The sequence below is a fragment of the Aquabacterium sp. A3 genome (assembly GCF_038069945.1).
Lineage (GTDB): Bacteria > Pseudomonadota > Gammaproteobacteria > Burkholderiales > Burkholderiaceae_C > Aquabacterium.
Map to the genome: position 1 here is coordinate 228,151 of NZ_JBBPEV010000003.1, position 55,433 is coordinate 283,583.

A 55,433-nucleotide genomic window follows, 5' to 3' on the forward strand; every position below is an offset into this window, starting at 1 on the left:
CAGTGGCCCCATGTCCGAAATGGTGGCGCGCACTGGGTGGCCTTGCTCGCCGAACACGTCCCACAAGGTGGTGGGGCAGGCCTGGGGCTCTGGCGCGGGCAGCCCCCGGTCGGCCAGGATGCCGGCCACCTTGGGGCTCAATTGCCCAATTTGGGAAATGCCCGTCAGGTCGCCTTTGACGTCGGCCATGAACACCGGCACGCCCGCGGCGCTGAGGCTTTCGGCCAGCTTTTGCAGGGTGATGGTCTTGCCCGTGCCCGTGGCCCCGGTGATCAGCCCGTGGCGGTTGGCCAGCGAGGGCAACAGGTGGCATTCGATGTCGCCGTGGCGGGCAAGCAAGATGGGGTCGGCCATGGGCGGGCTCTCCGGTGGTGTCGCGAGGGTGGGGCGGGGTAAAATCGAAGTATCACCCAAGAATTCTGGGGCCACGGCGAGTCGCTGCCACGCATGCGGGCGGTCGGTTCGCCCTGGCCTGTCTTGTTTATCCTCGCCGAAGCGCACCCTCTCAGGAGCCTCTCGCCATGGCTGGTCATTCCAAATGGGCCAACATTCAACACCGCAAAGGCCGTCAGGACGAAAAACGCGGCAAGATCTGGACCCGCCTCACCCGTGAAATCATCGTGGCCGCGCGCCAGGGTGGTGGCGACATCGCCATGAACCCGCGCCTGCGCCTGGCCATCGACAAGGCCAAGGCCGCCAACATGCCGGCCGACAACATCAAGCGCAACGTGGACAAGGCCACGGGCAACCTGGATGGGGTCACCTACGAAGAAATCCGCTACGAAGGCTATGGCATCGGTGGCGCCGCCATCATCGTGGACTGCATGACCGACAACCGGGTGCGCACGGTGGCCGAGGTGCGTCACGCCTTCAGCAAGCACGGGGGCAACCTGGGCACCGAAGGCTCGGTGGCCTTCCAGTTCAAGCACGTGGGCCAGTTTCTGTTTGCACCGGGTGCCAGCGAAGACAAGATCATGGAAGTGGCCCTGGAAGCCGGCGCCGAAGACGTGATCACGCATGACGACGGCTCCATCGAGGTGCTGTGCGCCCCGACGGATTTCGAGGCCGTCAAGAACGCCCTGGAAGGTGCCGACCTGATGCCCGAAATGGCCGAAGTCACCATGCGCGCCGAGAATTCCATCGAACTGGCCGGTGACGACGCCGCCCGAATGCAGAAACTGCTGGACGTGCTGGAAGACCTGGACGATGTTCAGGATGTCTTCCACAACGCCGAACTCAACTGAACCCCACTGTCTCATGAACATCCTTGTCATCGGTTCGGGCGGCCGCGAGCACGCCCTGGCCTGGAAACTGGCCCAGTCCCCCAAGGCTCAAAAGGTCTATGTGGCGCCGGGCAATGGCGGCACCGCGCGCGATCCGCGCCTGGTCAATGTGCCCATCTCTGACGTGAAGGCCCTGGCCGACTTTGCCGAGGCCAACAAGATCAACCTGACGGTGGTGGGCCCTGAGGCCCCCTTGGCCGCTGGCGTGGTCGATGAGTTCCGCGCCCGTGGTCTGCGCATCTTCGGCCCCACGAAGAAGGCCGCTCAGCTGGAAAGTTCCAAGGCGTTTGCCAAGGACTTCATGAGGCGCCATGGCATCCCTACCGCGTTTTACGACACCTTCACCGACGCGGCCAAGGCCCACGATTACGTGAACGAGAAGGGTGCGCCCATCGTCATCAAGGCCGATGGCCTGGCGGCGGGCAAGGGCGTGGTCGTGGCCATGACGCTGGAAGAAGCGCATGAGGCCATCGACTTCATGCTGCTGGACAACAAGCTGGGCGTGCAGCACAACGAAGGTGGCGCGCGCGTGGTGATCGAGGAGTTTCTGGCCGGCGAAGAGGCCAGCTTCATCGTCATGGCCGACGGCAAGAACGTGGCCGTGATGGCCACCAGTCAGGACCACAAACGCCTGCTGGACGCCGACGAAGGCCCCAACACCGGTGGCATGGGCGCGTATTCGCCCGCACCGGTGGTGACGCCCAATGTGTATGCCAAGGCCATGCAGGAGATCATCCTGCCCACCCTGGCGGGCATGGCCAAGGATGGCGCGCCGTTCACGGGCTTCCTGTACGCCGGTCTGATGATCGACGGCCAGGGCAACCCCAAGACGCTGGAGTTCAACACCCGCATGGGCGACCCGGAAACCCAGCCCATCATGATGCGCCTCAAGAGCGATCTGATCGACGTGATGCTGCACGCCACGGACGGCACGCTGGACCAGATCGAGCTGCAGTGGGACCGCCGCTTTGCCCTGGGCGTGGTGGTGGCCGCGGGCGGCTATCCGCTGGACCCGAAGAAGGGTGACGTGATCACCGGCTTGCCGGCCGACGCCGACGACGCGATGGTGTTTCATGCCGGTACCTCGATGGGCGAGGACGGCCAGGTGCGCACCAGCGGCGGCCGCGTGCTGTGCGTGACGGCCCTGGGCGATTCGGCCAAGCTGGCGCAGCAGCGCGCTTACGAGTACATGCGAGGCATCGCCTTCGACGGCATGCAGTTCCGCAGCGACATCGGCTGGCGCGCCATCAAGGCGCGCTGAGCTGGACACGTCATCACATCCACACGAGCAGAGGCCACCATGGACACACAGGCTGTGCGCGCATACCTTCTGGGCTTGCAAGACCGCATCGTGGCGGCCTTCGAGGCCGAAGACGGCACGCCGTTTGTGCGTGACGCCTGGGTGCGAGGGCCGCAGGAGCGCCTGCAGGGCGACGGGTGTTCACGCCTGGTGGAGCAAGGCGGTGTGCTGGAACGGGGGGGGTGCAACTTTTCGCACGTCAAGGGCCCGCAGTTGCCGCCCTCGGCCACCCAGCACCGGCCCGAGTTGGCGGGCCTGCCCTTCGAGGCCATGGGCGTGTCGCTGGTGTTTCACCCGCGCAACCCGTATGTGCCCACCGTGCACATGAATGTGCGCATGCTGGCGGCCCACAAGCCCGACGGCAGCGTGGTGGCCTGGTTTGGTGGTGGCATGGACCTCACGCCTTACTACGGCTTCGAGGACGATGCGCGCCACTTCCACCAGGTCTGCAAGGATGCTTTGGCGCCGTTCGGGCCGGACCGCCATCCGCGCTACAAAACCTGGTGCGATGAGTACTTTTACTTGAAGCACCGACAAGAGGCGCGCGGCGTGGGCGGCATCTTCTTTGATGATGTGGCCGACCTGGGTTTTGAGGGTGGTTTTGCCCTGATACGCGCTGTGGGCGATGCCTTCACGCAGGCCTACCTGCCCATCCTGCAGCGCCGCCGCGAGCATCCCTACGGCGAGCGAGAGCGGGACTTCCAGGCCTACCGACGCGGCCGGTACGTCGAGTTCAACCTGGTGTGGGACCGTGGCACCTTGTTCGGACTGCAGTCGGGCGGGCGCACTGAAAGCATCCTGATGTCCATGCCGCCCATCGTGCAGTGGCGCTATGACTGGCACCCCGAGCCCGGCACCCCCGAGGCCCGCCTGTACGCCGACTTCCTTCCCCCCCGTGACTGGGTCTGACGTGCCTGCAGCCGCCCGTCGCATTGGTTTGATGGGCGGCAGTTTTGACCCGGTGCATGTGGCCCATGTGGCCCTGGCCGAGGTCGCGCTGCGCCATCTGGCGCTTGATGAGGTGCGCTGGGTGCCGGTGGGTCAGGCCTGGCAGAAGGCCCGACAGTTGGCCCCTGCCAAGCACCGCCTGGCCATGGTGCAGGCCGCCATCCAGCATGAGCCTCGTTTCGTGCTGGACGACTGCGAGGTGCGTCGCGGTGGCCCGTCGTACACCTTGGATACCGTGCGCGAATTGCAGGCCCAGCGCCCGGGCTGTGAGTGGTTTCTCATCATCGGGCAAGACCAATATGCCAACCTGCCCACCTGGCAGGGCTGGGAAGAGCTGCTGAGCCGGGTCACCCTGGCGGTGGCCTGCCGGGGCGACGATGCACCTCGGGCGCCCGCCGCGCTGAAGGGGCGTCACCGCCTGACGCGCCTGCCGCTGCCAGCGCTGCATGTCTCGTCCACCGAGATCCGCGCACACCTGAATCAGGGGCAGCCCCCCACCTCCCTGGTGCCCCACTGGCTGAGTGAGCCCGTGGCGCGCTATATTGCCAACCATCAACTCTACGCCTCTGGCGCCCCCCGCTGAATGGACATCCGCAAACTGCAACGCGTCATCGTCGACGGCCTGGAAGACGTCAAGGCGCAGGACATCGTCGTTTTCAACACCGAGCACCTCTCACCCCTGTTCGAGCGGGTGATCGTGGCCACCGGCAATTCCAATCGGCAGACCAAGGCGCTGGCGTCCAGCGTGCGCGAGACGGTCAAGAAGGCTGGCTTCCAGATCATGCGCACCGAGGGCGAAGACAACGGCGAGTGGATCATCGTCGACTGTGCCGCGGTGGTGGTGCACATCATGCAGCCGGCCATTCGCCAGTACTACCAGCTCGAAGAGATCTGGGGTGAGAAGCCCGTGGCCCTGAAGCGCCAGGCGCAAAAGGCCGGGTTGGTCAAGGCGTCCGAGCCCATGGACGAAGTGCCGGCCAAGGTGGCCAAGTCGCCCAAGGCCGGCAAAACGCCGACGGTCAACAAGGCGGCTGCCACCAAGGTGGCTGCCAAAAAGGCCGTGGGCAAGAAGGTGGCTGCGAAGAAGGTGGCTGCGAAGAAGGTGGCTGCGAAGAAGGTGGCTGCGAAGACGGTGGTGGCCAAGAAGGCTGTCGCCAAGAAGGCCACTGCCAAGAAGACGGTGCTGTCCAAGGTGGTCGTCAATGCCCCTGAGCCCAAGAAGGCCCCCGCCCGCAAGGCGGTGGCGGTGAAGAAGGTGGCGGCCAAGAAGGTTGCTGCCAAGAAAGTGGCCGTCAAAAAGGTCGTGGCCAAGAAGGCGCCAGCCAAAAAAGCGCCGGCCCGCAAGACGGCGCGCTGATCGTCTGGCGTGCCCATGAAGTGCACCGTGCTGACCATCGGCCAGCGCCTGCCCGACTGGGCGCAAACGGCCTGCGAGGACTACCTCAAGCGCTTCCCACCAGACTGGAAGGTGGAGGTCAAGGCCGTCAAGGCCGAGCCGCGCGAGGGCAAGCCCGTGGCCGCGATCATGCAGGCCGAGGCGGCCCGGATGGAGGCCGCCTTGCCCAAGGGCACGCGCCGTGTGATCCTGGACGAGCGGGGCACTCGCCTCACCAGCGTGCAGTTGGCCCAGCGCACTGAAGCCTGGCAGCACGACGGTCGCGATGTGGCGCTGATCATCGGCGGTGCCGATGGCATTGATCCGGCCTTCAAGCAAACGGCCGACGAGGCCATACGGTTGTCGGACATGACCTTGCCCCATGCCCTGGCCCGGGTGCTGCTGCTGGAGCAGCTCTACCGAGCCTGGTCCTTGAGACACAACCACCCCTACCACCGCGCCTGAGCGTGGTCCGACCATGAACTCAACGGTGTCCGCGTCATTGCCTGCTGACCTGGCCAACGAGGGGCAGCCGTGGCTGTACCTGGCCTCGCAAAGCCCACGTCGTCGTCAATTGCTGGACCAACTGGGGGTGCGCCACGCCCTGTTGTTGCCGGATGCGGATGAAGATGCCGAAGCGCTGGAGGCCGAGCGTGCGGGCGAGTCTCCTGACGACTATGTGCAGCGCGTGACACTGGCCAAATGGCACGCGGCCATGGCGCGCATGCAGGCCCGGTTTTGCCGTGACGCTGAAGCCTGGCCCTTGGGGCCCGTGCTGTGTGCCGACACCACCGTGGCCTTGGGCTCGACCATCCTGGGCAAGCCGACCGATGCGGCCGATGCCACCCGCATGCTGCGCAGCCTGTCGGGGCGAACCCACCGCGTGCTGACTGCCGTTTGCGTGCACGGTCAACTGCGGGTGAGCGCGTCGCAGGTGCGCTGGCGCGCGCTGGACGACGCCGAGATCGAGCGTTATGTGGCCAGCGGCGAGCCTTTTGGCAAGGCCGGTGCTTATGCCATTCAGGGCCGATCGGGGGCCTGGACGGAACACATTGACGGCAGCTACAGCGGCATCATGGGTCTGCCGCTGTACGACACGGCAGAGCTGCTCAAACCCATGGGATGGAGCTTCTGATGCCCGACACGATGGTGCTGGCTGGGGCCTCCGGGCTGGTGGGGCGCCACCTGCTCACCCAGATGTTGGCCGACCCCGGCGTGACCGAGGTCAGGGCGTTGGTGCGTCGTCCCTTGACGCCGGCGGGGCTGACGGGCTCGGAGCACACGCCCGGGCTGGACAAGCTGCGCGTGTGGGTGCATGACTTCGAGCGACTGAGTCAGGCCCAGTCGCTGTTCGATGGCGCGGGTGGCTTGGTGTGCGCCCTGGGCACCACGATACGCCAGGCCGGTTCGCGCGAGGCCTTTCGTCGGGTGGACTTTGACTACCCCCTGCAACTGGCCCGCATGGCCCATGAAGCGGGCGTGCTGCGCATGGGCCTGGTCAGTGCCGTCGGGGCCGACGCGTCGTCGGTGTTTTTCTACAACCGCGTCAAGGGCGAGCTGGAAAACGCGGTGCGGGCCTTGAACTTCGAGCACGTGACGGTGGCCCAACCCTCTTTGCTGGCGGGTGATCGCAGCGAGTTTCGTCTGGGTGAGCGCCTGGGCTTGGCCCTGGGCTTGCTGATGCCTGCCAGCCACAAGCCGGTTCAGGCATGGCAGGTGGCTGCGGGCGTGTGGCGCAAGCTGCGCGAGGGGCGTGCGGGCTGGCATGTCCTGCGCAACCCATCACTGCGTGCCATGCGCTAAGCTGCGTCCACCATGCTTCATTCGCAAGACATTCTCGTCAACTGGACGCCACAGGAAACCCGTGTGGCCATCATCGAAAGCGGCGCCGTGCAGGAGTTGCACGTCGAGCGCACCCTGGAGCGGGGCCTGGTGGGCAACGTTTACGTGGGCAAGGTGGTGCGTGTGCTGCCGGGCATGCAGTCGGCGTTCATCGACATCGGTCTGGACCGTGCTGCGTTTTTGCACGTGGCCGATCTTCACCGCGACGCCACCAACCACAAACCCGGACGCCATGGCGATGGCCAGGTGCCCATCGAGAAGCGGGTGCACGAAGGCCAGGCCCTGATGGTGCAGGTCATCAAAGACCCCATCGGCACCAAAGGCGCGCGCCTGTCCACCCAGATCAGTGTGGCGGGGCGCTTGCTGGTGTTCCTGCCGCAAGATGACCACATCGGCATTTCGCAAAAAATCGGCTCACCCGAGCTGCGTGATGCGTTGCGCAGCCGCATGCTGGCTCTGCTGGGCGAGGCTGACAACCGAGAGGGGCGCACGCGTTCCGGCGGCTTCATCCTGCGCACCAACGCCGAAGACGCCACCGACGACGAGTTGGCCGGTGACATCGCCTACCTGCGCAAAACCTGGGGTGCCATCCGCGAGCAGGGGCTGAAGTCGCCGCCAGGCACCTTGCTGTACCAGGAACTGAACCTGGCCCAGCGTGTGCTGCGCGACCTGGTCAACGAACGCGTGCAGAGCATCCGCATCGATTCGGCCCTGCAGTTCGACACCCTCAAGGCGTTCGGCGACACCTACACCCCCACCGCGGTGGCGCGACTGGCGCTGTACAAGGGTGAGCGTCCGATCTTCGATCTGTACAACGTCGACACCGAGATCCAGCGCGCCCTAGCGCGGCGCGTGGACCTGAAATCCGGTGGCTACCTCATCGTGGACCAGACCGAGGCCCTGACCACGGTGGACGTGAACACCGGTGGGTATGTGGGGGCGCGCAACTTCGACGAAACCATCTACAAGACCAACCTGGAGGCCGCGCAGGCCATCGCACGCCAACTGCGGCTGCGCAACCTGGGTGGCATCATCATCATCGACTTCATCGACATGCAGCGCGAAGAGCACCGCGAGCATGTGCTGTCGGAGCTGCGCAAGCAACTGCAGCGTGACCGCACCAAGGTGACGGTCAGCGGGTTCTCCAGCCTGGGCCTGGTCGAAATGACGCGCAAGCGCACGCGCGAGTCCTTGGCACACATGCTGTGCGAGCCGTGCCCCACCTGCGAAGGGCGCGGCCAGGTGCGCACGGCACGTACGGTGTGCTACGACATCCTGCGCGAGATCCTGCGCGAGGCGCGTCAGTTCAGTCCGCGCGAATTCCGGGTGGTGGCCAGTGCCACCGTCGTCGAGATGCTGCTGGACGAAGAAAGCGCTCACCTGGCGGGCCTGAGCGATTTCATCGGCAAGCCCATCTCCTTGCAGGCCGAGCCCACCATGTCGCCCGAGCAGTACGACATCGTGCTCTTGTGACGGCCCCGGGCGTGCGCGCCAGAGGGGCAGGGCCTCTTTACATTACTTGACCTCTGGGGCGTGGGGCCAAAGCACCCTCTCTGAAGGAACTCCTGGCCACCACGGGGCACAATTCGTGCTGACCTGAACGAATTCGATGAACGCTTGCATGTCTGATCACTTCGACTCACCTGACCTTGCTCGTCGAACCACCTTGCGCAGCGCCGCCCAATGGGTGGGGGTGTTGGGTGCCGCAGGCCTGGGCATGGCGTGGCCACTTGAATCGGCGCGCGCGCAGTTTCGGGTGGAAATCGCCGGCGTGGGGGCCACCCGCATCCCGGTGGCCGTGGCGCCGTTCCGGTCCGAAGACCGTTCACCGCAGGCGGTGTCGGCCATCATCCGTGCCAACCTGGAGCGCTCCGGGCTGTTCCGTCTGGCCGATGCCAGTGCCGAGCGACTCGACGAGTCGGTGCGGCCCAATCTGGTGGACTGGCGCGCGAAATCCGTGGATGCTTTGCTGGCGGGCTCCATCACGCCGCTGGCCGATGGGCGCTTCGATGTGCGCTACCAACTGTGGGATGTGCTCAAGGCCCAGGGCCTGGGCGGATTGAGCCTGGTGGTGCCCGCCGCCGACCTGCGCCTGGCGGCCCACCGCATCTCCGACGAGATGTACGAGCGCCTGACCGGTGACAAAGGGGTGTTTGCCACCCGCATCGCCTATGTCAGCAAGGTGGGCAAGCGCCACACCTTGTTCGTGGCCGATGCCGATGGAGAAAACGCCCAGGCGGCGCTGGCCAGCGCCCAGCCCATCATCTCGCCAGCCTGGTCGCCCGACGGCCGGCAACTGGCCTATGTGTCGTTCGAAACAGGCAAGGCCAACGTCGTGGTGCAGGATGTGTATTCGGGGCGCCGTCGGGTGGTGGCCGGCTTCCGTGGCACCAACAGTGCGCCCGCGTGGTCGCCCGATGGACGACAGTTGGTCGTCACCCTCAGCCGTGAGGGGGGCTCTCAGCTGTATGTGATCGGTGCCGATGGCGAGGGCGTTCGCCGGCTCACCCAAAGCCAGGCGATCGACACCGAGGCCGCCTGGGCCCCCAATGGCGCCAGCATCTACTTCGTCAGTGATCGTGGCGGTGGCCCTCAGATCTACCAGGTGCAGGCTCAGGGGGGCGCTGCCCGCCGCGTCACCTTCACGGGGGCGTACAACGTGAGCCCGTCCCTCAGCCCGGATGGTCGCTGGCTCACGTATGTGGGCCGTGTCGATGGCGGCGCGTTTCGCGTTCACCTGATGGACCTGGGGTCCGGGCAGGTCAAGGTGTTGACCGACACCCGCGATGACGAGCGCCCCAGCTTCGCGCCCAACAGCCGGCTCATCATTTACGCGACCCGTCAACAAGGTCGCGACGTGCTCATGACCACGTCCCTGGATGGACGCATCAAAGCCCGGCTGGCCACGCCAGCGGCCGACGTGCGCGAACCCGTGTGGGGGCCTTACCTGAACCGATGATCGGCCCGCGCCACCTTGTTTGCCCCTTTGTTTTCCCGTTGTTTGATGTTTCGCCAACCTATCCCGCCACAGGAGCTATTGACATGACGAAGACCAGCCTCTCTTCTTTCTCGCCTGCTCGTGCCTTTGGCCTGAGCGCACTGGCTGCGGCCGCCTTGCTGCTGGCGGGTTGCGGCTCCAGCGTCAAACTGGACGACCAGGCCAATGCTGGCGCCGCGCCCATCAGCACGGCGGGCAGCGACGCCACGGCAGGAGCCACCGGCGCCAGCAGCGTGGCCCCCGTGGTGGTGGCGCCCGATGCCTCGTCGGCAGACGCCACGGCCTCACTGCCCCGTGTCATCTACTTTGACTTCGACAGCTTCCTGGTCAAGGACGAGTTCCGTCCGGTGGTGGAAGGGCATGCCCGCCGCCTGAACGCCTCGCGCACCACGCGCATCGTCATCGAAGGCCACACGGACGAGCGCGGCAGCCGCGAATACAACCTGGCGCTGGGTCAAAAGCGCGCTGAAGCGGTGCAGCGTTCGCTGACCCTGCTGGGCGCAGGCCCCGAGCAGATCGAGGCCGTGAGCTTTGGTGAAGAGCGCCCCGCCGCCACCGGCAGCGATGAGGCAGCCTGGTCTCAAAACCGTCGCGCCGACATCAAGGACCGCTGAACCGGGCCAGCCCCGAGTGATTTGCAGGAGACCCCATGCCCGTCTTGCCAACCCGTATCGTGAAACATTGGCGCGCGCTGGCCATGCTGTTGGCCTTGTTGGCCAGTCCCTGGTCGGCCCAGGCCGCCCTGTTCGGTGACGATGAGGCGCGACGGGCCATCCTGCAATTGCGTGAGCAGCGCACGCAGGATGTCGAAGCCCAGCAGGCACGCATGGAGTCCCTCAACCAGCAGGTGGACCAGCTCAAGCGCAGCGTGCTGGAGTTGAACACGCAGATCGAGCAGTTGAAGATGGACATGGCCCGTCAGCGCGGGCAGGAAGAATTGCTGCAGCGTGAGCTGGCCGAGATGCAACGCCAACAGGCCGACCTCAAGGGATCGGTTGATGAGCGCATGAGCCGCCTGGAGCCCCAGAGCATCACCCTGGACGGGCGAACCTTTCAGGTAGACCCTGAAGAAAAACGCTTGTTCGACGAGGCCATTGCCCGCTTGAAGGCCGCCGATTTTGCGGCCGCGGCCGTCGGTTTCAATGCCCTGTTCAAGCAGTTCCCGGCCACGGGCTACCGTGAGGCCGCCTGGTATTGGCAGGGCAATGCGTATTACGGCCTTCGCGACTACAAGTCGGCCATCGAGGTGTTTCAGCAAGTCGTTGACAAGGCGCCCGAGCACCCCAAGGCGCCTGAGGCCCAGTTGTCGGTGGCCAATTGCCAGATCGAGCTCAAACAGCTGACATCGGCGCGCCGGACGCTGGAGCAGTTGATCAAGCAATACCCACGCAGCGAGGCAGCGCAGGCCGCCCGCGACCGCTTGCAAACCCTGCCGCCACCCACCGCTGGCGCCAAACGCAAGGCCCCATGAGCGGGCTGGAGCACGCCGACCTCGATCGCCGTTTCGGGGGGCTCAGGCGCTTGTACGGGCCACAAGGGTATGAGCGCCTGCGTCAGGCCAGGTTCGCGGTGGTGGGCGTTGGTGGCGTGGGCTCTTGGGCCGTGGAGGCCCTGGCGCGCAGCGGTGTGGCCCACCTGACCCTGGTCGACCTGGACCAGGTGGCCGAGTCCAACATCAACCGCCAGGTTCAGGCCGTGACGTCCACGCTGGGGCAGGCCAAGGTGGATGCCTTGCGCGACCGCATCGCGGGCATCCATCCCGGTTGTGAGGTTCGGCTGGTAGAAGACTTCCTGACCGAAGACAACGCCTCGCAGTGCCTGGCGCTCAACGATCTGTCGGCGCCACTGCACGGTGTGCTGGACTGTTGTGACCAGGTGCGGGCCAAGGCAGCGATCGCGGCCTGGGGGGCCGCCCAGGGTGTGCCGGTGGTCAGCGTGGGGGCGGCTGGCGGCAAGAGCCGACCTGAGCTGGTGGAGGTGGCCGACCTGGCCGAGGTCACGCACGACCCCTTGCTGGCCAGCGTGCGTCAGCGTTTGCGCCAGCGCCACGGTGCTCCCCGGCGCGGTGGCATGGGCTTGCGGTGTGTGTTCTCGCGTGAACCGGTTCGTCCGTCTCAAGAGGCCGCCTGTGACACCCCTGCTGGGGCGCAACCGGGCATGGCCCTGGCGTGCCATGGCTACGGTTCCAGCGTGATGGTGACGGCTTCGTTTGGCATGGTGGCGGCGGCACAACTGCTGAACTTGATCGCCGAGTCTTGAGCACGCTATAATCTAAGGCTTCGCAGGCGGGTCGTTAGCTCAGTCGGTAGAGCAGCGGACTTTTAATCCGTTGGTCGCAGGTTCGAATCCTGCACGACCCACCACCTTGCGAAGGCACCGAAAATCGGTATATAATCTGAGTCTTCGTTGATCGCGAATACGCTTTTTGCGCATTCAACGGGGTAGAGAAGACAAGGGCTCTTAGCTCAGTTGGTAGAGCAGCGGACTCTTAATCCGTTGGTCGTAGGTTCGAATCCTACAGGGCCCACCAACATTTCAAGGCCTGTGCGCAAGCACAGGCCTTTTTGTTTGGCCGGCCAAGCCCAGGCGCATGTCAGTCCCTGGCGCAAGGCACTGGCTAAGATGCGTGCCATGTCGATGTTTGCCGCATCTCCTGATCACCGAGCCCCTGAAGCCCCTGGGCAGGAGCATCGCGCCATGTGGTGGTCGGCCCTGGCGCGTTGGGCCGAGCGTCAGCCGTGGCCAGATCTGAGCACCGCATGGTTGGTGCAGCCCTGGCGCGATTGGGGGCGCCACCTCCAGACCATGGGTGTGTTGAGGCATGGCCAAGGCGATGACGACTGGAGCCTCTGGGCCGCTCCGCTGACGCAGGATGGCGGCCTGAGCATGGGCACCCTGAGCCGCCTGGTCGAGGCCTGGTCCTCCCAGGGGCCTGCTGCCGGCCTGGGATGGGCGCTGCACCGATGGGCTTTGGGCGATTGGGTGCTCAGGCAGGCGTCCGCATGGCCCCACGACGATGCCGTGCCTGTGTACGCAGGGGCGGGCACATGGGGCTGGTGCCCCGAAGCGCTGGTGCCATGGTGGCGTGGGCAGGCGCTCGGTGAGGCGCAGTCTGAGGCCTTGTCCGACTGGAGCCGTGTGGCGTCCACGGGCTCGATGCTGTTGCTTCCGGGCCATTGGACGCACCTGGTGCGTGCGGTCTGGCGGGGGCGTGCGCCGGCGGACGCGTCGATGGGGGGCTGGCAATGGCAGGTGCTGGCGCGTGAACAGGCCGAACTCCATGCGGCCGAACAGGTCGGGCCAGCGGCCCTGGGTCTGAGGCCCTTGCAGTCATGGTGCATCCGTGCGGCAGACGATGCTTGGCAAGCTTTGGCCTGTTCGGCGCCACATGCGAATGCGCTGTGGCGCGAGGTGCTGCTCAAGGATCAACTCGGTGTGATGGCCGTGGCGTCCGGCGCGTGGCAGGCCGCAGACCGCGTTGTGCAGGATCATGTGGCGCTTCGCCGTCAAGGCGGGCGGGCCTTGTCTGAGCATCCCGCCGTGCAGCAGATGCGCGGGCGCATGGTCGCAGCCGGGCGCGCGGTGGCGGCGCTCATGCAGGCCTGGCAACAGCCCACGCACGGCCCCGAGCACCTTGATGCCCTGGCCGCAGTGCTGCTGGACCGTTGTGCGGTTCACGAGCACCTGGCGCGCCTCACCGACGAGGGCCTGCAGGCCATGGGGGCGGCAGGCTACCTGGCCGACAACCCGGTGGCGCAAGCCTGGCGCGATCAGCGCGTGCTGCGCCAACTGGCCGGCGGGGTGGCCGATGCGCATCGGGTGGCCGCTGGGTGCGCTCGCATGGGAGGGCTTTCGCATGGGCTCTGAGACGCGTCCGCTGGGCGGCATGCTGCCGCCTCATGATGTGTTGTCATCGGCGCAGACGGTGCAGCGGCTGCGGCCTTTGGCAGCGTGGCTGGCCAGCGCCAGTGACGACGATCTGTGGCTTCAAGACACCCACCGTTTACCGGCCCCGCTGGCCAGCTTGCGGTGGCGCGCCCGCCGGTTCGCCTTGTCGCACCTGCAACCGCTGGCCGCTGACGGTGATGCCTCATCCATGCATGCCCCGGGCACCGAGGGGCCGCATGGCGAGCGCTTTCAGGCCATGCTGGCCGAAGCAGGGCGCCAGGGCTGGCTCAGTTGTTACCTGCCGCACCCCTTGGGGAGCATGTCGTGGCGCGCCTGGCCCCATGCCATCGCATGGCAGGCCAGCGTGGTGGTGGAAGAGTTCGGTGCGGTCGATGGCGGTTTGATGCAGGTGCTGTCGGCGCATCACCTGGGCAGCATGCCGGTGATCCTTTCCGGTCATGTTCGTCAGATATGGCGCATCCTCCGGCCGGTGTACCGCGCTTGTCTGGCGGGAGCGCCGAGCTTGATGGCCTATGCCATCACCGAGCCCCATGCAGGGTCTGATGTCGAGCATGGCCCAGGTGCGGCCACGATGAAACCCGGGGTGGTGGCACGCCGTGTGCCGGGCGGATGGCGGCTGACCGGGCACAAGTGCCACGTCAGTGGTGGTGATCTGGCCCAGGCCTTCACGGTGTTTGCGGCGCTCGAGGGCGAGGACATGCGCTCGTGGACGTGCTTTCTGGTGCGTGAGCAGCCGGCTGTGACGCGTTTGCGCAACGAAGACAAGCTGGGTTTGCGCGCCTCTGGCACCACGGCTTTGTCGTTTGACGGCGCCTTCGTGCCCGATGCCGACGTGATCGGGCCCTTGCGAGGTGGGTGGGCCATCAACCGCACCACCCTGACCTGCTCGCGCATACCGGTGGGGGCCATGGCCTTGGGGATGGCCCGCGCGGCCACCCAGATCGCCTTGCAGTTTGCCCGCACACGAGGCCTGGGGCGTCATCGCCTGATGGACCGGCAAGACGTGCAGTTGAGGCTGGCGGCCATGGTGTCAGAGGTGCGGGCCATGCGGGGCCTGTTGTGGCACGAGGCCCGTCATGCCTGGCATCCCGGGGCGTTTCATGCCTCACTGAGCAAGTCGTGGGCCACCGAGCGCGCGCAGGTGGTGGTGGAGCAGGCCATGGACCTGGTCGGCGAGTGGGGCGTGCACGGTGCGCATGGCCTGGAGCGCATCCTGCGCGATGTGCGGGTGACGCGCATCTTCGAAGGCACCACCGACATCAATCGCCTGGGCATGATCGAAGCCTGGGCCGAGCACCTGCGGCCAGAGGGCGCACATCAGGGCCCACCCGGGGTGTAAGGCGCGACGAATCGGCCGAAACACCGATGCCTGCTGGATTTTCTTGTGATCAAGCCGTGCTCGGGTGCTTGAAATATGTGCGAAGCGATGCACAATTAAGGCGCCCGGTTGTGCGGGTGCATCCACAATCCATCTTCATGAACAAGACCGACCTCATTGTGCGTTTGGCCGAGCAGCACGAGCTGTCCAAGGCCGAAGCTGGCCGCATCCTGGACACCCTGCTCGACACCGTGGTGGCCGCGGTGAAAAAGGGTGACCCCGTGACCATCCCTGGTTTCGGCACCTTCAAGCAGCATGCTCGCGCCGCCCGCACCGGCGTGAATCCCTCCACTGGTGAGAAGATCAAGATCGCTGCAGCCAAGCTGCCGAAGTTCTCGCCGGGCGCCACCTTCAAGGCGGCTGTCGACCCGAAGGCCGCTGCCAAGAAGGCCAGCGCCAAGGCTGCAGCCAAGCCTGCTGCCAAGCCCGCAGCAAAGAAGGCCGCCAAGCCTGCTGCCAAAAAAGCCAAGAAGTGATGGCTTGATGGGTCTTCCGGCGCCATGCCGGAAGGCGCACCACATGAGCGGCGTGTCCAGACGGGCACGCCGCTCATCTTTTTGGTGGCGTCGATACGGGTGCGTCCTGCGGCTTGACCACGGTCAGGATCGTGTTGACGAGATCGCGGATGTCGAACGGCTTGCTCACAAAGCTGTCCATGCCTGCGGCCAGGCAGCGCTCCCGGTCTTCTGCACGGGCATTGGCGGTCATGGCGATGATCGGCAGACGTTTGTGACGTGGATCAGACCGCAGGCGCCGCGTGGCCACCAGGCCGTCCATGTCAGGCATTTGCAGGTCCATCAGCACCGCGTCCACCGGCGTGTGGTCCAGCACCGCGAGGGCTTGTTGGCCAGTGCCAACCACCGTGACGGTGGCGCCGTGCTGTTCCAGGATGGAACGTGCCAGGATCTGGTTGAGGTCATTGTCTTCGGCCAGCAGCAAGTGCAGTCCGCGCAAGGTTGGTGCTGCCGGGTTCTTGATGGCCAGGGATGCGCCGGGCACATCCTCCGTGGCTTCTGGCAGCTTCTTGAATGCGGCGGTGAACCAGAAGGTGCTGCCTGCGCCTGGGGCACTGTCGGCGCCCACGTCCCCGCCCATCAACTCGGCCAGGCGCTTGCAGATGGCCAGGCCCAGGCCTGTGCCACCAAAGCGGCGCGTGGTGGAGCTGTCGGCCTGCGAGAACGCGGCAAACAGCCGCTGGCGCGTGGACTCGTCCATGCCGATGCCGGTGTCATGCACCCGTATCTCCAGTACGCGGCGCCCAGGCGTGTCTGCGGCGAGGCGGGCGCGCACGTCGATGCCGCCGCTGTGGGTGAACTTGATGGCGTTGTGCACGTAGTTCAACACGATCTGCTCGACGCGCAGAGGGTCTCCCATCACGGTGCCTGTGGCTGAGGCATCCAACTGAAACGACAGGCTCAAGCCCTTGCCCTCGGCCATGTCGCGAACCTGGTTGTCCACCGAACGAAAGACGCTGCCAAGGTCCATCGGTACGCATTCCAGCTCCAGCTTGCCGGCTTCGATCTTCGACATGTCCAGGATGTCGTTGATGAGCCGCAGCAGTTGTTTGCCCGCCAACTGGATCTTGGCCAGGTAGGCCTCCTGGTTGGGGTCGTGGTTGTGCATGCGCGCCAACTGGGCGAAGCCGATCACGCCGTTGAGCGGGGTGCGGATCTCGTGGCTCATGTTGGCCAGGAACTCGCTCTTGGCGGCATTGGCGGCTTCGGCGGCGGCCTTGGCGGTGCTGAGTTCTCGGGTGCGGGCTTCGACGCGGGCTTCCAGCTCGGCTTCGCGCCGCCGCAGAAGCCGCTCCACCACCAGGAGGCGGTCGCGGTCTTGCAACTGGTAGCTCTGGCGCACAAAGGCCAGCACCCCCACCAGCAGGCCGCCGGCCACGATGCTGATGCGTGCACTGCCAGGCAAGCCCGGCAGGCTCCATGCCAGGGCCACGCCCAGGGCGGCCATCACCACCAGCACCAGGGGCAACATGCGCAGTGCGCCCTCGCACCGGCGGTCCCACCGGGCGTCGTCGTGGGCGGTTTGCAGCCTGAAGTGCCAGGCGCCCCATCCCAAGGTCACGGCCACCAGCGAGAAGGCCAGGTTGACCAGCCCACCGGTGTGGATCTCGTGCCGCAGAAACAGCAGGTTCCAGGTGCCCCAGCACAGGGTCAGGCCCAGCAAACCCATCGGCATCAACCAGGTGGACCAGTGCAGGCGTGCGCGCAAGGTGAGCGCCAGCACCACCGCCAGGCACACCGGCGCCATCAGGGCAATCGGGTAGGCGGCCATCACCGCGACCTGCAGCAGGCTGAACTGGCCACGGCTTGGCAGGAACAGCGCCAGCGTGGCGGCCACGAAGGCCAGGAGCAGGGCGGCGGCGTCCAGCCGAACGATGCGCCACTGTGGCGCTGGCAACCGGGCCATGCCAAAGCGCCACAGGCCCGCAGAAGCCAGCAGCCCGATGCTGATGAAAAAGACGTCGGCCGGGGAGGGGAAGGGCAGCCAGTCGGTGTAGACCTGCAGGTTCCAGGCCACTTGCCCGAGCACCAGGCTGAGCGCGGCCATGGTCAGCCAGCCTTTGGCGACACGGGTGTCGGCGTCGGGCTCATCCTGCCAGCCGCGCCAGGCCATCAGGGCGCAGCTGGCGAAGGCGGCGCTCCAGTGGAGGTTGTCCAGCAGCAGGTTCAGCGGCGCAGGCGCCAGACGCACGCCGACCAGACCCGTCAGCGTCAGCAGCAGGCCCAGCCCCAGCAGCCATCGGAAGAGGTGCGTGTTCACCTCTTCCTTATACCGCAGTGAACTCAGGTTTTGTTGGGTTTTCCAGACCGGCGCCGTTGCGACATTTCACGTCCCATGCCCTGGAGATCCCAGCGCGAGATGCGCGACCGCGCTTCGGGGTAGATGAGCGACTCTTCCAGGGCGATGTGGTCACGGTAGAGGGCGTGAAACACGGGCACGATCTGCTCGAGCTGCTCCAGGTTGAACCAGTTGTAACCCGCGGCGATGGCTTCGAACTGGGGCGCAATTTCCTGCCAGTCCTCTTCGATCCAGCCATGGTCTTGCTGCAGGCGCAGGGTTTGTTGCGTGAGCAGGTCGTCGCCAGAGCGCAGCAAGGCCGGGAACACGTGGCGCTCTTCGTCCAGATGGTGTTCGCGCGCCGTTGTCATGAAGAAATCAAAGATGCGGCGCGCCATTTGCTGGGCGCGTTCGTCGTGACCCACCCGTCGCAGGTGGTCAAGCAACTGGTGCATGTCGTGCAGGTGGCGGACCACGTCGCGGTGACATTCGTCCAGCACATCAAAGGGCTGGATGGGGCGCGCGCTCAACGCGTCCTGAACAGCGGATGGGGCAGATTCTGGGGTCAGCACGGCAGACATGGCAGGCTCCTGATCGGTGGCAAGGGACGGCGGCGGTGTCAGTCCATTGTGGGCAGGCCGGCGCAAACGGGCTTGCGCCACGTCAAGAATCTGGCGTCAGCGCAGCATGATCACAAAAAGCGTTCCAGCAGCTTGCGAGACGCCGAATCCAGCGCTTCCATGGCGGGCATTTGGTACTGAAGTCCCTGGGCGCTGTGGAGCAGCCACCGCCCGTGGGGCAAACGCCGCAGGTCGTCTTCACTCTTGAGGGTGAGGGTGGTCTGGCCCCGGTCGGTGTCGACCTGCCAGTGGCTGGGCACCGAGAATCCTGACACCGACCGAATGCGGATGATCTGCGGCATGAACTCACGCAAGGCGAGCTCGGCTTCGAGCACCTGGCGTGCTGCAGCGGGGCAAGACTGCAGGCTGTCCAGCCAGAGCAGCTCGTGGCCGTCCGGGCCCAGCAGTGACAGGCCGCCGTCAGGTGCCGACAGCGGGAAGGCGCGCACCGGCGTCACCCCCACATGGATGAGGCCGTCGGGCGCGCGGTACACGAGTTGCCCTTGGGCGTTGCGTTCAATCATGATGGCCTCAGGTGACATCTGAAAGGGTGGCTTCTTGTTCGGTCTTGCGGGCCTGGGCTTCATACAGTCGCCAGTAGGCGCCCTGGCGGGCCATCAACTCGTCGTGCGGGCCCACCTCCACGATTTCGCCGCGGTCCATCACCACCAGGCGGTCGGCCTTGCGCAGCGTGGACAGGCGGTGAGCGATGGCGATCGTGGTGCGGCCTTGCACGAGGTTGTCCAGCGCCTTCTGGATTTCTTTTTCGGTTTCGGTGTCCACGGCCGAGGTGGCCTCGTCCAGGATGAGGATGCGCGGGTTGATCAGCAGCGCGCGCGCAATGCTGATGCGCTGGCGCTCACCGCCCGACAGGCCCTGGCCGCGTTCGCCCACCATCGAGTCATAGCCGTGGGGCAGTCGCAGGATGAACTCGTGCGCGTGGGCCGCGCGGGCAGCGGCGATGATCTCTTCGCGGGTGGCCTCGGGCTTGCCATAGGCGATGTTCTCGGCGATGGTGCCAAAAAACAGGAAGGGCTCTTGCAGCACCAGCCCGATGTGGCGGCGCACGTCGGCCACGCGCAGGTGGCGCAGGTCCACGCCATCGACCAGGATGGCGCCTTCCGACACGTCGTAAAAACGGCAGATCAGGTTGACCAGGGTGCTCTTGCCCGAGCCTGAATGGCCCACCAGGCCGATCATCTCGCCAGGCTGAATTTCCAGGTTGAGGTGGCGGATCACGCTGCGGTTGCCATAACGGAAGCCCACCTGGCGCATCTGCAGTTGGCCCTTCAGCGCCGGCAGGGTGACCGGGTTGGCTGGCTCGGGCACGTTGGAGACGTGGTCCAGGATGTCGAAGATGCGCTTGGCGCCTGCGGCGGCCTTTTGCGTGACCGAGACGATGCGGCTCATCGAGTCCAGCCGCCCGTAGAAGCGGCCGATGTAGGCGATGAAGGCCGTCAGCACGCCCACGGTGATCTCGTGGCCCGCCACCAGCCAGATGCCGAAGGCCCAGACCACCAGCAGACCGATTTCAGTGAGCAACGACACGGTGGGCGAAAACAGTGACCAGGTTTTATTGAGCCGGTCGTTGATGGCCAGGTTCACCCGGTTGGCCTGGCGGAAGCGTTCGGCCTCACGGCCTTCCTGGGCAAAGGCCTTGACCACGCGGATGCCGGGGATGGTGTCGGCCAGCACGTTGGTGACCTCGCCCCACACCCGGTCGACCTTCTCGAAGCCGGTGCGCAGGCGGTCGCGCACCAGGTGGATGAGCCAGGCGATGAAGGGCAGGGGCACCAGGGTGACCAGGGCCAGCCAGGGGTTGATGGACACCAGGATGGCTGCGGTCATGGCGATCATCAGCACGTCGGTCGCAAAGTCGAGTGCGTGCAGTGACAGGAAGACGTTGATGCGGTCGGTCTCCGACCCGATGCGGGCCATCAGGTCGCCGGTGCGCTTGCTGCCAAAGTAATCCAGCGACAGGCGCAGCAGGTGCTCGAAGGTGGTGGTGCGCAGGTCGGCCCCCATGCGCTCGGACACCAGCGCCAGCAGGTAGGTGCGGGCCCAGCCCAGCGCCCAGGCCATCAGCGCAGACAGCAGCAAGCCTCCCAGCAGCAGCGCCACCAGCGATTGGTCGATGGCCTGCCCGTTCTGGAACGGGATCAGCACCTCGTCCATCAGGGGCATGGTGAGGTACGGCGGCACCAGGGTGGCGGCCGTCGAGGCCAGCGTCAGCAAAAAACCCGCCAGCAACTGGCCACGGTAGGGGCGGGCAAAGCGCCCCAGACGCAAGAGCACCCAGGTCGAGGGCGGCGCCTCGGCGTCCCGATCGCATTGGGGGCAATCTTCTTCTCCCGGCGGCAGGGTGGTGTGGCAGCGCTCGCAGTGTGCTTCCTGGGGGGCGGGGCACGCCACACCCAGGCGCAGGCCCTCAATCTGTTGGTCAAAGGCTTGCGCCAGACGCTGGGCGGCGGCATGCTGCGGCATGGTGAAGTGCCATTGCTGCAGGGTCTGACGTCCATCGTCGAGCACCAGGGTGGCCACGCCCGCGTGGTCGCGCAGGCTCACCCTCAGGGCGGTCGTCAGTGGCCGGGATGCCCACGTGGTGCTGGCCCCCGATCGCACGTACCAGTGCCGGTTCGTCAGCACAATGTCACTGGGTTCGAAGCAAAGTTCAGGCGTGAGGTCAACCGTCAGGCGGGCCAGCACGTTTTCGTCGGAGGCCAGTGCGGGTGTGGTGCTGGCGGTGTCTTCATGGCGGATGGGGCCCTGACCGTCATCGGCGTGTGTGGCGTGCATGCAGTGAAGACGTTCGGAGTGGGCAGATGGTTGACCGTTGACCGGACACAAGGCCTGCATTGTCCACCCGCCACGCGCTGAACCACCTTCTGGGGTCGAATGAAAGCCATGAACAAGAAGAACGACATCCGGCTGTTGCGCATCAATTACCTGCGCGGCCCCAACCTCTGGACCTACCGGCCGGTGCTGGAGGTCTGGCTGGACCTGGGCGAGCTGGAAGACTGGCCATCAGACCGATTGCCCGGGCTCACCGACCGCCTGCTCACGCTATTGCCAGCCCTCGAAGAGCACCACTGTGGTGTGGGCGAGCGTGGCGGTTTCATACAGCGCTTGCGCGAGGGCACGTGGGCCGGGCACATCCTGGAGCACATCGTCATCGAGTTGCTCAATCTGGCGGGCATGCCCACCGGCTTTGGTCAAACGCGCAGCACGTCGCAGCGCGGCGTCTACCGCATGGTGTTTCGCGCGCGTGATGAGGGCGTGGCCCGTGTGGCCCTGAGGGAAGGGCATGCCCTGCTGATGGCCGCCATCAACCATGAGCCCTTCGAGGTGGCGCCGTCGGTCGAGCGATTGAGAGCGCAGATTGACGACACGTATTTGGGGCCATCCACCGCGGCCATCGTGGGCGCGGCCACCGACCGAGGCATTCCGCACATTCGTCTCAATGAGGGCAATCTGGTGCAGCTCGGGCATGGGCGGGCTCAGCGGCGCATCTGGACGGCCCAAACCGACAAGACGGGGGCCATCGCGCAGGGCATCGCAGGCAACAAGGATTTGACCAAAACCTTGCTGAAGGCCGTGGGTGTGCCCGTGCCCGACGGCGAGGTGGTGGACAGCCCCGAAGCGGCCTGGGAGGCCGCGCAAGACATTGGCCTGCCGGTGGTGGTCAAGCCACTGGATGGCAACCATGGCCGAGGGGTGTCGCTGGAGTTGAGCGAGCGCGCCGACATCGAAGCGGCCTTTCGGGTGGCCGAGGCCGAGGGCAGCGAGGTCATCGTCGAGCGTTTTATTCCGGGTGACGAGCACCGTCTTCTGGTGGTGGGCGGGCAGGTGGTGGCGGCCGCCCGGGGTGAAAGCCTGTGGATCGTGGGCACCGGTCGCGACACCGTGGCGCAGTTGATTGACGAGCAGCTCAACAGCGATCCGCGACGGGGAGAGGCCGAAGAGTTTCCGCTGGAAACCATCGTGCTGGAGCGCGAGCCCGCCATGCGATTGCTGCTGGAGCGTCAGGGCCTGGACGCCACTGCCGTGCCCGCAGCGGGTCAGCGGGTGCTGGTGCAGCGCAATGGCAATGTCGCCATGGACTGCACCGACGAGGTTCATCCGGACGTGGCTTACGCGGCCAGCCTGGCGGCCCGGGCGGTGGGCCTGGACATCGCGGGCATCGACCTGGTGGTCAGTGACATTGCCAGGCCGCTGCTACCGCAACGTGGCGCCGTGGTCGAGGTCAATGCGGGGCCTGGCCTGCTCATGCACCTCAAGCCCGCGGTGGGCCTGCCACGTCCGGTGGGGCAGGCCATCGTCGACCACCTCTTTGGCGATGAGGCCTCGGGTGATGACGGCCGCATCCCCATCGTGGGCATCTCGGGTTCGGTGGGCACCACGCAGATCGCTCGCCTGGTGGCCTGGTTGCTGCACCTGGAAGGCCGCCGTGTGGGGCTGGCTTGCCGTGATGGCCTGTTCCTGGGCATTCGGCAGGTGGAAGGCGGGCCGCGCGCCACGTTTGATGCGGGCCAGCGGCTGCTGATGAACCGCGAGGTGGACGCGGTCGTCCTGGAGGCGTCGGTGGCCTCCATCCTGGATGACGGCCTGCCCTATGACCGCTGCCAGGTGGGCGTGGTCACCGACCTGGCGGGGGCGCAGCCTCCCGTGGCGCCAGAGCTGGCGCGCCACGACATCCACGAGTCGGAGCAGGTCTTCAAGGTGTTGCGCACCCAGATGGACGTGGTGCACACCCACGGTGTGGGCGTGCTGTACGCCGGCGACCCTCGCCTGGTCGAGATGGCCGAACTCTGTGATGGTGAGGTCGTCTTCTACGAATCGGATCACGAACACCCGGCGCTGGTGGCTCACCGTGCCCAGGGGGGGCGAACGGTGTCCGTGCAAGGGCATCACGTGCTGCTGACGCACAACGGCCACCTGCCGGTGCGTTGCGCGGACCTGCATGGCGCTGCGGCGCGGCGCCTGACCGGGCGGGTCGGGGATCAGGCCATCCCGACGGCCAGCGTGCGGGCCTTGCTGGCGGCCGTCGCGGCGGCCTGGGCTCTGGGGGTCTCTCCTCAGTTGATCGAGGCGGGCCTCGAAACATTCGACCCCCAGCCCAAGGCCTGACCACGGCGCACAGCCCCTTCAGCGAAAGTCATTCATCATGGACGTATCCCGCATCCGGGTCCTGCGTGGCCCCAACCTGTGGAGCCGCCACACCGCCATCCAGGCTGTGGTGGAGTGTGCCGAGGACGAACGCGACATCCGGCGTCTGCCGGGCCTGGAGCACCGTCTGCGTGCCGCCTTGCCTGCCCTGGGCCCCTGGCGAGCCGAGGCCCTGGCCTCTCATGTCAGTCTGGCCCACGTCCTGGAGCTGGTCACCTTGAGCCTGCAGGCCCAGGCTGGCTGCCCGGTCACGTTCAGCCGCACAGCCCCGACACCCGAGGAGGGCGTCTATCAGGTGGTGGTGGGTTACACCGAAGAGTCGGTGGGCCGCCGTGCGCTGGAGGCGGCGCAGCAACTGATCGCCGCCATCGTTGCCGACCAGGCCTTTGAGGTGGAGGGCGTGCTCGCCGAGCTGCGCGAGCTGGACGAAGACGTGCGCCTGGGGCCCAGCACCGGCTGTATCGTGGAGGCGGCCCAGGCCAGGGGCATCCCCTGGCGCCGCTTGACGCAAGGCAGTCTGGTGCAACTGGGCTGGGGCAGTCGTCAGCGCCGCATCTGGGCGGCCGAGATCGACAGCACCAGTGCCGTGGCCGAGTCCATCGCTCAGGACAAAGACCTCACCAAGCAACTGCTGGCCGCTGCCGGCGTGCCGGTGCCCATCGGTCGACCGGTGGCCTCGATGGACGAGGCCCGCCAGGTGGTGGCCGAGATCGGCTGGCCGGTGGTGGTCAAACCACGCGATGGCAACCAGGGCAAGGGCGTGACGGTCAACATCGTGTCGGACGAGCACCTGGTGTTGGCCTTCAATGTGGCGGCCGAACATGGCGAGGTCATGGTGGAGCGCTACCTGCCCGGGCATGACTTCCGCCTGCTGGTGGTGGGTGACAAGCTGGTGGCCGCCGCCCGCCGCGATCCACCCCATGTGGTGGGCGATGGCGTGCACACCGTGCGCCAATTGGTGGACAAGGTCAATGAAGACCCCCGCCGTGGCGAAGGCCACGCTACCTCACTGACCAAGATTCGCTTTGATGACATCGCCGTGGCCCGGCTGTCGGTGCAGGGCCTCACACCAGACGCGGTGCCGGCGGCCGGGCAGCGTGTGGTGTTGCGCAACAACGCCAACCTGTCCACCGGCGGCACGGCCACCGATGTGACCGACGAGGTGCACCCCGAGGTGGCCGCCCGGGCCATTGCCGCGGCGCAGTGCATTGGCCTGCACATCTGCGGCGTGGACGTGCTGGCGGAAAGCGTGCACCGGCCGCTGGAGGTGCAAGGTGGCGGCATCGTCGAGGTCAATGCCGCCCCGGGTCTGCGCATGCACCTGACGCCGTCCTACGGCAAGGGCCGCCCGGTGGGCGAAGCCGTCATCCAGACCATGTTCGGCCCCGGAGAGGACGGCCGAATCCCGGTGGTGGCTGTCACGGGCACCAATGGCAAGACCACCACCGCCCGGCTGACCGCGCATTTGCTGGCCGCCAGTGGCTTGCGTGTGGGCATGACCAACACCGACGGGGTGTACGTGAATGGCCGCCAGATCGACAGCGGCGACTGCTCGGGACCCAAGAGTGCACGCAATGTGCTGCTGAACCCCGATGTGGACGCCGCGGTGCTGGAAACCGCCCGGGGCGGCATCCTGCGCGAAGGCCTGGGCTTTGACCGCTGCAGCACGGCCGTGGTCACCAACTTGGGCGCTGGCGATCACCTGGGCCTGAACTACATCACCACGGTGGAAGACCTGGCCGTGCTCAAGCGTGTGATTGTCATGAACGTGGCCGATCGCGGACACGCCGTGCTCAATGCAGCCGACCCCATCGTGGCGGCCATGGCCCCCAAGTGCCCCGGCGGTGTCATCTTTTTTGCGCTCGATCCTCACAACCCTGTGCTGGCGGCCCACCGGGCCCAGGGCAAGCGCGTGCTCACCGTCGATGGCGACGCCATCGTGGCCAGCGAGGGCAGCTGGCGCGAACGCTTGCCGCTGCGTGACATTCCCTTGACCCGTCAGGGCAGCATCGGCTTCCAGGTGGACAACGCCATGGCGGCCATTGGGGCGGCGTGGAGCGAAGGGCTGGCGTGGGACGCCATCCGCGGCGGGTTGGCCAGCTTCACCAACGATGCCGACAACGCCCCGGGGCGCTTCAATGTGATGGATCACCACGGCGCCACGGTGATCGCAGACTATGGGCACAACCCCGACGCCATGCGTGCGCTGGTGGCGGCTGTGCAGCGCATGCCGGCTCGACGCCGGGTGGTGGTGATCAGTGGCGCAGGTGATCGCCGCGATGAAGACATCCGTGAACAAACCGCGATTTTGGGCGATGTGTTCGACGACTTCATCCTCTACCAGGACGCCTGCCAGCGTGGGCGCGCTGACGGTGAAGTGCTGCGACTGTTGCGCGAAGGCCTGAGCAAGGCCCAGCGCGCCCAGCATGTGGAGGACGTGACGGGTGAGTTTCAGGCCATCGACATCGGCCTGGCCCGTTTGACCGCAGGTGACTTGTGTCTGGTGCTGGTGGACCAGGTTGACGAGGCCCTGGCCTACTTGCGGGCACGTTGTGCCGCTCGGTGATGTGGCTCAGTAATTCACGCTGAAGCGCTGCCCCTGGAAGCGAAAGACGGCGGACTTCAGACGGATTTCTTCCAGCACCAGGCCGGGCGCAGGCTCATCACCTTCGCGGTACACGTTGTTGTTGATGACCAGCATGCGGCTGGCGGCGTTGTCCGAGTGCATGGCCCCCCCAAACACCAGGGGCGGCAGGCTGCGGCGCACCTGGTCGGGCAAGCCATCCAGCGGTGTGGCTGGCTGGGCGTCCTGCGCAGCCACCTTGGCGGCGGGCGGGGGGGGCGACGGGCGGGGTGGTGCTGCCGCCTGAGGCAATGGCAGGTCTGGCGCGGGCACGGGCTGCACGACGGGCCGGGCGGTCTCTGGACTCGGTGCCATCGACTCGTTCAGTGCACTCGGGGCCTCGCTGGCCATGGTGGAGGCCGGCAACACGGCCACGGCAGCGGGCGGCGCTGCCGGCGCGTTGGCACGCAGCGTCCACCACAAGACGATGGCCGCCAGCAGCCCCCCCGCCAGTCCGGCACCGACCATCACCGGCCAGCTGGAGCGCGTGGTCGGTGACACCGCGGGCGACGCGGCTGACTCAGCCGGGGCCTGCCCCAAATGACTGTGCAGGCCTGGTACCCGACCCTGCTCGCGTTCGGCGTCCGCCTTGCGAAGGGCGTCAAGGATGTAGGACATCGTGGTCCTCCAAGGCAAGCGGGGCACTGAGCCGAGGCTCCTGGACCTCTGCCACGCGGTTGAGCATCATCATCGTGCTGGAGCCCGCCACCCCGTCGGGTTGCAGGCCACTGGCCAACTGGAAGGCTTGAACACGGGCCAGCAAATCCGCATTGAACGGTGTGCCAGCTTCCGGCGGTGCGGCCTCTTGGGCGCGACTCACTTGCGTCCACAGCCAGTCCACCGATGGGCCTCGTTGACCTCGCTCCATGGCGCCCTGGTAGCCACTGGGTGCCAGCCAGTAGGTGCCGAAGCTGCCGCGCCACACCGCCGCCAGCGTCCCCAGGCTGACCCTGCTGAGTCCATCGCGCAGCAACAAGGTGGCGTGCTCGTTGTCCATGGCCGTGAGCACCGCATGAACCCGCTGCTTTTGCGCGTTTTCCAGCGTCAACACGGCGGGACGGTCCAGGCGACGCAAGGGCGGCAGGCCCCCCTCACCATTGAAGCACCACAGCCCCAGTGCCCGAGCCTGGGCGCATGGTGCGCCCTGGCCGGGCAGTGCCTGGGCTTGGGGCCACAGGGTGGCCAAGGCGCGCCAGGCGTCATTGGCGCCGGGCCAGGCCTTCAACAGCACGGCGGCCGCGTCGATCTGTGGCGGCAAAGGGGCGGCCCTGGCCTCAGCGCGTTCTGTGGCCTGAGGTGCGCTGGCGCTTGACGCGACACCATCTGTTGCATGCATCGCGTCTGCGTGGGGGCCGTCCGCGCCGGGGGCGCTGCTGGCGGCCGATCCCGCCGGGGCGGCCGCGCTCAAGCCCGCCGTGGCCTGGTGGGCCATGCGCGTCGCCGATGGATGTTGCCACCACCAGCCTGCAGCCAGCGCCGCCGCGCTCACCAGCAAGGCCCCGCTGCCCAGTAACCACACCTTGGGACCATGCGGCTTGGCGTGCAAGAGGTCGGCCACCCTGGCCTGTCCCTCAAAGACTTCGCTGGCGGCCTTGTCGACGATGCGACGGTCCACGGCCCCCCGATCCTCGGCATACGCACCCAGCAAGGCCCGGTCACACAACACATTGATGCGCCTGGGCACACCCTGCGTCCACTCGTGGATGCGGCGCACGGCCTCGTCGGTGAACAGCCGTCCACGCCGGTGCCCGGCCACGGCCAGGCGGTGCTGGATGTACTGATCGGTTTCCGTGGCCGACAGGGCGTCCAGGTGAAAGCGCGCGATCACACGCTGGGCCACCTGTTCCAGTTCGGGCCGGGCCAGCATGTCGCGCAACTCGGGCTGGCCGATCAGGATGATCTGAAGCAGCTTGCGGTCGTTGGTTTCCAGGTTGGTCAGCAAGCGCAACTGCTCAAGCACCTCAGGCGCCAGGTTCTGGGCCTCATCGATGATGAGCACGTTGTTCTGGCCCACGGCGTGGGTGCGCAGCAGGAACTCGTTGATGCGATCCACCAGCGCCTTGATCGAGTGCGAATCGTGCGGATCTTCCGGGCAGGGGATGCGAAACTCTTCGCACACCGTGCGCAAGAGTTCAACCACGTTGAGTTTCGGGTTGAAGATGTACGCCACATTGCAGCGGCGCGGAATCTGTTCAAGAAAGCACCGGCACACGGTGGTCTTGCCGGCCCCGATGCTGCCCGTCAGCAGCACAAAACCGCCGCCACCGCCCACGCCGTACAGAAGATGCGCCAAGGCCTCGCGGTGGCGTTCGCTCATGAACAGGTAGCGCGGATCCGGGGCGATCGAAAAGGGCGCTTGTTTCAGACCGAAATGGCTTGCGTACATGGGCTCAAGGATAGCCCCGAAATTCCACCGATCAGCCTTGTGCCAGCCAGGCCTTGGCCAGATTCACCCACAGCGTCGCCCCCAGCGGGATGAGCTGGTCGTTGAAATCGTAGCTGGGGTTGTGCAGGGTGCAGGGCCCCAGGCCGTGCCCGCCCTCCCGATGGGTGCCGTCGCCATTGCCGATCACGAAATAGGCGCCAGGACAGGCCTGCAAGAAGAAGCTGAAGTCCTCTGCCCCCATGGTGGGCTCAAAGGCCTGTACATGGGCTGCACCCACGGTGGCTTCCATCACCCGCCGGGCAAAGGCGGTTTCAAGGGTGTGGTTGACCGTGGGCGGGTAGTTGCGGTGGAACTCGAACTCCGCCGTCGCGCCATACGCCGCGGCCGTGTGGTGCGTGAGGTCACGCATGCGTTGTTCGATCAGGTCCAGCGTCTCGGTCGTGAAGGTGCGCACGGTGCCTTGCATCGTGACGGTGTCGGGCACCACATTGGTGGCTTCGCCGGCCTGGATCATGGTCACCGAGATCACGCCGGTCTCCACCGGGCGCACATTGCGTGTGAGGATGGTCTGGAACGACTGCACCAACTGGCAGGCCAGCGGCACAGGGTCGACGCCCAGGTGCGGCATGGCGCCATGGCATCCCTTGCCGCGAAGCACGATCTTGAACTCGTTGGACGAGGCAAAACACGGGCCATCCTTGATCGCAAAGGTGCCTGCGGGCATCCCTGGCCAGTTGTGCATGCCGAAGATGGCGTCCACTGGAAAGCGTTCAAACAGGCCGTCGCGGATCATGGCGGCCGCCCCGCCGCCGCCTTCTTCGGCAGGCTGGAACACCAGCACCACCTTGCCGTCGAAGTCGCGCTCGCCAGCCAGGTGCTGGGCCGCGGCCAGCAGCATCGCGGTGTGCCCGTCATGGCCGCAGGCGTGCATGCGTCCCGGGTGTTTGCTGGCATGCGCAAAGGTATTGCGCTCGGTCATGGGCAAGGCGTCCATGTCGGCGCGCAACGCGATGGCGCGTTGGCCGGGGCGACCTTCAATGACGCCCACCACCCCGGTCTGGCCCAGTCCCCGGTGCACCTCAACGCCCCAGCGCGTCAGCGCATCCGCGACGAGTTCGCTGGTGCGCACCTCCTGAAAGCAAAGCTCCGGGTGCGCATGGATGTCACGACGGATGTCGCGCAGGCGATCTGCCTGCGCCAACAGGCCTGGCAGGGCATTGGACAGGGGCATGACAGGGGGGCTGGACATGTCAACTGGCATCGGCGAAGTTTCCTCATCTTACCTGTCAGGCCGGGGGTGGGGCCTTGGCCCTGCCATGGACAGGGCTGACCGCCAGTGGGTACACCCGTGCCTGGTACGCAGCTTGCTATCTCGTAACGGTTTGCACTCAGGTCTTTCATGTTGTCCAAGTGGTTCGTGGCCCTGCGTCAGGGCGTGTTGTGGGGTGGGGTCGTCCTCTGGGGTGGCGCCGTGGGTGATGTCGCGATGGCCGCAGAGGGCACCGCAGCCATGACCGTGTTGCCGGATCCGGCCTTGGCCATGCGTGCCGCCATGGACATGATGTGGTTGGTGGTGGCCGGTGCGCTGGTGTTTTTCATGCAGGCCGGCTTTGCCTTTCTGGAAGCGGGCATGACGCGGGCCAAGAACACGGTCAACGTGCTCATGAAGAACTACTGCGACATGTGTTTTGGCGCCGTGGCCTTCTGGCTGCTGGGCTATGGGCTGATGTTTGGCGACAACCCCAGCGGCTGGCTGGGCACCTCGGGTTTTGCACTGCACGGGGTGGCCGAGTCTGCCTATGGCACCTTGTTCTTTCAAATGATGTTCGCGGCCACGGCGGCCACCATCGTCAGCGGCGCGGTGGCCGAGCGCACCCGGTTCGGGGCGTACATCGTGGGCTCGGTGATGGTGACTGCGCTGGTGTACCCGGTGTTTGGCGCGTGGGTCTGGGGCGGCACGGAGGCATCGCCAGGGTGGTTGCGTCAATTGGGCTTCATCGACTTTGCGGGCTCGACGGTGGTGCACTCGGTGGGCGGCTGGACGGCCCTGGCGGCGGTGCTGGTGATCGGCCCTCGGCTGGGCCGTTTCGGGCCGGATGGCCGGTCTCGCCAGATCCTGGGGCACAACCTCACGTTGGTGGCGCTGGGCGGATTCGTGCTGTGGCTGGGCTGGTTTGGCTTCAATGCCGGCAGCACGGCGGCGGCCACCGTGGGGTTGGGCAAGATCGCCCTCAACACCCACCTGGGCGGGGCCGGGGGCGCCTTGGGCGCGATGCTGCTGATGAGCCTGTTGCGGCGCAAACTGATGATGACGGCCGCGCTCAACGGCTCCATCGCGGGCCTGGTGGGGGTGACGGCCGGCTGTCACGTCATGGAGCCCGCTTGGGCCTTGCTGACGGGTGTGGTGGCTGGCGGGCTGAGCGTGCTGGCGGCCGAGGCGCTGGAGGCCTGGCAGATTGACGACGTGGTCGGGGCCGTGTCGGTGCATGCGGTCGGCGGCGTCTGGGGCACGCTCGCCGCGGGGTTGTTCAAGGCGGATGATCTGTTCAACATCCAGCAGTTTGGCGTGCAGTTGCTGGGCTGCGTGGTGGCCTTCATCTGGGCCTTTGGCGTGTCATGGCTGTTGTATCAACTGATCAACCGCTTGATGCCGCTGCGGGCCACCACACTGCACGAGCAGCGTGGCCTGGACTTTTCAGAGCATCACGAGGTGGGTTACCCCGAGTTTCAGCAAGAGGTCGTGAACAGGGGCAAACATGTCTGAGATGTATTCGACCTCATCGGCCGCCGCTGACGCCAGCGCCCGTGCCGCCGTGAGGTGGGCACTGGCGGCCTACCTGTCGCCGCAACAGGTTCAACAGGCTGCGGCGCTCTGGCAGCCCGTGGCGCCCGGCGCGTCCAGCCTGGCGGGCTTGAGCCGCTACTGCCGCGAGGTGGCCCGTCAGTTCAATCTGCAAGGCCGTGAGGCCGAAATTCACCTGGACATCATCCGGGCGATCAAAGCCCATCAGGCGGGGTTGCAAGCCGCTGGCGCACGCCCGCTCAACGCGCAGCCTGCAGGCGAGCAGGGCGGCGATTCGCTGCCCAGCGGGTGGTCCACGTCCAGCGCCTGGCTGCCGTCCGAGCCCGGGGCTTTGCCCTCGCGGCCCGGTGAACTTGACGCCTTGGCGCCGTGCACCGAAACGGGGCGCCTGGTGCAGCAGGTGATCGAGCGCATGGCGGTTCATGTGCAGCGCAGTGAAGGCGTTCGTGCCGACCTGTGGGCCTGGCGCCAGGCCGTGGTTGGTGGTTTTCGCCAGGCCCGATTGCGTGGCGGGCCCGCCCGGCTTGCGCAGGGCTGGTTGGAAGGTCGGGGGCAGCACCTGCCAGGCGACTGGCCAGCCAAAGGCGACGGCACCCGGCTCATCAACGCCGCTTACGTCGCCTTGGCCCAGTTCCTGGGGCCGGTGCAGGCCGACGCCTGCCTCACCCAATTGGTCAGGGAGTTCGAACAGGGGGGGGATCCGACCCTGAAAGACATCAGAAGGTATTTATAGTTCGTGCCGTCTGTTTTGTTTTCCTGATTTCGACACCGAGGAGCGCGCCATGAGCGACGTCAAGTTCCAGCAAAACCACACCCTGGGCCTGCCCAAGGCCCGCGAACTGGCCAAGAAGTGGGCCGAAGGCCCCGCCCAGAAAATGGGTCTGAGCTGCACCCACACCGAGGGCGCCGACGAGGACACGATCGCTTTCGAGCGTTCGGGCATCAACGGCACCATGAAGGTCACCGGCACCAGCTTCGACATCGACATCAAGCTGGGCATGATGATGAAGGCCTTCAAGCCGATGATCGAAGCCGAAATCTCCAAGGGTTTCGGGCGCATGATCGACAAGGCCTCCGGCACCGATCAGGCCTGATCGGCCCGCCTGGTGCGACGGCCGCCGCCCCTTGAGGTGGCGCACGGCAAGGTTTTTGCCCCGAAACTACAATCGGGGCCCTCATGAGCGCCGTATCCTTCCAGAACGTCACCAAGACCTACGCGTCGGGTGGTCGCACCGTCAACGCCCTCCGGGATGTTTCTTTTGACATCGCGGAGGGCGAATTCTTTGGTCTGCTGGGCCCCAACGGCGCTGGCAAGACCACCCTCATCAGCATCCTCGCGGGCCTGAGCCGTGCCACGGGCGGGCGCGTCAGCGTGCTGGGCCATGAAGTGGTGAGTGACTATGCCCAGGCGCGTCGCCAGTTGGGCGTGGTGCCGCAAGAGCTGGTGTTCGACCCCTTCTTTTCGGTGCGTGAAACGCTGCGCATCCAGAGCGCCTACTTCGGCCTGCGCCGCAACGACGACTGGATCGACGAGTTGCTGAGCCACCTGGGCCTGAGCGACAAGGCCGAGGCCAACATGCGCCAGTTGTCCGGCGGCATGAAGCGCCGCGTGCTGGTGGCCCAGGCCCTGGTGCACCGCCCGCCCGTGATCGTGCTGGACGAGCCCACCGCCGGGGTGGATGTGGAGCTGCGTCAGACCCTGTGGCAGTTCATCGCCCGCCTCAACCGCGAGGGTCACACCGTCTTGCTCACCACCCACTACCTGGAAGAGGCCGAGGCCTTGTGCCACCGCATCGGCATGCTCAAGCAGGGCCAACTGGTGGCGCTGGACCGGACCTCGGCCTTGCTGGCCGACACCGCCTCCACCATGTTGCGCTTCAAAACCGACGACGCCTTGCCGCCCGAGGTGGCCGCCAGTGCCCGGGTCACAGGGCGCATCGTGCAGTGCGCCGCCCATGACGCGGCCGAGGTGGAGCGCGTGCTGGCCTGCCTGCGCCAGGCTGCCTGCCGCGTGGAGGACCTGGAGATCGGTCGTGCCGATCTGGAAGACGTGTTCGTGGCCATCATGCAGGGGCGCACCAGCCCGGCCACGGTGACCATGGCGGAGGTTGCGGCATGAGTTGGCTGGCTTCGTTCCAGGGCGCCCGCCCGCTGTTCGTCAAAGAGGTGCTGCGCTTCTGGAAGGTCAGCTTCCAGACCGTGGGCGCGCCCGTGCTCACCGCCGTGCTCTACCTGCTGATCTTCGGCCATGTGCTGGAAGACCATGTCGAAGTGTTCCCCGGCGTCAGCTACACCCGCTTCCTCATCCCGGGCCTGGTCATGATGAGCCTGTTGCAAAACGCCTTTGCCAACAGCTCGTCGTCGCTCATCCAGAGCAAGATCACGGGCAACCTGGTGTTTTTGCTGCTCACGCCCCTGTCTCATCGGGCTTGGTACCTGGCTTACGTGGGCGCGTCGCTGGCGCGGGGGCTCATGGTGGGCCTGGGGGTGCTGCTTGTCACGCTTTGGTTTGCGCGGCCTGGTCTGGCCGAGCCCTGGTGGATTCTGTGTTTTGCCGTGCTGGGCGGCACGCTGCTGGGTTCACTGGGCCTGATCGCGGGCCTGTGGGCCGACAAGTTCGACCAGATGGCGGCCTTCCAGAACTTCATCATCCTGCCCATGACCTTCCTGTCGGGCGTGTTCTATTCCGTGCACTCCCTGCCGCCGTTCTGGCAGGGTTTGTCGCACCTCAACCCATTTTTCTACCTGATCGACGGTTTTCGTCGCGGTTTTTTTGGCGTCAGCGATGTGAGCCCCTGGCTGAGCCTGGCCGTGGTGGGCCTGGCCACCACCTTCGTGGCCACGTGCGCACTGCACCTGCTGAAAACCGGCTACAAGATCCGTCACTGACCCTTTGGAGCACCCCATGGCCAATCCCACACCTGAGCAGGTTCAACAGTACATCGCCGCCGGTCTGCCCTGCGAACACCTGCAGGTGGAGGGGGATGGGCAGCACTTTTTTGCCACCATCGTCTCCGCCGAGTTCGATGGCAAGACCCGGATCGCCCGTCACCAGCGCGTGTACCAGGCCCTGGGCGATAGAATGCGCGCTGAGATCCACGCCTTGTCGATGAAGACGCTGACGCCCGCCGAATGGGCCCAGCAGCCTCGCTGAGTCGCGTTTCTCGCCCCACATCACCTTTTTGAAGGACCGGCGCGACCGCGGCTGAGGCGGGACGCGCCCTTTGTGTTTCATGGACAAACTCCTCATCCGCGGTGGTCGTCGCCTGCATGGCGAAGTGACGATTTCTGGTGCCAAGAATGCCGCCTTGCCCGACCTGTGCGCCACCTTGCTGGCCGCCGAGCCGGTGACGCTGCACAACGTGCCGCGCCTCAAGGATGTGGGCACCACGCTCAAGCTGCTGGCCAACATGGGTGTCACCCACGAGGCCGACGTGGCCGATCCCAGCTGCATCACCCTGAACGCGGCCCAGGTGAACAACCCCGAGGCCCCGTACGAGCTGGTCAAGACCATGCGCGCCTCCATCCTGGTGCTGGGCCCGCTGCTGGCGCGCTTTGGCCGCGCACGCGTGTCGCTGCCAGGCGGTTGCGCGATTGGTTCGCGCCCGGTCGATCAACACATCAAGGGCTTGCAGGCCATGGGCGCCCAGATCACTGTCGAACACGGCTACATCGAGGCCGTGGTGCCGGGTGGTGCCGATGGTCAGCCGGGTCGCCTCAAGGGCGCGCGCATCACGACCGACATGGTCACCGTCACGGGCACCGAAAACCTGATGATGGCCGCCACCCTGGCCGAGGGTGAAACCGTGCTGGAAAACGCCGCACAAGAGCCCGAGATCGTCGACCTGGCGAACCTGCTGATCGCCATGGGTGCCAAGATCGAAGGCGCGGGCACGCACCGGGTGCGCATCCAGGGCGTCGAGCGCCTGCACGGCCTCACGGCCGACAACGCCCACCACATCATCCCTGACCGGATCGAGACCGGCACCTTCCTGTGCGCCGTGGGCGCTGCCGGGGGCGACGTCACGCTGCGCCGCACCGACGCCGACCAGCTCGAAGCCGTCATCGAGAAGCTGCGCGAAGCGGGTGTCGAAGTGGAGGTGGGCGAGGGCTGGATGCGCGTGGTGGGTGGCGGTCGGCCCAAGGCCGTGGGCTTCCGTACCAAAGAGCACCCCGGTTTCCCGACCGACATGCAGGCCCAGTTCATGGCACTGGACTGCATCGCCGAAGGCACGGCGGCCATCCACGAGACCATCTTCGAAAACCGCTTCATGCACGTCAACGAGCTGATCCGCCTGGGTGCCAAGATCGAGGTGGACGGGCACAGCGCCATCGTCACCGGCGTGCCGCGCCTGTCGGGCGCCACCGTCATGGCCACCGACCTGCGCGCCTCGGCCAGCCTGGTGATCGCCGGCCTGGTGGCCGAGGGCGAAACCCTGGTCGACCGCATCTACCACCTCGACCGCGGTTACGACCGCATGGAAGAGAAACTGCGCGGCATCGGTGCCGACATCACCCGCGTCAAGGAAGAGGCCTGAGCATGATCACCCTTGCCCTGTCCAAAGGCCGCATCTTCGAAGAGACCCTGCCGCTGCTGGCCGCTGCCGGCATCCAGGTGCTGGAAGACCCTGAAAAGTCGCGCAAGCTGATCCTGCCGACCAACCGCGATGATGTGCGCGTGGTGCTGGTGCGCGCCACCGACGTGCCCACCTACGTGCAGCATGGCGGCGCCGACATCGGCGTGGCCGGCAAAGACATCCTGATCGAGCACGCTGGTAGCCAGGACGGCAGCGACGGCCTGTACCAGCCGCTCGATTTGAACATCGCCAAGTGCCGCATGAGCGTGGCCGTGCGTGCTGATTTCGACTACCACGCGGCCGTCAAGCAAGGCGCCCGCATCCGCGTGGCCACCAAGTACACCAGCATCGCGCGTGAGCACTTCGCCAACAAGGGCGTGCACGTGGACCTGATCAAGCTGTACGGCTCGATGGAGCTGGCCCCGCTGACGGGTCTGGCCGATGCCATCGTCGACCTGGTCTCCACCGGCAACACCCTCAAGGCGAACAAGCTGATCGAGGTGGAAGAAATCATGCAGATCAGCTCGCGTCTGGTGGTCAACCAGGCCTCGCTCAAGCTCAAGCGCGAGGCCATCCGCCAGATGATCGATGCCTTCGCGTCGGCCATCCCGGCCTGATTCACTATCGAGTCCATCAAGACAAGTCATCAGCACGGCGCCTCAGGGGCCGTGATTTCTGAGATCCTCTGCGCATGACCGTCCAGATTCGTCACCTCGCCACCACCCAGCCCGACTTCGATGCCGCCTTCCAGCAGGTGCTGCATTGGTCGGCCGACACCGACACCGCCATCGAGCAGCGCGTGGCCGACATCCTGGCCGACGTGCGCACCCGGGGCGATGCCGCCGTGCTGGAGTACACCGCGCGCTTCGACCAGGTCACGGCGCCCGCCATGTCGGCGCTGGAGCTGACCCAGGTCGAGCTCAAGGCCGCCTTTGACAGCCTGCCCGCCGTGCAGCGCGAGGCCCTGGAAAGTGCCGCCCGACGCGTTCGCAGCTACCACGAGCGCCAGAAAGAGGCCTGTGGCCAGAGCTGGCAATACCGCGACGAAGACGGCACCCTGCTGGGCCAGAAGGTCACGCCGCTGGACCGCGTGGGCATCTACGTGCCGGGTGGCAAGGCCGCCTACCCCTCGTCGGTGCTGATGAACGCCATTCCGGCCCATGTGGCTGGGGTGGGCGAGATCATCATGGTCGTGCCCACACCGAAGGGCGAGAAGAACCCCCTGGTGCTGGCCGCCGCCTACGTGGCCGGTGTCTCCCGCGCCTTCACCATCGGCGGCGCGCAGGCCGTGGCCGCACTGGCCTACGGCACCGCCACCGTGCCGAAGGTGGACAAGATCACTGGCCCGGGCAATGCCTATGTGGCCAGCGCCAAGAAGCACGTGTTCGGCACGGTGGGCATCGACATGATCGCCGGCCCCAGCGAGATCCTCGTGCTGGCCGACGGCTCCACGCCGCCCGACTGGGTGGCCATGGACCTGTTCAGCCAGGCCGAGCACGACGAGCTGGCGCAAAGCATCCTGCTGTGCCCCGACGCCGCCTATATCGCCAAGGTGCAGGCCGAGATCGGCCGCCTGCTGCCCACCATGCCCCGCGCCGACATCATCCGCGCCTCGCTGGAAGGGCGGGGCGCCTTGATCCTGACACGGAGCATGGACGAGGCCTGCGAGATCAGCAACCGCATCGCGCCCGAGCACCTGGAGGTGTCGAGCAACGACCCGCACCGCTGGGAGCCGCTGCTCAAGCACGCCGGCGCCATCTTCCTGGGCGCCTACACCAGCGAAAGCCTGGGCGACTATTGCGCCGGCCCCAACCACGTGCTGCCCACCTCGGGCACTGCGCGCTTCTCGTCGCCCCTGGGCGTGTACGACTTCCAGAAGCGCAGCAGCCTGATCGAGGTGAGTGAAGCCGGTGCCCAGGTGCTGGGCCAGACCGCCGCCGTGCTGGCCTACGGTGAAGGGCTGCAGGCCCATGCCCAGGCCGCCGAGTTCCGTTTGAAAGACCGCGCCAAGACATGAGCACCCCCTCTGCCACTGCCATGAGTCTGCTCGACGTCTTCCGCCCCGATGTGCTGGCCATGCACGCCTATGTCGTGCAGGACGCGGCCGGCTTCATCAAGCTCGACGCGATGGAGAATCCCTTCACCCTGCCGCCAGCCTTGCAGGCGCAACTGGGTGAGCGCCTGGGCCAGGTGGCGCTGAACCGCTACCCCGGCACCCGCGTGAACGACCTGCATGCGGCCTTGCGCGCCCACGCCCGCATCCCGGCCGACATGGGCCTGGTGCTGGGCAATGGCTCGGACGAGCTGATCTCGCTCTTGTCGGTGGCCTGCGCCAAGCCTGGGGCGGTGGCCCTGGCGCCGCTGCCTGGCTTCGTCATGTACGAGGCCTTTGCCAAGCAGACGGGCATGCGTTTTGTGGGCGTGCCCCTCACGCCTGATTTCGAGCTCGATGGCCCGGCCATGCTGGCCGCCATCCGCGAGCACCAGCCAGCCATCACCTACATCGCCTACCCCAACAACCCCACAGCCAACCTGTGGGACGACGCGGTCATCGACCAGATCATCCAGGCCGTGTCGGCCAATGCCGAGGCCGGCCATCCTGGCCTGGTCATCATCGACGAGGCCTACCAGCCCTTCGCCAGCCAGAGTTTCCACGACCGGCTGGCCCAGCATCCGAATGTGCTGCTGATGCGCACCTTGTCGAAGTTCGGGCTGGCGGGCGTGCGCCTGGGCTACATGATGGGTCGGGCTGACTTGATCGAGCAGGTCGAAAAAGTGCGCCCGCCCTACAACGTCAGTGTGCTCAACGTCGAGGCCGCGCTGTTCGCGCTGGAGCACGCCGACGAGTTCGCCCGACAGGCTGAGCTGATCAAAACCGAGCGCCAGCGCCTCATGGCGGCGCTGGCCACCATGCCCGGCGCCCGTGCCTTCCCCAGCGAGGCCAACATGATCCTCGTGCGGGTGAACGACGCCGCTGGCACCTTTGCCGCCTTGAAATCTCGTGGCATCCTCATCAAAAACGTGTCCGGATTACACCAATTGCTGGCAAACTGTGTACGTTTGACCGTTGGTACGCCGTCGGAAAATGACGCGCTCATCGCTGCTTTGTCCGATATCCTGCGCGAACCCTTGATTCAACCCGCTTCATGACTGCTCCCGACCAGGCCGCTGCCGCGTGCAGCGCCGACCGTGTGGCCGAGGTCACACGCCACACCGCTGAAACCCAGATCACCGTGCGCGTCAATTTGGATGGCACGGGTGCCGCCAAGCTGCACACCGGCATCGGTTTTTTCGACCACATGCTGGACCAGATCGCCCGCCATGGCCTCATCGATCTGGACATTCACGCCGTGGGCGACCTGCACATCGACGGCCACCACACGGTGGAAGACGTGGGCATCACCCTGGGCCAGGCCTTTGCCAAGGCCGTGGGCGACAAAAAAGGCATCCGTCGCTACGGTCATGCCTACGTGCCGCTGGATGAAGCCCTGTCGCGCGTGGTGATTGATTTCTCGGGCCGCCCCGGCCTGCACATGGACATCCCGTTCACCGCAGGCAGCATCGGCGGCTTCGACACCCAGCTCACGTTCGAGTTTTTCCAGGGTTTCGTGAACCACGCGGGCGTCACGCTGCACATCGACAACCTCAAAGGCAGCAACGCGCACCACCAGTGTGAAACGGTGTTCAAGGCCTTTGCCCGTGCCGTGCGTGGCGCGCTCGAGCGCGATCCCCGCATGGCTGGTGTCGTGCCCTCCACCAAGGGTTCGCTGTGAGCCAGCCCTCGACGGTGGCCGTGGTGGACTACGGCATGGGCAACCTGCGTTCGGTTTCGCAGGCGGTTGAGCACGTGGCCCGTGACCTGAACACCCGCGTGGTGGTCACCAACCACCCTGATGACATCCGCGCCGCCAGCCGTGTGGTGCTGCCAGGGCAGGGCGCGATGCGCGACTGCATGCGCGAGCTGCGCGAGGCCCATGGCGGCGAACTGCTGGGCGCCGTGCTGGAGGCGGCCGCCACCAAGCCCCTGATGGGCGTGTGTGTGGGCATGCAGATGCTGCTGGACCACTCCGAAGAGCAAGACACGCCAGGCCTCGGGCTGATCCCGGGCCAGGTGGTGCGCTTTCGGCTGGAGGGGCAAACCCAGCCCGACGGCAGCCGCTACAAGGTGCCGCAGATGGGCTGGAACACCGTCACGCAAACCCGCCAGGCCGGAGCCTGGGATGGCCAGCCGCACCCAGTGTGGGGCGCAGTGCCCGACGAGGCGCATTTCTACTTCGTTCACAGCTACCATGCGCGGGTGGACAATCCCCTGCACAGTGCCGGCGAAACCGAATACGGTGTCCGCTTTACCTGTGCGGTTGCCAGGGATAACATCTTTGCGACCCAGTTTCACCCCGAGAAAAGCGCCGAGCACGGGTTGGCGCTGTATCGGAACTTTCTTTTGTGGCACCCCTGAGCCTGCCTCGGTGTCGATTTGTTTCTCCTCACTCCCGCACCACAGCCATGCTGCTGATTCCTGCGATTGACCTGAAAGACGGCAAATGCGTTCGCCTCAAGCAAGGCGATATGAACGACTCCACCACCTTCGGTGAAGACCCGGCCGCCATGGCCCGGCGCTGGCTGGATGCCGGTGCGCGTCGTCTGCACCTGGTGGACCTCAACGGAGCGTTCGCGGGCAAGCCGGTCAACGAAGCGGCCATCAAGTCCATCATCAAAGAGGTGGGCGATGAAATCCCGGTGCAGTTGGGTGGCGGCATCCGCGACCTCGACACCATCGAGCGTTACCTGGACGGTGGCCTGAGCTACGTCATCATCGGCACGGCCGCGGTCAAGAACCCCGGCTTCCTGCGCGATGCCTGTACCGCGTTTGGCGGCCACATCATCGTCGGCCTGGACGCCAAGGATGGCAAGGTGGCCACCGATGGCTGGAGCAAGCTATCGGGCCACGAGGTCATCGACCTGGCCAAAAAGTTCGAAGACTATGGCGTTGAAGGCGTCATCTACACCGACATCGGCCGCGACGGCATGCTCACGGGCATCAACATCGAGGCCACGGTCAAGCTGGCCCAGGCCCTGACCATCCCGGTCATCGCCTCGGGTGGCCTGTCCAACATCAAGAACATCGAAGAGCTCTGCGCGGTCGAAGACGAAGGTGTCGAGGGTGTGATCTGCGGTCGCGCCATTTACAGCGGCGACCTGGATTTCGCCGCCGCCCAAAAGCGCGCCGACGAACTCAACGGCCAATCCTGATGCTGGCCAAACGCATCATCCCCTGCCTGGACGTGACCGGCGGGCGGGTCGTCAAAGGCGTCAACTTCGTCGAGTTGCGCGACGCCGGTGACCCGGTCGAAATCGCCGCGCGCTACAACGAACAGGGCGCTGACGAACTCACCTTCCTGGACATCACCGCCACCAGCGACGGGCGCGACCTGATCCTGCACATCATCGAGTCTGTGGCCTCGCAGGTCTTCATCCCCCTCACGGTGGGGGGCGGTGTGCGCACGGTCGATGACGTTCGCCGCCTGCTCAACGCGGGCGCCGACAAGGTCAGCTTCAACTCGGCGGCCATTGCCAACCCGCAGGTCATCCGCGACGCGTCTGACAAGTATGGCTCGCAGTGCATCGTCGTGGCCATCGACGCCAAGCGGCGCCAGGGCGACGACCTGGCGGCCCGTGGCCCCGGCTGGGACGTGTACAGCCATGGCGGTCGCAAGAACGTGGGGCTGGATGCCGTGGCTTGGGCCCGGCAGATGGCCGAGCACGGTGCTGGCGAGATCCTGCTGACCAGCATGGACCGCGACGGCACCAAATCCGGCTTCGATCTGGAGCTCACCCGGGCCGTCAGCGATGGCGTCAGCGTGCCCGTGATCGCCTCCGGCGGCGTGGGCAACCTCGACCACCTGGCCGATGGCGTGCAGCAGGGCGGCGCCGATGCGGTGCTGGCGGCCAGCATCTTCCACTACGGCGAATACACCGTGGGCCAGGCCAAGGCCTTGATGGCCCAGCGCGGCATACCGGTGCGGCGCTGAGGCTGGGGGCCCAGGCAGGGCTTAAGGGAGTTCACGAAGGCCGCCGCAAGCGGCCTTTCGCTTGTTCGTGACGGACATCACACCTTGACGTTGCGTGTCTGTGTGGCCACCTCACGCCGAGACGATGACGGCCGTAATCTCTTCCATACAGTCACACGGAGAGCGCGCATGTCACATGGCCGATTCAAACCCTTGTCGCTGAGCAGCCTGGCGGTGGCGCCCAGCTTGCCGGACACCCAACGACACGCCCGTCCCGAAGACCCGGCGCTGAGCTTGCTGACAGACCTGTGTCACAGCGCCTGCGTGGTGGCCGGCCACCGTGATCGCCTGGACCAGACGCTGCACCTGATGATGCGTGCAGGCGTGCGCATGGTGTTTGTGGCGGGCGCCGATGGGGCGCTGGTGGGCATGGTCACCGCAGAGGACCTGCAAGGTGAGCGTCCGGTGGTGAGGGCATCAAGCCATCACGTGCCGCACAGTGAGTTGACCGTGAGCGATGTGATGGTGCCGCTGCACCGGTGGCCCACGGTGGACCTGGGTCGGGTGCGCACCGCGCGCCTGGGCGAGATTGCAGCCACCATGCACGAGCATGGTCTGCGCTACCTGCTGGTGACGCAGACCAAACATGGCCAGACCACCTTGCGCGGTCTGTTTTCTGCCAGCCGGCTGGAGCGCGCCATGCAAACCGTGATCGACAGCGACCTGCATTCGCAGAGCTTTGCCGAACTGGAGATGGCGCTGGCCCACGCCTGACGATCGGCCCTGGCCGCGCCGCACTGGGGCTCAGGCGGGGTTGTCGATGTCGATGAACTGGTGGCGCAGGCCCAGGCGGGTGGCCAGGTGTTCACCCACAGCCTGCACGCCATACCGCTCGCTGGCGTGATGACCGCAGGCCAGAAACGCCACCCCGGTTTCCCGGGCGTAGTGCGCCTGGGGCTCCGAGATTTCGCCGGTCAGGAACGCATCGGCCCCGGCAGCGATCGCGGCTTCAAAGTAGCCTTGGGCGCCGCCGCTGCACCACGCCACCCGCTGGATCGGACGCCCATCGCCGGGCACCACCACGGGGGGGCGTCCCAGTGCGGCGCTCACCCGGTGGCCCAGTTCGTCCAGCGACCAGGCGCGGGCGGTGTCCGTCGGGCCCACGAAGCCCAGGTCCTGATCACCGAATCGTCCATCGGCCACCAGTCCCAGTCGCTGTCCCCACTGGGCGTTGTTGCCCAGAGATTCATGCGCGTCCAGTGGCAGGTGATAGGCGATCAGGTTGATGTCATGGGCCAGCAGCCTGGCCAGGCGCTGCTTCATCCACCCGGTCACCCGGCCATCCTGCCCGCGCCAGAACAGCCCGTGGTGCACAAGGATGGTGTCGGCTCCCGCCGCAATGGCCGCATCGATCAACGCCAGGCTGGCGGTCACGCCAGTCACCACGTGGTGCACTTGGGCTCGCCCTTCGACCTGAAGGCCATTCGGCCCATAATCACGAAAACGGTCGGCCTGCAGCAATTGCTGCAGGTGCTCCAACAACACGGATCTTTCCATCACGGCTGGCCCTTTCGAGGCTGGTGAGTTCATGCGTTCAATCTGGTTGATTTTCGCCCAGACCGTCACGGTCCTGGTGGCGGCGGTGTTTGTCGTGGCCACATTTCGCCCACAGTGGCTCCAGCAGTGGTCTCCTCGCCAGATCCTGCCCGAGCCCACGGTGGCCGTGGCGCCGGCGCCCAGTGGCTCGGCGCCCTCAGGCGGCCTGGTCAGTTTCCGCGAGGCGGCCCGCCAGGCGTCGCCGGCCGTGGTCAGCATCGTCACCAGCTCCACGGCGGCCAGCAACCCCCACATGCGCGATCCGTGGTTCAGGTACTTCTTTGGCGACCGTCAGGCCCAGCCACAGTCCGGGGTGGGCTCCGGCGTGATCGTTTCGCCCGAGGGCTACATCCTGACCAACAACCATGTGATCGATCGCATGGACGACATCGAGGTGATCCTCACGGACGGCCGCAAGGCCTCGGCCAAGGTCATTGGCACCGACCCCGACACCGATCTGGCGGTGCTCAAGGTTGAACTGCCCCGCGTGCCGGCCATCGTCTTTGGCAATTCCGACCTCGTCGAAGTGGGCGATGCCGTGCTGGCCATCGGCAACCCGTTCGGCGTGGGGCAAACGGTCACGTCGGGCATCGTCAGCGCCCTGGGGCGCAACCAGCTGGGCATCAACACCTTCGAGAACTTCATCCAGACGGATGCCGCCATCAACCCCGGCAATTCAGGTGGCGCGCTGGTGGACGCGCAGGGCAACCTGATCGGCATCAACACGGCCATTTATTCGCGCTCTGGCGGCAACATGGGCATCGGCTTTGCCATCCCGGTGTCCACCGCCCGGCAGGTGATGGACAGCCTGATCCGCGAAGGCGCCGTCACCCGCGGCTGGATCGGCGTCGAGCCGCGCGACCTCACCCGCGAGATGGCCGAGACCTTCAACCTGCCCATGAGTGAAGGCGTGCTGATCACCGGGGTGTTGCACAACGGCCCGGCGGCCACGGGCGGCATTCGCCCGGGGGATGTGGTGGTTCAAGTGGGCGATCAGCCCGTGGCCAACACGGCCCAGTTGCTCAACGCCGTGGCGTCGCTCAAGCCGGGGGACTCTGCCCGGGTTCGCATCCAGCGCGGTGGCGACGAGCGCGAAGTCACCGTGGTGGTGGGCACGCGCCCACGTCAGGCCGTGCAGTTGCCGCGCGAGGACGTCGAGGAAGAGTGATCAGGGCGAGGCCGACGGCGTTTCGGCTTCGTCTTCCGGCGCCCGGGTGTGTCTCACAAACAGGTGGGCGGCCCAGATGCCCGCTTCGTACAGGATGCACATGGGAATGGCCAGCGCCAGTTGGGACACGACATCAGGGGGTGTCACGACGGCGGCGATGACAAAGGCCACCACGATGAAGTAGCTGCGAAAGCTCTTGAGCTTTTCGACCGACACCATGCCCAGGCGCACCAGGATGACCAGCGCCACCGGTACTTCGAACGCCGCACCAAACGCCAGGAACATGTTGAGCACGAAGCTCAGGTAGGCCTCGATGTCTGGCGCCGCCGTGATGCTCTTGGGCGCGAACTCCTGGATGAAGGTGAAAACCTTGCCGAACACAAAGAAGTAGCAAAAGGCCACTCCCGCGTAAAACAGCAAGGTGCTGGAAATGATCAGCGGGGCCACCAGCCGTTTTTCGTGACCGTAAAGGCCCGGCGCCACGAAGCCCCAGACCTGGTACAGCACCGCGGGCAGCGCCAGCATGAACGCCGCCAGCATGGTCACCTTGATCGGCACCATGAAGGGCGAAATGGGGTTGGTGGCGATCAAGGTGGCGCCGGCGGGCAAGTGGGCCACCAGCGGCATCGCCAGCCAGTCGTACAGGCCGGACGGAGACGGGTAAATGGCCAGCACCACGAAGGCGATGGCCACCGCGATGAGGGCTTTCACGAGCCGGTCACGCAACTCGATGAGGTGAGCGATGAAGGGTTGCTCAGCGCCCTCGGGCGTGTCGGGGTTGGATGGTTGATCGCTCACGGGGTATGACTGCAAGGGCTGACGCTGACCAGTGGCTCAGCGTTGGGGGGGGCGAAACCGGGCGACACGGGCCGCGCCCGACTGGGCGTGACGTCGAACGCCGTGGCGCTGCTTGTACCAAAGGGGCGTGGCACCCCGTTTCAGGCGCCAGTTCTTGCGCACTGGCGGTGCGGCGCTCAGGTACGGCGAGGGCAGGTCGTTGTAGTAGCTGCCCTGCGCGCCTTCGTGAGACTCCTGGAACGGATCCAGACCCTCGCGCAAACTGCTCTGAGCGTCATCAAGACCATCCTGGACGGACCGCCCCAGGTCACTGGCGGCGGTCTGCACATCGGTTTTCATCTTGCGCAACTCTTCCAGCTCCATGGAGCGATTGACCTCGCTCTGGACCTGAGAAACGTAGCGCTGTGCTTTGCCCACCAGCACGCCGACCGTGCGGGCCACCTTGGGCAAACGTTCAGGCCCCAGCACCACCAGGGCCACGGCGCCGATGAGCATCAGCTTGTCGAAACCGAAATCGATCATGAATCAGTCCTTGTGTGCCCCCAGGGGGCGTCATCAACTCAGGACTTGGTCTTGGTTTCGACGTCGATGGTCTGAGACGACTGTTGGGTCGACTGGTTCACCTGGGCCTGATCGGCGGGCGCGCCGTCTCTCATGCCGTCTTTGAAGCCTTTGACGGCCGAACCCAGGTCGGTTCCCATGTTCTTGAGCTTTTTGGTGCCAAACACCAGAACCACGATGAGCAGCACGATCACCCAGTGCCAAATGCTGAACGTTCCCATGATCACACTCCACAAACGGCCGACTTGCGACCAACAGACTACCGCCACCGATCAGAATCGGCCCAGGCCCCCGTGGCAGGTGAGGGCGCAGGCCGGCCATTCAAGTTTGGCTGTTCACGGCGTGGCCTTGGGGGCCGTTCGCCGCGCAAATTCTTCCAGCCCTGACAACCCTTCGCGCCGGGCCAGTTCCTGGATCACCTCATCAGGACCGAGACCCAGGTGCGACATGGCCACCATGCTGTGAAACCACAGGTCGGCCATTTCGCCCACCAAGGCCTGCCGAGCCTGGGCATCCGCCGGCGCGTGATCGAGGTCCTTGGCGGCCATGACGGCCTCGGTGGCTTCTTCGCCCACCTTTTTCAGGATGGCGTCGGTGCCCTTGTGGAACAGCCTGGCCACGTAACTGGCCTCAGGGTTCCCGCCTTTGCGGGATTCGATCACCTGCGCCAAGCGTTGCAACACATCCGCAGCGGTCATGTCGTGATGACTCATTTACTTGTAAATCCGTTCTGGGTCTTTGAGGACGGGGTCCACCGACGTCCATTGCCCATTGTCGTACTTCTGGAAGAAACAACTGTGACGCCCGGTGTGACACGCAATGCCGGGGTCATGGCCCAGTTGGGTCACGCGCAGCAGCACGACATCGTTGTCGCAATCCAGCCGAATGTCGTGCACCTTCTGAATGTGGCCAGACTCTTCGCCCTTGTGCCACAGCCGCTGCCGCGAGCGGCTCCAGTACACGGCCTCGCCTTTTTCGGCCGTCAACGCCAAAGCCTGCCGGTTCATCCAGGCAAACATCAACACATCGCCAGTTTGGTCTTCCTGGGCAATCACAGGGACCAGACCATTTTCGTCCCAGCGCACATCATCCAACCAGTTCATGAACAGCAGTGTAGCAATCGGGGGGCCAGCCTCCACCACAACGTGCGAGTTCGCGTCTCGGACGACAATGAAGGCTCTTGACTCATGACGCCCAAGTGGGCCCCCTCAGCGATGCCTTCGTCTTCTTCCTTGCTGGCCCTCACGATGGGCGATCCCTGTGGCATCGGCCCAGAGCTGATTGCCCGCTGGTGGGCCGCACAGACCGGACCGCGCCAGGCCCTGGTGCTGGGCTGCCCCCAGTGGATGGCCCAGGTGGCGGCGTGGTGCGCCCCGCAGTTGAAGGTGGTGACCGTGACGGGGCCCGAGGCCCTGCCAGGCTTGGCGCACGACGCCATGGCGGTGTGTGCGCCGCCGGGCCTGCCCCCGGATGTGCCAGCGCTGCCCCCCGGGCAGGTGGACGCCCGCGCTGGGCAGGCCGCGGCCGCCTGTGTGCGCCATGCGGTGCGCCTGGCGCGCGACGGCGTGGTGGGCGGCATGGTCACCGCGCCATTGCACAAAGAGGCGCTGGCCCTGGCGGGCGAGCCGTACCCGGGACACACCGAGCTCCTCCAGGCCGAGGGCGCGCCTGCTGGACACCCGCCCTTGTCGGTGCGGATGATGCTGGCCAACGACCAGCTCAAGACCGTGCTGGTCACCATCCACATGGGGCTGCGCGACGCCATCGAGGCCATCACGCTCGACGCGGTGCTGAGCACCGTGCGCATCACCCATCAGTCTGCACCAAACTGGTGCGGATCGGGCTCGCCGCGCATCGCGGTCGCGGGATTGAATCCCCATGCGGGCGAGGGCGGTTTGTTCGGTACGGAAGAGCAACAGATCATCGCGCCAGCCATCGCGCTGGCCCGCGCCGAAGGCATCGACGTCAGTGGCCCCTACGCCCCCGACACGATCTTCATGCGGGCCCGCCACGCGCCACCTCAGCACCCGGGTGAGTTCGATGTGGTGGTGGCGATGTACCACGACCAGGGGCTGATCCCGGTGAAGTACCTGGGGCTGGACGAGGGTGTCAACATCACCCTGGGTCTGCCGTTTGTGCGCACCAGCCCTGACCACGGCACCGCCTTCGATCTGGTGGGCACCGGACGGGCCGATCCATCGAGTTTTTCGGCGTCCGTCCGAATGGCGCGCCGCATGCTGGACGGCCGTCTTCAGGCCGCGTCGCGCGGGCGCTGACCTGTTTGAAGGGCGGCCAGTTGCCGGCGTGCCCGCACCGTGGCACGTTCAATCAACTCGGCCTGTTCAAAGGCGCGGAAGCGTCCGCTGTCGCACATCTTGGCCAGGGTGCGCGCGGTCAGCGAGATCGTTTTTTTGTGCATCCCACCGTGGGTGAAGATGAAAAAGGTCCGCCCTTCACTGACCCAGGTCAGACGCACTTTTTTCCACTGCCCCTGCATCATCATCTGGTAGGCCGTGCCTTTCTGGATGTGATGCACCAGCTGCAGGCCCTGTGCGGGTGGCGGTGGGCTGTCGAGGTCGATGTCCAGTTCGGCCAGGCTGGGGTCCGTGCCCGGCGGATCGCACAGATTGATGTCCAGCGCGGCCTCTTCGGCCACGGCCGCCTCGGACACCAACCCCGCCTGCGCGGCTTCTTGCGGCGTGAATGCGCCCACCACGGTCAGGGTGGGCGGGCTGCGCACATCGGTGCTTTCTGCCGGCAAGGGGTCGTTGGCCGCCTCGTCCCGGGAGGGGATCTTGATCTGCTCGACCTTGTTGAGGCGGTGCTCCAGCATGCGCTGGGTCAGGTCGTGGGCAGGCGCTGCCTTCAGGCATTCGGCGTGGGCTGGCAGCAACTGCGCAAAAAAAGCCTGTTTGGCGTCCTCGGGCCACTGAATCAAGCCCATGCCTTCGTTGAGGTCCTTCATCAACTTCGGCAGCTTCAGCAGGAATGCCTTGCGCAGTTGCGGGTGCCCCTTGGGCTGCACGCTCAGCACCAACTCCCGTCCGGCCTCTTTCATCCGCTGGGCCAGCGCCGACTGCGGCCCCTCGCGGGAGGCGGCCATCACCTGCACCTGGCTCCAGATTTGCGTCAGAAACTCCCGCACGAAGGTCGGGAGCTCCACATCGGCCAGCTCTTTGTGCAAAACCTGCATGTAGCGCTGGTGCACCCGCAGGTCGGCCTCGCGCCCCATCAGCATCGACTGGATGGCGCCGACGTCGTCGTCATCGGCGGCCTGCATGCTGTCGATGAAGGATTCCAGCTCCACCAGCTTGGCCTCGTAGAGGTCCATGCGCTCGAAGTCGCCCTCCACCACCTCGCTGACCAGGTTCGTGACGCGTTGCACGCATTCCAGCCCGGCGCCGCTGTCCAGGTCGTCGAACGCTGCAGACAGGTTGGCGATGCGGTTGACGAAGCGCCGAACCGGGTGCCGCCGCGAACTGAAGAAGCGAGAATCGCTCAGTGCCACCCTCAGCACAGGCATCTGCAGGCGCGCGATCTGCCGGGCCATCTGGGGGGCGACTTTGGGATCCGACAAGACCTGGTCGAACAAGGCGGCCACGATGTCGATGATCATCTGATCCAGCGGCGCGCCACCGCGGGCCTGAATCAGCTCCTCGCGGTGCGTGCGGATCATGTTGGGCGCCATCAGCGGGCCGGCAAAACCGGCGGCGGCCGTGGCATCGACACCACCCGCCCCCAAAGCGGCGGTCTCTACGGGCCCCGCCGCCCCGCCGGCCGCCATGTTGACCATGGCGATGCGGCGCAGCAGATCCTGAAAATCCGCGTTGCCCGCCGCCTCGGCCAAGGGGGCAGGCCCGGTGGCCGATCCCGGCATGGTGTGGGCGCCGTGGCTTTGGTCCTGCCAAGGTGTGGGCACCCCGAACATGTGGCTGAGCACCTGCGCCACGCGTTCTCCGGCGTGACCGCCTGGGCCGCCACCCATGGGCCGGGTGTGCAACTCGCCGCCCGTGGAAGAGGGAGAGGATGACGATGAGGCCAATGGCGCGGGCGCCGTTTGCAGACCCATGCCGCTGGTGGTGCTGGCCGTGGCACGGCGACGCACGGTGGGCGGCAGAGGCTCAATCCCCTGGCGCCGCAAGGCTCCCACCAATTGCTCGTAAGCGGGTGCTAAAGCGTCGGGCAAGAGCGTGGTCCACAGGTCGATCAGGGTCTGAACGGCGGGGCGCTCCACCCCCTCCCGGGCCAGGCTGTCCAGCAAGGCCTTGGTCACCACCTGAGGCCGGAAAGGGTGGGGCGGCGCCTCGTCGGTGTCGGTGGCCCCGCTCAGGGCGCTGAGCTGGGCATGAAGCGTGGCCAGGTGGGTGTCGCAGCGGGTGCTGACGGTTTGGGCCAGCCGATCGGCCGCTACCGACCGGTCGACCGTGTCGTCATCGACCAGACTGAGTGCCGACCAGTCCGGCGCTGCGCTCTCGCTCAGGGGGCTGTGGGCACTGTGCCGCCCCCACTTGTCCAGAGACTCTCGCATGGCCCGCGCAAACGCCGGCCACAACTTCGAGCGGCAGCGGGCCAACTGCTGCTCGGCATCCATCCATTCCTGGCGCTTGACCGCCTGCGTGCTGGCCGCGGCCAGGTGCGGGAGCTGGGTCAGGGAGCGATCCACCAGGTCGGCCACCGCCTGCTGGAACACGTCCAGGGCGGTCTGGGCAACGGCTTCGGTACGGTGATCGGTCACGGCTTTTTCCAGCGGGCTGTGGGCAGGTTCGCCCTCGGCGCTCCCAGGAGCACCTTCTCATCGTGATGTATCGGCCTGGACGGGAAAAACTGCAGCCTTGTTGCGAATTGTCACAAGCCGATGTGCGGGAATCTGTGCGGTCAGGGGGGGGCGTTGAAAAGCCGTTGACGCAAGACAGCAGACAATCGTTCTGAGACATTGCCGGGAGGGGGCTCAAGCTCCGATACAATAACCGGTTGACCCCATTCAATGTCATCGTCCCTCCAGTCCCTAAGGATACCCATGAGCAATCAGCCAGTGGACCCAAGCCGTCGGACCTGGGTGACCATGGCCTGCGCCGCCGGTGGCGTAGGCGGCGTGGCCACCGCCATCCCCTTTGTGTCGACCTTTCAACCCTCCGAGCGGGCACGTGCCGCCGGGGCTGCCGTCGAGGCAGACATCAGCGCGCTCAAGCCGGGCGAGATGATGACGGTCGAATGGCGTGGCAAACCTGTGTGGATCATGCGCCGCACAGAAGAGCAACTGGCTGCCCTGCCCAAGCTCGACCCTCAACTGGCCGACCCGGCCTCCGAGCTCAAGCCTGAAGAGTGCCCCGAGTACGCACGCAACACCCACCGCTCCATCAAGCCCGATGTGCTGGTGACGGTGGGCATCTGCACGCACCTGGGCTGTTCGCCGACGGCCAAGTTCCAGACCGGCGCGCAGCCTTCGCTGCCTGACGACTGGGCAGGCGGCTTCCTGTGCCCCTGCCACGGCTCCACCTTCGACCTGGCGGGCCGCGTGTTCAAGAACAAGCCGGCACCCACCAACCTTGAAGTGCCTCCCCACATGTACCTGTCTGACACCAAGCTGCTGATTGGTGAAGACAAGAAGGCCTGACAGGAGACCCCAAGATGGCTGAAATGAAACAAGCACCGGCCGGAGCTTCGGCTGGCGTGAAGTTGATGACGTGGATCGACAACCGATTCCCGGCGACCAAAATGTACAAGGAGCACATGTCCGAGTACTACGCGCCGAAGAACTTCAACTTCTGGTATTTCTTCGGTTCGCTGGCCATGCTCGTGCTGGTGATCCAGATCGTGACCGGCATCTTCCTGGTCATGCACTACAAGCCGGACGCCAACCTGGCGTTCGCCTCGGTCGAGTACATCATGCGTGATGTGCCCTGGGGCTGGCTGATCCGCTACCTGCACTCCACCGGCGCCTCGGCGTTCTTTGTGGTGGTCTACCTGCACATGTTCCGTGGGCTGTTGTACGGTTCCTACCGCACACCGCGTGAACTGGTCTGGATCTTCGGTTGCCTGATCTTCCTGTGCCTGATGGCCGAAGCCTTCATGGGCTACCTGCTGCCCTGGGGTCAGATGTCGTTCTGGGGCGCCCAGGTGATCATCAACCTGTTTGCCGCCATTCCCTTCGTCGGTCCTGACCTGGCCCTGCTGATCCGCGGTGACTTCGTCGTGGGCGATGCCACCCTGAACCGATTCTTCTCGCTGCACGTGATCGCCGTGCCCCTGGTCCTGCTGGGCCTGGTGGTGGCGCACATCATTGCGCTGCACGAAGTCGGCTCGAACAACCCGGACGGTGTCGAGATCAAGCAAGGTCCCAAGGACGCCAATGGCCACCCGCTGGACGGCATCCCCTTCCACCCCTACTACTCGGTGCACGACATCATGGGTGTGGCTGGCTTCCTGATCCTGTTCTCGGCCGTGGTGTTCTTCGCCCCTGAGTTCGGCGGCTACTTCCTGGAGTTCAACAACTTCATCCCGGCCGATCCGTACAAGACCCCACCGCACATTGCGCCGGTCTGGTACTTCACCCCCTTCTACTCCATGCTGCGCGCCACCACGTCCGAGATGACGACGGTGTTTGCGGCTCTGGTCGTGGTGGGCGGTGTGCTCAACCTCGTCAAGGGTTCGGGCACCGGCAAGACCAAACTGCTGCTGCTGGTGGGCTCCATTGTTCTGGCGGTGCTGCTGAAGACCTTCGACGCGAAGTTCTGGGGCGTGGCCGTGATGGGCGGTGCCGTGGTCATCCTGGCGTTTTTGCCCTGGTTGGACAAGAGCCCTGTCAAGTCCATCCGCTACCGTCCAGGCTGGCACAAGGTCATCTATGGCGTGTTCGTGGTCAACTTCGTCATCCTCGGCTGGTTGGGCATTGAGCCGCCGTCACCGGTGTACGAGCGCATTTCGCAAGTTGGCACGCTGCTGTATCTGGGCTTTTTCTTCCTGATGCCTTTCTGGAGTCAGATGGGCACCTTCAAGCCCGTGCCTGATCGCGTGACCTTCAAGCCCCACTGATCGCAGGACCCGCAGACATGAAAAAAATCATTGCCTCTCTGCTGGCCGCACTGGCCATGGTCTCCGGCGCATACGCCGCCGGTGGCGCAGGCATCGCGCTCGACAAGTTCCCCAAAGAGCGCCTGTCCGATCTGGCTGCACTGCAAAACGGTGCCAAGCTGTTCGTGAACTACTGCCTGAACTGTCACTCGGCCGCGTTCATGCGCTACAACCGCCTGCGCGACATCGGCCTGACCGAGCAGCAGATCAAAGACAACCTGCTGTTCGCCACCGACAAGGTGGGTGACACCATGAAGGTGTCGCTGGCTGACCGTGATGCCAAGGCCTGGTTCGGTGCGGTGCCTCCAGACCTGACCCTGGTGGCCCGTTCACGCTCCAGCCACGCTGGCTCGGGTGCCGACTACCTCTACACGTACTTGCGCACTTTCTACCGTGACGACACCCGTCCCACCGGTTGGAACAACCTCGCGTTCGCCAACGTCGGCATGCCTCACGTGATGTGGGAGCTGCAGGGCCAACGTGCGGCCAAGTTCGTTGAAGCGGCTGATCCGCACGATCCCAGCAAGAAGATCCACACCTTCGAAGGCTTCGAGCAATTGACGCCCGGTACCATGTCGCCCCAGGAGTTCGACAGCGCCATGGCCGACTTGGTGGCTTACCTCCAGTGGATGTCTGAGCCCGTGGCACAGCAGCGCGTTCGCATCGGTGTGGGCGTTCTGATCTTCCTGTCGATCTTCCTGTTCATTGCCTGGCGTCTGAATGCCGCCTTCTGGAAAGACGTGAAGTGATGCGTCGCTCCCTGTGGGGTTGACCTGCAGGGGGCGTCACGGCGCAGTGGCCCGCCTCGCGCGGCCACTGCGCTTCATTGTTTTGTAGCGGACGCTTGTCCGCCCACCTAGAGACTCTTTGAGGAGCCCACCGCCATGATGGTGCTGTATTCCGGAACGACCTGCCCCTATTCGCACCGCTGCCGTTTCGTCCTGTTCGAAAAGGGCATGGATTTTGAAATTCGCGATGTGGACATCTACGCCAAGCCGGAAGACATCGCGCTGATGAACCCGTACAACGAGGTGCCCATCCTGGTTGAGCGCGATCTCATCCTGTACGAGTCGCACATCATCAACGAGTACATCGACGAGCGTTTCCCGCATCCGCAACTGATGCCGGGTGACCCCGTGGCCCGCGCCCGCGTGCGCCTGTTCCTGTTGAACTTCGAAAAAGAGCTGTTTGCCCATGTGAACACCCTGGAAGGCCGCAGTGGCGTCAAGGCCAATGACAAGCAGCTGGAGAAGGCTCGCTCGCAGATCCGCGACCGTCTCACGCAGCTGGCCCCGATCTTCTTGAAGAACAAGTACATGCTGGGCGACGACTTCTCCATGCTGGATGTGGCCATCGCCCCTCTGTTGTGGCGCCTGGACTACTACGGCATCGAGCTGTCGAAGAACGCCTTGCCGCTGTTGAAGTATGCCGAGCGCATCTTCTCGCGTCCGGCGTACATCGAGGCGCTGACACCGTCCGAGAAGGTCATGCGCAAGTAAGCGGCGGCAGTGTCCCCAGAGCACCAAAGCATGTCTTCTTCTGATCAAGAGCCCTCTGCGCAGGGCAACTCCACCCGCCCGTACCTCATTCGTGCCTTGCACGACTGGTGCACGGACAACGGCTTCACGCCTTATCTGGCGGTGTATGTCGATCGTTCGGTGCAGGTGCCCATGGAGTACGTGAAGAACAACGAGATCGTGCTCAACGTCAGCTTTGAGGCCACCAGCCAGCTGCAGTTGGGCAATGAGTTCATCGAGTTCAAGGCGCGTTTTGGGGGCTCTGCACGAGAAATCAGCGTGCCGGTGGACCACGTGATCGCCATCTACGCCCGCGAAAACGGGCAGGGCATGGCCTTTCCGGTACCGACCATCACGTCCGATGAGGGCGAGCCGTCGGCCACCAGCCAGACGGCCGCGCACGATGCCGAACCTGCCGACGAGGACCGCTCGCCTTTGCGCCTGGCCAGTGCGCAGGAGGCGTCCGACGAAGACCCGGGTCCTGACACGCCTCCCCCTGCCGGCGGTGGTGTGCGCCCCACACTGCGGCGCATCAAGTAAGTCGTCGCGGTGTACACTGCGTTCCGCGCCGGCTTAGCTCAGTTGGTAGAGCAACCGCCTTGTAAGCGGTAGGTCGTCAGTTCGAATCCGACAGCCGGCACCATCAAAAAAGCCCTCGGTTTGCGCCGAGGGCTTTGTCGTTATAGGCGCCGTTATAGACCTCGTTATGGGCC

General features: G+C 65.8%; 55 protein-coding genes and 3 tRNA genes (1 of these 58 running past the window's edge). 43 read left to right on the plus strand and 15 right to left on the minus strand.

The annotated features are described in order from the left end of the window. A protein-coding gene (locus WNB94_RS12685; protein WP_341390773.1) for a helicase HerA-like C-terminal domain-containing protein crosses the window boundary here: on the minus strand, positions 1 to 354 show its 5' end (the start). Its footprint begins 1,173 nt before the window's first position; only the first 354 of its 1,527 coding nucleotides appear in the window; its start codon is at positions 352 to 354; its stop codon lies off the left edge, out of view. Between the two features lie 167 nt (positions 355 to 521). On the opposite strand from WNB94_RS12685, the gene WNB94_RS12690 reads away from it, so the two are divergent. The 18 genes from WNB94_RS12690 to WNB94_RS12775 all read left to right on the plus strand — a co-directional run bounded on the left by WNB94_RS12690 (position 522) and on the right by WNB94_RS12775 (position 15,509). After that, positions 522 to 1,244: a YebC/PmpR family DNA-binding transcriptional regulator gene (locus tag WNB94_RS12690; protein WP_341390774.1), complete on the plus strand. Its 723-nt coding sequence runs from the start codon at positions 522 to 524 to the stop codon at positions 1,242 to 1,244. A gap of 13 nt (positions 1,245 to 1,257) precedes the next feature. Beyond that, the gene (purD, locus tag WNB94_RS12695) at positions 1,258 to 2,544 is read left to right on the plus strand and encodes a phosphoribosylamine--glycine ligase (RefSeq protein WP_341390775.1); all 1,287 of its coding nucleotides are present in this window, start codon (positions 1,258 to 1,260) and stop codon (positions 2,542 to 2,544) included. A gap of 39 nt (positions 2,545 to 2,583) precedes the next feature. Continuing rightward, complete coding sequence (gene hemF, locus WNB94_RS12700) at positions 2,584 to 3,492, plus strand: oxygen-dependent coproporphyrinogen oxidase (protein ID WP_341390776.1); 909 nt, start codon at positions 2,584 to 2,586, stop codon at positions 3,490 to 3,492. Between the two features lies 1 nt (position 3,493). Next, the gene (gene nadD / locus WNB94_RS12705; RefSeq protein ID WP_341390777.1) at positions 3,494 to 4,114 is read left to right on the plus strand and encodes a nicotinate-nucleotide adenylyltransferase; all 621 of its coding nucleotides are present in this window, start codon (positions 3,494 to 3,496) and stop codon (positions 4,112 to 4,114) included. Next, positions 4,115 to 4,888, plus strand: a complete 774-nt coding sequence (gene rsfS, locus WNB94_RS12710) for a ribosome silencing factor (RefSeq protein ID WP_341390778.1) — start codon at positions 4,115 to 4,117, stop codon at positions 4,886 to 4,888. It begins immediately after the preceding gene. 15 nt (positions 4,889 to 4,903) lie between these two features. Beyond that, complete coding sequence (gene rlmH, locus WNB94_RS12715) at positions 4,904 to 5,371, plus strand: 23S rRNA (pseudouridine(1915)-N(3))-methyltransferase RlmH (protein WP_341390779.1); 468 nt, start codon at positions 4,904 to 4,906, stop codon at positions 5,369 to 5,371. A gap of 13 nt (positions 5,372 to 5,384) precedes the next feature. After that, a complete protein-coding gene (locus WNB94_RS12720; protein WP_445819072.1) occupies positions 5,385 to 6,041 on the plus strand; it encodes a Maf family protein in 657 nt (218 codons plus the stop codon). Further along, positions 6,041 to 6,709 (plus strand): NAD(P)H-binding protein, encoded by a 669-nt coding sequence (locus WNB94_RS12725; RefSeq protein WP_341390781.1) that lies wholly within the window; start codon positions 6,041 to 6,043, stop codon positions 6,707 to 6,709. The genes WNB94_RS12720 and WNB94_RS12725 overlap by 1 nt, the downstream gene beginning before the upstream one ends. Positions 6,710 to 6,721: 12 nt before the next feature. Next, complete coding sequence (gene rng, locus WNB94_RS12730; protein WP_341390782.1) at positions 6,722 to 8,221, plus strand: ribonuclease G; 1,500 nt, start codon at positions 6,722 to 6,724, stop codon at positions 8,219 to 8,221. A 244-nt stretch (positions 8,222 to 8,465) separates the two neighbouring features. Continuing rightward, positions 8,466 to 9,707 (plus strand): Tol-Pal system beta propeller repeat protein TolB, encoded by a 1,242-nt coding sequence (tolB, locus tag WNB94_RS12735; RefSeq protein ID WP_341390860.1) that lies wholly within the window; start codon positions 8,466 to 8,468, stop codon positions 9,705 to 9,707. A gap of 83 nt (positions 9,708 to 9,790) precedes the next feature. Beyond that, a complete protein-coding gene (pal, locus tag WNB94_RS12740) occupies positions 9,791 to 10,360 on the plus strand; it encodes a peptidoglycan-associated lipoprotein Pal (RefSeq protein ID WP_341390783.1) in 570 nt (189 codons plus the stop codon). A gap of 35 nt (positions 10,361 to 10,395) precedes the next feature. Beyond that, entirely contained in the window at positions 10,396 to 11,217 is an 822-nt protein-coding gene (gene ybgF, locus WNB94_RS12745; protein ID WP_341390784.1) for a tol-pal system protein YbgF, read from the plus strand. Then, entirely contained in the window at positions 11,214 to 12,005 is a 792-nt protein-coding gene (locus tag WNB94_RS12750; RefSeq protein ID WP_341390785.1) for a tRNA threonylcarbamoyladenosine dehydratase, read from the plus strand. Before ybgF ends, WNB94_RS12750 begins: the two co-directional genes overlap by 4 nt. Positions 12,006 to 12,033: 28 nt before the next feature. Beyond that, a tRNA-Lys gene (locus tag WNB94_RS12755) sits at positions 12,034 to 12,109 on the plus strand. 91 nt (positions 12,110 to 12,200) lie between these two features. Next, positions 12,201 to 12,276, plus strand: a tRNA-Lys gene (locus tag WNB94_RS12760). Positions 12,277 to 12,443: 167 nt separating this feature from the next. Beyond that, positions 12,444 to 13,613 carry an acyl-CoA dehydrogenase family protein gene (locus WNB94_RS12765; protein ID WP_341390786.1) on the plus strand — a complete coding sequence of 390 codons (1,170 nt, stop codon included), beginning with the start codon at positions 12,444 to 12,446 and terminating at the stop codon, positions 13,611 to 13,613. Next, positions 13,603 to 14,994 carry an acyl-CoA dehydrogenase family protein gene (locus WNB94_RS12770; RefSeq protein ID WP_341390787.1) on the plus strand — a complete coding sequence of 464 codons (1,392 nt, stop codon included), beginning with the start codon at positions 13,603 to 13,605 and terminating at the stop codon, positions 14,992 to 14,994. The genes WNB94_RS12765 and WNB94_RS12770 overlap by 11 nt, the downstream gene beginning before the upstream one ends. Positions 14,995 to 15,131: 137 nt before the next feature. Then, complete coding sequence (locus WNB94_RS12775; RefSeq protein WP_341390788.1) at positions 15,132 to 15,509, plus strand: HU family DNA-binding protein; 378 nt, start codon at positions 15,132 to 15,134, stop codon at positions 15,507 to 15,509. A gap of 73 nt (positions 15,510 to 15,582) precedes the next feature. Here WNB94_RS12775 and WNB94_RS12780 read toward each other — a convergent pair whose 3' ends face one another. The 4 genes from WNB94_RS12780 to WNB94_RS12795 all read right to left on the minus strand — a co-directional run bounded on the left by WNB94_RS12780 (position 15,583) and on the right by WNB94_RS12795 (position 21,242). Then, positions 15,583 to 17,808, minus strand: coding sequence for an ATP-binding protein (locus WNB94_RS12780; protein ID WP_341390789.1), 2,226 nt, complete (start codon positions 17,806 to 17,808; stop codon positions 15,583 to 15,585). A gap of 23 nt (positions 17,809 to 17,831) precedes the next feature. Continuing rightward, positions 17,832 to 18,407: a hemerythrin domain-containing protein gene (locus tag WNB94_RS12785; RefSeq protein ID WP_341390790.1), complete on the minus strand. Its 576-nt coding sequence runs from the start codon at positions 18,405 to 18,407 to the stop codon at positions 17,832 to 17,834. 110 nt (positions 18,408 to 18,517) lie between these two features. Next, positions 18,518 to 18,970, minus strand: coding sequence for a cyanophycin metabolism-associated DUF1854 family protein (locus WNB94_RS12790; protein ID WP_341390791.1), 453 nt, complete (start codon positions 18,968 to 18,970; stop codon positions 18,518 to 18,520). 7 nt (positions 18,971 to 18,977) lie between these two features. Beyond that, positions 18,978 to 21,242 carry a cyanophycin metabolism-associated ABC transporter gene (locus WNB94_RS12795; protein WP_341390792.1) on the minus strand — a complete coding sequence of 755 codons (2,265 nt, stop codon included), beginning with the start codon at positions 21,240 to 21,242 and terminating at the stop codon, positions 18,978 to 18,980. A gap of 108 nt (positions 21,243 to 21,350) precedes the next feature. On the opposite strand from WNB94_RS12795, the gene WNB94_RS12800 reads away from it, so the two are divergent. Both WNB94_RS12800 and cphA read left to right on the plus strand, forming a co-directional pair. Then, positions 21,351 to 23,573 carry a cyanophycin synthetase gene (locus tag WNB94_RS12800; RefSeq protein WP_341390793.1) on the plus strand — a complete coding sequence of 741 codons (2,223 nt, stop codon included), beginning with the start codon at positions 21,351 to 21,353 and terminating at the stop codon, positions 23,571 to 23,573. Positions 23,574 to 23,610: 37 nt separating this feature from the next. Beyond that, positions 23,611 to 26,178, plus strand: coding sequence for a cyanophycin synthetase (cphA, locus tag WNB94_RS12805; protein ID WP_341390794.1), 2,568 nt, complete (start codon positions 23,611 to 23,613; stop codon positions 26,176 to 26,178). A gap of 6 nt (positions 26,179 to 26,184) precedes the next feature. Here cphA and WNB94_RS12810 read toward each other — a convergent pair whose 3' ends face one another. The 3 genes from WNB94_RS12810 to WNB94_RS12820 are packed head-to-tail and all read right to left on the minus strand — an operon-like array spanning position 26,185 to position 29,852. Continuing rightward, positions 26,185 to 26,853: a general secretion pathway protein GspB gene (locus tag WNB94_RS12810; RefSeq protein ID WP_341390795.1), complete on the minus strand. Its 669-nt coding sequence runs from the start codon at positions 26,851 to 26,853 to the stop codon at positions 26,185 to 26,187. After that, complete coding sequence (locus tag WNB94_RS12815; protein WP_341390796.1) at positions 26,837 to 28,621, minus strand: AAA family ATPase; 1,785 nt, start codon at positions 28,619 to 28,621, stop codon at positions 26,837 to 26,839. Before WNB94_RS12815 ends, WNB94_RS12810 begins: the two co-directional genes overlap by 17 nt. 31 nt (positions 28,622 to 28,652) lie before the next feature. Continuing rightward, positions 28,653 to 29,852, minus strand: a complete 1,200-nt coding sequence (locus tag WNB94_RS12820; RefSeq protein ID WP_341390861.1) for a M20 aminoacylase family protein — start codon at positions 29,850 to 29,852, stop codon at positions 28,653 to 28,655. 168 nt (positions 29,853 to 30,020) lie between these two features. Between WNB94_RS12820 and WNB94_RS12825 the strand changes: the two genes are divergently transcribed. The 15 genes from WNB94_RS12825 to WNB94_RS12895 all read left to right on the plus strand — a co-directional run bounded on the left by WNB94_RS12825 (position 30,021) and on the right by WNB94_RS12895 (position 42,783). After that, on the plus strand, positions 30,021 to 31,385 hold the full coding sequence (locus WNB94_RS12825) for an ammonium transporter (RefSeq protein WP_341390797.1): 1,365 nt from the start codon (positions 30,021 to 30,023) through the stop codon (positions 31,383 to 31,385). Next, on the plus strand, positions 31,378 to 32,157 hold the full coding sequence (locus WNB94_RS12830; RefSeq protein ID WP_341390798.1) for a hypothetical protein: 780 nt from the start codon (positions 31,378 to 31,380) through the stop codon (positions 32,155 to 32,157). Before WNB94_RS12825 ends, WNB94_RS12830 begins: the two co-directional genes overlap by 8 nt. 49 nt (positions 32,158 to 32,206) lie before the next feature. Then, positions 32,207 to 32,518 carry a polyhydroxyalkanoic acid system family protein gene (locus WNB94_RS12835; RefSeq protein WP_341390799.1) on the plus strand — a complete coding sequence of 104 codons (312 nt, stop codon included), beginning with the start codon at positions 32,207 to 32,209 and terminating at the stop codon, positions 32,516 to 32,518. 83 nt (positions 32,519 to 32,601) lie between these two features. Continuing rightward, positions 32,602 to 33,543: an ABC transporter ATP-binding protein gene (locus tag WNB94_RS12840; RefSeq protein WP_341390800.1), complete on the plus strand. Its 942-nt coding sequence runs from the start codon at positions 32,602 to 32,604 to the stop codon at positions 33,541 to 33,543. Then, positions 33,540 to 34,313, plus strand: coding sequence for an ABC transporter permease (locus WNB94_RS12845; protein ID WP_341390801.1), 774 nt, complete (start codon positions 33,540 to 33,542; stop codon positions 34,311 to 34,313). The genes WNB94_RS12840 and WNB94_RS12845 overlap by 4 nt, the downstream gene beginning before the upstream one ends. A 16-nt stretch (positions 34,314 to 34,329) precedes the next feature. Beyond that, positions 34,330 to 34,578, plus strand: a complete 249-nt coding sequence (locus WNB94_RS12850; protein ID WP_341390802.1) for a BolA family protein — start codon at positions 34,330 to 34,332, stop codon at positions 34,576 to 34,578. A gap of 79 nt (positions 34,579 to 34,657) precedes the next feature. Next, the gene (gene murA, locus WNB94_RS12855) at positions 34,658 to 35,962 is read left to right on the plus strand and encodes a UDP-N-acetylglucosamine 1-carboxyvinyltransferase (protein WP_341390803.1); all 1,305 of its coding nucleotides are present in this window, start codon (positions 34,658 to 34,660) and stop codon (positions 35,960 to 35,962) included. A 2-nt stretch (positions 35,963 to 35,964) separates the two neighbouring features. Then, positions 35,965 to 36,618, plus strand: a complete 654-nt coding sequence (hisG, locus tag WNB94_RS12860) for an ATP phosphoribosyltransferase (RefSeq protein WP_341390804.1) — start codon at positions 35,965 to 35,967, stop codon at positions 36,616 to 36,618. Between the two features lie 74 nt (positions 36,619 to 36,692). Continuing rightward, complete coding sequence (hisD, locus tag WNB94_RS12865) at positions 36,693 to 38,018, plus strand: histidinol dehydrogenase (RefSeq protein WP_341390805.1); 1,326 nt, start codon at positions 36,693 to 36,695, stop codon at positions 38,016 to 38,018. Continuing rightward, positions 38,015 to 39,151 carry a histidinol-phosphate transaminase gene (gene hisC, locus WNB94_RS12870; protein WP_341390806.1) on the plus strand — a complete coding sequence of 379 codons (1,137 nt, stop codon included), beginning with the start codon at positions 38,015 to 38,017 and terminating at the stop codon, positions 39,149 to 39,151. Before hisD ends, hisC begins: the two co-directional genes overlap by 4 nt. After that, positions 39,148 to 39,774: an imidazoleglycerol-phosphate dehydratase HisB gene (hisB, locus tag WNB94_RS12875; protein WP_341390807.1), complete on the plus strand. Its 627-nt coding sequence runs from the start codon at positions 39,148 to 39,150 to the stop codon at positions 39,772 to 39,774. Before hisC ends, hisB begins: the two co-directional genes overlap by 4 nt. Next, positions 39,771 to 40,457 carry an imidazole glycerol phosphate synthase subunit HisH gene (hisH, locus tag WNB94_RS12880; RefSeq protein WP_341390808.1) on the plus strand — a complete coding sequence of 229 codons (687 nt, stop codon included), beginning with the start codon at positions 39,771 to 39,773 and terminating at the stop codon, positions 40,455 to 40,457. Before hisB ends, hisH begins: the two co-directional genes overlap by 4 nt. Before the next feature lie 47 nt (positions 40,458 to 40,504). Then, positions 40,505 to 41,251, plus strand: a complete 747-nt coding sequence (hisA, locus tag WNB94_RS12885; protein WP_341390809.1) for a 1-(5-phosphoribosyl)-5-[(5-phosphoribosylamino)methylideneamino]imidazole-4-carboxamide isomerase — start codon at positions 40,505 to 40,507, stop codon at positions 41,249 to 41,251. Beyond that, entirely contained in the window at positions 41,251 to 42,030 is a 780-nt protein-coding gene (gene hisF / locus WNB94_RS12890; protein ID WP_341390810.1) for an imidazole glycerol phosphate synthase subunit HisF, read from the plus strand. Before hisA ends, hisF begins: the two co-directional genes overlap by 1 nt. 168 nt (positions 42,031 to 42,198) lie before the next feature. Then, a complete protein-coding gene (locus WNB94_RS12895; protein WP_341390811.1) occupies positions 42,199 to 42,783 on the plus strand; it encodes a CBS domain-containing protein in 585 nt (194 codons plus the stop codon). 30 nt (positions 42,784 to 42,813) lie between these two features. Here the strand turns inward: WNB94_RS12895 and WNB94_RS12900 are convergent, their stop codons facing one another. Next, positions 42,814 to 43,566, minus strand: a complete 753-nt coding sequence (locus tag WNB94_RS12900; protein WP_341390862.1) for a Nif3-like dinuclear metal center hexameric protein — start codon at positions 43,564 to 43,566, stop codon at positions 42,814 to 42,816. A gap of 31 nt (positions 43,567 to 43,597) precedes the next feature. Between WNB94_RS12900 and WNB94_RS12905 the strand changes: the two genes are divergently transcribed. Further along, positions 43,598 to 44,773, plus strand: coding sequence for a S1C family serine protease (locus WNB94_RS12905; protein WP_341390812.1), 1,176 nt, complete (start codon positions 43,598 to 43,600; stop codon positions 44,771 to 44,773). Here WNB94_RS12905 and tatC read toward each other — a convergent pair whose 3' ends face one another. From tatC to hisI, 5 genes are all read right to left on the minus strand, one after another. After that, positions 44,774 to 45,571 carry a twin-arginine translocase subunit TatC gene (tatC, locus tag WNB94_RS12910; protein ID WP_341390813.1) on the minus strand — a complete coding sequence of 266 codons (798 nt, stop codon included), beginning with the start codon at positions 45,569 to 45,571 and terminating at the stop codon, positions 44,774 to 44,776. Between the two features lie 36 nt (positions 45,572 to 45,607). Beyond that, on the minus strand, positions 45,608 to 46,093 hold the full coding sequence (tatB, locus tag WNB94_RS12915) for a Sec-independent protein translocase protein TatB (RefSeq protein ID WP_341390814.1): 486 nt from the start codon (positions 46,091 to 46,093) through the stop codon (positions 45,608 to 45,610). Positions 46,094 to 46,131: 38 nt separating this feature from the next. After that, positions 46,132 to 46,353 (minus strand): Sec-independent protein translocase subunit TatA, encoded by a 222-nt coding sequence (tatA, locus tag WNB94_RS12920; RefSeq protein WP_341390815.1) that lies wholly within the window; start codon positions 46,351 to 46,353, stop codon positions 46,132 to 46,134. Positions 46,354 to 46,467: 114 nt separating this feature from the next. After that, on the minus strand, positions 46,468 to 46,830 hold the full coding sequence (locus tag WNB94_RS12925; RefSeq protein ID WP_341390863.1) for a phosphoribosyl-ATP diphosphatase: 363 nt from the start codon (positions 46,828 to 46,830) through the stop codon (positions 46,468 to 46,470). 15 nt (positions 46,831 to 46,845) lie between these two features. Further along, entirely contained in the window at positions 46,846 to 47,235 is a 390-nt protein-coding gene (hisI, locus tag WNB94_RS12930; RefSeq protein ID WP_341390816.1) for a phosphoribosyl-AMP cyclohydrolase, read from the minus strand. 111 nt (positions 47,236 to 47,346) lie between these two features. On the opposite strand from hisI, the gene pdxA reads away from it, so the two are divergent. Continuing rightward, a complete protein-coding gene (gene pdxA, locus WNB94_RS12935; protein ID WP_341390817.1) occupies positions 47,347 to 48,408 on the plus strand; it encodes a 4-hydroxythreonine-4-phosphate dehydrogenase PdxA in 1,062 nt (353 codons plus the stop codon). Here the strand turns inward: pdxA and WNB94_RS12940 are convergent. Continuing rightward, positions 48,384 to 50,867 (minus strand): DUF1631 family protein, encoded by a 2,484-nt coding sequence (locus WNB94_RS12940; protein WP_341390818.1) that lies wholly within the window; start codon positions 50,865 to 50,867, stop codon positions 48,384 to 48,386. The two genes, pdxA and WNB94_RS12940, sit on opposite strands and share 25 nt — an antisense overlap. A gap of 282 nt (positions 50,868 to 51,149) precedes the next feature. Between WNB94_RS12940 and petA the strand changes: the two genes are divergently transcribed. The 6 genes from petA (at position 51,150) to WNB94_RS12970 (ending at position 55,363) form a co-directional block, all read left to right on the plus strand. After that, the gene (gene petA, locus WNB94_RS12945; protein ID WP_341390819.1) at positions 51,150 to 51,746 is read left to right on the plus strand and encodes a ubiquinol-cytochrome c reductase iron-sulfur subunit; all 597 of its coding nucleotides are present in this window, start codon (positions 51,150 to 51,152) and stop codon (positions 51,744 to 51,746) included. Positions 51,747 to 51,760: 14 nt separating this feature from the next. After that, positions 51,761 to 53,164, plus strand: a complete 1,404-nt coding sequence (locus tag WNB94_RS12950; protein WP_341390820.1) for a cytochrome b — start codon at positions 51,761 to 51,763, stop codon at positions 53,162 to 53,164. A gap of 17 nt (positions 53,165 to 53,181) precedes the next feature. Continuing rightward, positions 53,182 to 53,952 carry a cytochrome c1 gene (locus WNB94_RS12955; RefSeq protein ID WP_341390821.1) on the plus strand — a complete coding sequence of 257 codons (771 nt, stop codon included), beginning with the start codon at positions 53,182 to 53,184 and terminating at the stop codon, positions 53,950 to 53,952. A gap of 135 nt (positions 53,953 to 54,087) precedes the next feature. Continuing rightward, positions 54,088 to 54,702, plus strand: a complete 615-nt coding sequence (locus WNB94_RS12960; protein WP_341390822.1) for a glutathione S-transferase N-terminal domain-containing protein — start codon at positions 54,088 to 54,090, stop codon at positions 54,700 to 54,702. A gap of 30 nt (positions 54,703 to 54,732) precedes the next feature. Next, entirely contained in the window at positions 54,733 to 55,260 is a 528-nt protein-coding gene (locus WNB94_RS12965; protein ID WP_341390823.1) for a ClpXP protease specificity-enhancing factor, read from the plus strand. 27 nt (positions 55,261 to 55,287) lie between these two features. Next, positions 55,288 to 55,363: transfer RNA gene (locus WNB94_RS12970), tRNA-Thr, on the plus strand. Positions 55,364 to 55,433: the final 70 nt, after the last annotated feature.

Coding starts and splice junctions, on each gene's coding strand:
- WNB94_RS12690 (WP_341390774.1), top strand. CDS start 522: ATGGCTGGTCATTCCAAATGGGCCAACATTCAACACCGCAAAGGCCGT.
- purD (WP_341390775.1), top strand. CDS start 1,258: ATGAACATCCTTGTCATCGGTTCGGGCGGCCGCGAGCACGCCCTGGCC.
- hemF (WP_341390776.1), top strand. CDS start 2,584: ATGGACACACAGGCTGTGCGCGCATACCTTCTGGGCTTGCAAGACCGC.
- rsfS (WP_341390778.1), top strand. CDS start 4,115: ATGGACATCCGCAAACTGCAACGCGTCATCGTCGACGGCCTGGAAGAC.
- rlmH (WP_341390779.1), top strand. CDS start 4,904: ATGAAGTGCACCGTGCTGACCATCGGCCAGCGCCTGCCCGACTGGGCG.
- WNB94_RS12720 (WP_445819072.1), top strand. CDS start 5,385: ATGAACTCAACGGTGTCCGCGTCATTGCCTGCTGACCTGGCCAACGAG.
- WNB94_RS12725 (WP_341390781.1), top strand. CDS start 6,041: ATGCCCGACACGATGGTGCTGGCTGGGGCCTCCGGGCTGGTGGGGCGC.
- rng (WP_341390782.1), top strand. CDS start 6,722: ATGCTTCATTCGCAAGACATTCTCGTCAACTGGACGCCACAGGAAACC.
- tolB (WP_341390860.1), top strand. CDS start 8,466: ATGGCGTGGCCACTTGAATCGGCGCGCGCGCAGTTTCGGGTGGAAATC.
- pal (WP_341390783.1), top strand. CDS start 9,791: ATGACGAAGACCAGCCTCTCTTCTTTCTCGCCTGCTCGTGCCTTTGGC.
- ybgF (WP_341390784.1), top strand. CDS start 10,396: ATGCCCGTCTTGCCAACCCGTATCGTGAAACATTGGCGCGCGCTGGCC.
- WNB94_RS12750 (WP_341390785.1), top strand. CDS start 11,214: ATGAGCGGGCTGGAGCACGCCGACCTCGATCGCCGTTTCGGGGGGCTC.
- WNB94_RS12765 (WP_341390786.1), top strand. CDS start 12,444: ATGTGGTGGTCGGCCCTGGCGCGTTGGGCCGAGCGTCAGCCGTGGCCA.
- WNB94_RS12770 (WP_341390787.1), top strand. CDS start 13,603: ATGGGCTCTGAGACGCGTCCGCTGGGCGGCATGCTGCCGCCTCATGAT.
- WNB94_RS12775 (WP_341390788.1), top strand. CDS start 15,132: ATGAACAAGACCGACCTCATTGTGCGTTTGGCCGAGCAGCACGAGCTG.
- WNB94_RS12785 (WP_341390790.1), bottom strand. CDS start 18,407: ATGTCTGCCGTGCTGACCCCAGAATCTGCCCCATCCGCTGTTCAGGAC.
- WNB94_RS12790 (WP_341390791.1), bottom strand. CDS start 18,970: ATGATTGAACGCAACGCCCAAGGGCAACTCGTGTACCGCGCGCCCGAC.
- WNB94_RS12795 (WP_341390792.1), bottom strand. CDS start 21,242: ATGCACGCCACACACGCCGATGACGGTCAGGGCCCCATCCGCCATGAA.
- WNB94_RS12800 (WP_341390793.1), top strand. CDS start 21,351: ATGAACAAGAAGAACGACATCCGGCTGTTGCGCATCAATTACCTGCGC.
- cphA (WP_341390794.1), top strand. CDS start 23,611: ATGGACGTATCCCGCATCCGGGTCCTGCGTGGCCCCAACCTGTGGAGC.
- WNB94_RS12810 (WP_341390795.1), bottom strand. CDS start 26,853: ATGTCCTACATCCTTGACGCCCTTCGCAAGGCGGACGCCGAACGCGAG.
- WNB94_RS12815 (WP_341390796.1), bottom strand. CDS start 28,621: ATGTACGCAAGCCATTTCGGTCTGAAACAAGCGCCCTTTTCGATCGCC.
- WNB94_RS12820 (WP_341390861.1), bottom strand. CDS start 29,852: ATGCCCCTGTCCAATGCCCTGCCAGGCCTGTTGGCGCAGGCAGATCGC.
- WNB94_RS12825 (WP_341390797.1), top strand. CDS start 30,021: ATGTTGTCCAAGTGGTTCGTGGCCCTGCGTCAGGGCGTGTTGTGGGGT.
- WNB94_RS12830 (WP_341390798.1), top strand. CDS start 31,378: ATGTCTGAGATGTATTCGACCTCATCGGCCGCCGCTGACGCCAGCGCC.
- WNB94_RS12835 (WP_341390799.1), top strand. CDS start 32,207: ATGAGCGACGTCAAGTTCCAGCAAAACCACACCCTGGGCCTGCCCAAG.
- WNB94_RS12840 (WP_341390800.1), top strand. CDS start 32,602: ATGAGCGCCGTATCCTTCCAGAACGTCACCAAGACCTACGCGTCGGGT.
- WNB94_RS12845 (WP_341390801.1), top strand. CDS start 33,540: ATGAGTTGGCTGGCTTCGTTCCAGGGCGCCCGCCCGCTGTTCGTCAAA.
- WNB94_RS12850 (WP_341390802.1), top strand. CDS start 34,330: ATGGCCAATCCCACACCTGAGCAGGTTCAACAGTACATCGCCGCCGGT.
- murA (WP_341390803.1), top strand. CDS start 34,658: ATGGACAAACTCCTCATCCGCGGTGGTCGTCGCCTGCATGGCGAAGTG.
- hisG (WP_341390804.1), top strand. CDS start 35,965: ATGATCACCCTTGCCCTGTCCAAAGGCCGCATCTTCGAAGAGACCCTG.
- hisD (WP_341390805.1), top strand. CDS start 36,693: ATGACCGTCCAGATTCGTCACCTCGCCACCACCCAGCCCGACTTCGAT.
- hisC (WP_341390806.1), top strand. CDS start 38,015: ATGAGCACCCCCTCTGCCACTGCCATGAGTCTGCTCGACGTCTTCCGC.
- hisB (WP_341390807.1), top strand. CDS start 39,148: ATGACTGCTCCCGACCAGGCCGCTGCCGCGTGCAGCGCCGACCGTGTG.
- hisA (WP_341390809.1), top strand. CDS start 40,505: ATGCTGCTGATTCCTGCGATTGACCTGAAAGACGGCAAATGCGTTCGC.
- hisF (WP_341390810.1), top strand. CDS start 41,251: ATGCTGGCCAAACGCATCATCCCCTGCCTGGACGTGACCGGCGGGCGG.
- WNB94_RS12895 (WP_341390811.1), top strand. CDS start 42,199: ATGTCACATGGCCGATTCAAACCCTTGTCGCTGAGCAGCCTGGCGGTG.
- WNB94_RS12900 (WP_341390862.1), bottom strand. CDS start 43,566: ATGGAAAGATCCGTGTTGTTGGAGCACCTGCAGCAATTGCTGCAGGCC.
- WNB94_RS12905 (WP_341390812.1), top strand. CDS start 43,598: ATGCGTTCAATCTGGTTGATTTTCGCCCAGACCGTCACGGTCCTGGTG.
- tatB (WP_341390814.1), bottom strand. CDS start 46,093: ATGATCGATTTCGGTTTCGACAAGCTGATGCTCATCGGCGCCGTGGCC.
- tatA (WP_341390815.1), bottom strand. CDS start 46,353: ATGGGAACGTTCAGCATTTGGCACTGGGTGATCGTGCTGCTCATCGTG.
- WNB94_RS12925 (WP_341390863.1), bottom strand. CDS start 46,830: ATGACCGCTGCGGATGTGTTGCAACGCTTGGCGCAGGTGATCGAATCC.
- hisI (WP_341390816.1), bottom strand. CDS start 47,235: ATGAACTGGTTGGATGATGTGCGCTGGGACGAAAATGGTCTGGTCCCT.
- pdxA (WP_341390817.1), top strand. CDS start 47,347: ATGCCTTCGTCTTCTTCCTTGCTGGCCCTCACGATGGGCGATCCCTGT.
- petA (WP_341390819.1), top strand. CDS start 51,150: ATGAGCAATCAGCCAGTGGACCCAAGCCGTCGGACCTGGGTGACCATG.
- WNB94_RS12950 (WP_341390820.1), top strand. CDS start 51,761: ATGGCTGAAATGAAACAAGCACCGGCCGGAGCTTCGGCTGGCGTGAAG.
- WNB94_RS12955 (WP_341390821.1), top strand. CDS start 53,182: ATGAAAAAAATCATTGCCTCTCTGCTGGCCGCACTGGCCATGGTCTCC.
- WNB94_RS12960 (WP_341390822.1), top strand. CDS start 54,088: ATGATGGTGCTGTATTCCGGAACGACCTGCCCCTATTCGCACCGCTGC.
- WNB94_RS12965 (WP_341390823.1), top strand. CDS start 54,733: ATGTCTTCTTCTGATCAAGAGCCCTCTGCGCAGGGCAACTCCACCCGC.